Annotated in this window: 50 protein-coding genes and 2 pseudogenes (1 of these 52 only partly in view); 39 read left to right on the top strand and 13 right to left on the bottom strand. The window is 62.5% G+C overall.

Annotated features, from left to right (window positions below; translation table 11 throughout):
* The 8 genes from miaB to AAFP32_RS10465 form a co-directional block, all read left to right on the top strand.
* A protein-coding gene (miaB, locus tag AAFP32_RS10500; RefSeq protein ID WP_350269096.1) for a tRNA (N6-isopentenyl adenosine(37)-C2)-methylthiotransferase MiaB crosses the window boundary here: on the top strand, positions 1-230 show its final stretch. Its footprint begins 1,267 nt before the window's first position; only the last 230 of its 1,497 coding nucleotides appear in the window; the start codon falls outside the window, past its left edge; its stop codon occupies positions 228-230.
* A gap of 82 nt (positions 231-312) precedes the next feature.
* Entirely contained in the window at positions 313-885 is a 573-nt protein-coding gene (locus tag AAFP32_RS10495; protein ID WP_350269095.1) for a hypothetical protein, read from the top strand.
* Positions 886-897: 12 nt separating this feature from the next.
* The gene (miaA, locus tag AAFP32_RS10490; protein ID WP_350269094.1) at positions 898-1,830 is read left to right on the top strand and encodes a tRNA (adenosine(37)-N6)-dimethylallyltransferase MiaA; all 933 of its coding nucleotides are present in this window, start codon (positions 898-900) and stop codon (positions 1,828-1,830) included.
* Between the two features lie 88 nt (positions 1,831-1,918).
* Positions 1,919-2,914, top strand: a complete 996-nt coding sequence (gene dapF / locus AAFP32_RS10485) for a diaminopimelate epimerase (protein ID WP_350269093.1) — start codon at positions 1,919-1,921, stop codon at positions 2,912-2,914.
* Positions 2,915-3,423: 509 nt separating this feature from the next.
* On the top strand, positions 3,424-3,861 hold the full coding sequence (locus tag AAFP32_RS10480) for a universal stress protein (RefSeq protein ID WP_350269092.1): 438 nt from the start codon (positions 3,424-3,426) through the stop codon (positions 3,859-3,861).
* 212 nt (positions 3,862-4,073) lie between these two features.
* Positions 4,074-4,547 (top strand): DUF6544 family protein, encoded by a 474-nt coding sequence (locus AAFP32_RS10475; protein ID WP_350269091.1) that lies wholly within the window; start codon positions 4,074-4,076, stop codon positions 4,545-4,547.
* On the top strand, positions 4,525-4,833 hold the full coding sequence (locus AAFP32_RS10470) for a DUF6544 family protein (RefSeq protein ID WP_350269090.1): 309 nt from the start codon (positions 4,525-4,527) through the stop codon (positions 4,831-4,833). Before AAFP32_RS10475 ends, AAFP32_RS10470 begins: the two co-directional genes overlap by 23 nt.
* 560 nt (positions 4,834-5,393) lie before the next feature.
* Positions 5,394-6,947, top strand: coding sequence for an alanine/glycine:cation symporter family protein (locus AAFP32_RS10465; RefSeq protein ID WP_350269089.1), 1,554 nt, complete (start codon positions 5,394-5,396; stop codon positions 6,945-6,947).
* A gap of 260 nt (positions 6,948-7,207) precedes the next feature.
* Here AAFP32_RS10465 and AAFP32_RS10460 read toward each other — a convergent pair whose 3' ends face one another.
* A complete protein-coding gene (locus AAFP32_RS10460; RefSeq protein WP_350269088.1) occupies positions 7,208-7,822 on the bottom strand; it encodes a class I SAM-dependent methyltransferase in 615 nt (204 codons plus the stop codon).
* A 112-nt stretch (positions 7,823-7,934) separates the two neighbouring features.
* On the opposite strand from AAFP32_RS10460, the gene hflX reads away from it, so the two are divergent.
* Together hflX and AAFP32_RS10450 are read left to right on the top strand one after the other, a co-directional pair.
* Positions 7,935-9,410 (top strand): GTPase HflX, encoded by a 1,476-nt coding sequence (gene hflX, locus AAFP32_RS10455; RefSeq protein ID WP_350269087.1) that lies wholly within the window; start codon positions 7,935-7,937, stop codon positions 9,408-9,410.
* Complete coding sequence (locus tag AAFP32_RS10450) at positions 9,407-11,374, top strand: ATP-dependent DNA helicase (RefSeq protein ID WP_350269086.1); 1,968 nt, start codon at positions 9,407-9,409, stop codon at positions 11,372-11,374. Before hflX ends, AAFP32_RS10450 begins: the two co-directional genes overlap by 4 nt.
* Positions 11,375-11,465: 91 nt before the next feature.
* Here AAFP32_RS10450 and lexA read toward each other — a convergent pair whose 3' ends face one another.
* Positions 11,466-12,221: a transcriptional repressor LexA gene (gene lexA / locus AAFP32_RS10445; protein ID WP_350269085.1), complete on the bottom strand. Its 756-nt coding sequence runs from the start codon at positions 12,219-12,221 to the stop codon at positions 11,466-11,468.
* A 234-nt stretch (positions 12,222-12,455) separates the two neighbouring features.
* On the opposite strand from lexA, the gene AAFP32_RS10440 reads away from it, so the two are divergent.
* The 7 genes from AAFP32_RS10440 to AAFP32_RS10410 all read left to right on the top strand — a co-directional run bounded on the left by AAFP32_RS10440 (position 12,456) and on the right by AAFP32_RS10410 (position 17,383).
* On the top strand, positions 12,456-12,788 hold the full coding sequence (locus AAFP32_RS10440; protein WP_350269084.1) for a LysM peptidoglycan-binding domain-containing protein: 333 nt from the start codon (positions 12,456-12,458) through the stop codon (positions 12,786-12,788).
* Between the two features lie 33 nt (positions 12,789-12,821).
* Entirely contained in the window at positions 12,822-13,931 is a 1,110-nt protein-coding gene (locus AAFP32_RS10435) for a histidinol-phosphate transaminase (protein WP_350269083.1), read from the top strand.
* Positions 13,932-13,960: 29 nt separating this feature from the next.
* Positions 13,961-14,557, top strand: a complete 597-nt coding sequence (gene hisB, locus AAFP32_RS10430; RefSeq protein WP_350269082.1) for an imidazoleglycerol-phosphate dehydratase HisB — start codon at positions 13,961-13,963, stop codon at positions 14,555-14,557.
* On the top strand, positions 14,554-15,156 hold the full coding sequence (locus tag AAFP32_RS10425; RefSeq protein WP_350269081.1) for a hypothetical protein: 603 nt from the start codon (positions 14,554-14,556) through the stop codon (positions 15,154-15,156). The genes hisB and AAFP32_RS10425 overlap by 4 nt, the downstream gene beginning before the upstream one ends.
* On the top strand, positions 15,153-15,782 hold the full coding sequence (hisH, locus tag AAFP32_RS10420; RefSeq protein WP_350269080.1) for an imidazole glycerol phosphate synthase subunit HisH: 630 nt from the start codon (positions 15,153-15,155) through the stop codon (positions 15,780-15,782). The genes AAFP32_RS10425 and hisH overlap by 4 nt, the downstream gene beginning before the upstream one ends.
* A gap of 91 nt (positions 15,783-15,873) precedes the next feature.
* Positions 15,874-16,611, top strand: a complete 738-nt coding sequence (gene priA / locus AAFP32_RS10415; protein WP_350269079.1) for a bifunctional 1-(5-phosphoribosyl)-5-((5-phosphoribosylamino)methylideneamino)imidazole-4-carboxamide isomerase/phosphoribosylanthranilate isomerase PriA — start codon at positions 15,874-15,876, stop codon at positions 16,609-16,611.
* A gap of 4 nt (positions 16,612-16,615) precedes the next feature.
* Positions 16,616-17,383, top strand: coding sequence for an SseB family protein (locus tag AAFP32_RS10410; RefSeq protein WP_350269078.1), 768 nt, complete (start codon positions 16,616-16,618; stop codon positions 17,381-17,383).
* 269 nt (positions 17,384-17,652) lie between these two features.
* Here AAFP32_RS10410 and AAFP32_RS10405 read toward each other — a convergent pair whose 3' ends face one another.
* Positions 17,653-21,102 carry a DEAD/DEAH box helicase gene (locus AAFP32_RS10405; protein ID WP_350269077.1) on the bottom strand — a complete coding sequence of 1,150 codons (3,450 nt, stop codon included), beginning with the start codon at positions 21,100-21,102 and terminating at the stop codon, positions 17,653-17,655.
* Positions 21,103-21,232: 130 nt separating this feature from the next.
* Entirely contained in the window at positions 21,233-21,604 is a 372-nt protein-coding gene (locus AAFP32_RS10400) for a DUF1844 domain-containing protein (protein WP_350269076.1), read from the bottom strand.
* A 275-nt stretch (positions 21,605-21,879) separates the two neighbouring features.
* Between AAFP32_RS10400 and infC the strand changes: the two genes are divergently transcribed.
* The 7 genes from infC to AAFP32_RS10365 all read left to right on the top strand — a co-directional run bounded on the left by infC (position 21,880) and on the right by AAFP32_RS10365 (position 26,268).
* The gene (gene infC / locus AAFP32_RS10395) at positions 21,880-22,560 is read left to right on the top strand and encodes a translation initiation factor IF-3 (protein WP_350269075.1); all 681 of its coding nucleotides are present in this window, start codon (positions 21,880-21,882) and stop codon (positions 22,558-22,560) included.
* A gap of 98 nt (positions 22,561-22,658) precedes the next feature.
* Positions 22,659-22,865, top strand: coding sequence for a 50S ribosomal protein L35 (rpmI, locus tag AAFP32_RS10390; protein WP_009885053.1), 207 nt, complete (start codon positions 22,659-22,661; stop codon positions 22,863-22,865).
* 101 nt (positions 22,866-22,966) lie between these two features.
* Entirely contained in the window at positions 22,967-23,356 is a 390-nt protein-coding gene (rplT, locus tag AAFP32_RS10385) for a 50S ribosomal protein L20 (RefSeq protein ID WP_101619776.1), read from the top strand.
* Between the two features lie 124 nt (positions 23,357-23,480).
* A complete protein-coding gene (locus AAFP32_RS10380; protein ID WP_350269074.1) occupies positions 23,481-24,371 on the top strand; it encodes an RNA methyltransferase in 891 nt (296 codons plus the stop codon).
* 515 nt (positions 24,372-24,886) lie between these two features.
* The gene (locus tag AAFP32_RS10375; protein ID WP_350269073.1) at positions 24,887-25,144 is read left to right on the top strand and encodes a hypothetical protein; all 258 of its coding nucleotides are present in this window, start codon (positions 24,887-24,889) and stop codon (positions 25,142-25,144) included.
* A gap of 25 nt (positions 25,145-25,169) precedes the next feature.
* A complete protein-coding gene (locus AAFP32_RS10370; RefSeq protein WP_350269072.1) occupies positions 25,170-25,859 on the top strand; it encodes a pentapeptide repeat-containing protein in 690 nt (229 codons plus the stop codon).
* Between the two features lie 58 nt (positions 25,860-25,917).
* On the top strand, positions 25,918-26,268 hold the full coding sequence (locus tag AAFP32_RS10365; RefSeq protein ID WP_350269071.1) for an SdpI family protein: 351 nt from the start codon (positions 25,918-25,920) through the stop codon (positions 26,266-26,268).
* Positions 26,269-26,310: 42 nt separating this feature from the next.
* Here the strand turns inward: AAFP32_RS10365 and AAFP32_RS10360 are convergent, their stop codons facing one another.
* Positions 26,311-27,966 carry an acetolactate synthase large subunit gene (locus tag AAFP32_RS10360; RefSeq protein WP_350269070.1) on the bottom strand — a complete coding sequence of 552 codons (1,656 nt, stop codon included), beginning with the start codon at positions 27,964-27,966 and terminating at the stop codon, positions 26,311-26,313.
* A gap of 167 nt (positions 27,967-28,133) precedes the next feature.
* Here AAFP32_RS10360 and pheS point away from each other — a divergent pair, with 167 nt between their 5' ends.
* From pheS to AAFP32_RS10305, 11 genes and pseudogenes are all read left to right on the top strand, one after another.
* Positions 28,134-29,177: a phenylalanine--tRNA ligase subunit alpha gene (gene pheS, locus AAFP32_RS10355; RefSeq protein WP_350269069.1), complete on the top strand. Its 1,044-nt coding sequence runs from the start codon at positions 28,134-28,136 to the stop codon at positions 29,175-29,177.
* 1 nt (position 29,178) lies between these two features.
* Entirely contained in the window at positions 29,179-31,752 is a 2,574-nt protein-coding gene (pheT, locus tag AAFP32_RS10350) for a phenylalanine--tRNA ligase subunit beta (protein WP_350269068.1), read from the top strand.
* 9 nt (positions 31,753-31,761) lie between these two features.
* Positions 31,762-32,643, top strand: coding sequence for an SDR family oxidoreductase (locus AAFP32_RS10345; RefSeq protein ID WP_350269067.1), 882 nt, complete (start codon positions 31,762-31,764; stop codon positions 32,641-32,643).
* Positions 32,644-32,900: 257 nt separating this feature from the next.
* Positions 32,901-34,250: pseudogene (locus AAFP32_RS10340) on the top strand (MFS transporter).
* A gap of 115 nt (positions 34,251-34,365) precedes the next feature.
* Positions 34,366-34,929, top strand: coding sequence for a TRAP transporter small permease (locus AAFP32_RS10335; RefSeq protein ID WP_350269066.1), 564 nt, complete (start codon positions 34,366-34,368; stop codon positions 34,927-34,929).
* Positions 34,926-36,518, top strand: coding sequence for a TRAP transporter large permease (locus AAFP32_RS10330; RefSeq protein WP_350269065.1), 1,593 nt, complete (start codon positions 34,926-34,928; stop codon positions 36,516-36,518). Before AAFP32_RS10335 ends, AAFP32_RS10330 begins: the two co-directional genes overlap by 4 nt.
* A gap of 140 nt (positions 36,519-36,658) precedes the next feature.
* Entirely contained in the window at positions 36,659-37,939 is a 1,281-nt protein-coding gene (dctP, locus tag AAFP32_RS10325) for a TRAP transporter substrate-binding protein DctP (RefSeq protein ID WP_350269064.1), read from the top strand.
* A gap of 117 nt (positions 37,940-38,056) precedes the next feature.
* On the top strand, positions 38,057-38,305 hold the full coding sequence (locus AAFP32_RS10320; RefSeq protein WP_350269063.1) for a hypothetical protein: 249 nt from the start codon (positions 38,057-38,059) through the stop codon (positions 38,303-38,305).
* Between the two features lie 83 nt (positions 38,306-38,388).
* Positions 38,389-38,613, top strand: a pseudogene (locus AAFP32_RS10315) (ISL3 family transposase); the annotation flags it as partial.
* A 171-nt stretch (positions 38,614-38,784) separates the two neighbouring features.
* A complete protein-coding gene (locus AAFP32_RS10310; RefSeq protein ID WP_350269062.1) occupies positions 38,785-39,969 on the top strand; it encodes a PD-(D/E)XK nuclease family protein in 1,185 nt (394 codons plus the stop codon).
* A gap of 182 nt (positions 39,970-40,151) precedes the next feature.
* The gene (locus AAFP32_RS10305; protein ID WP_350269061.1) at positions 40,152-42,167 is read left to right on the top strand and encodes an ABC1 kinase family protein; all 2,016 of its coding nucleotides are present in this window, start codon (positions 40,152-40,154) and stop codon (positions 42,165-42,167) included.
* A 100-nt stretch (positions 42,168-42,267) separates the two neighbouring features.
* Here the strand turns inward: AAFP32_RS10305 and AAFP32_RS10300 are convergent, their stop codons facing one another.
* Positions 42,268-43,011: an SDR family NAD(P)-dependent oxidoreductase gene (locus AAFP32_RS10300; protein WP_350269060.1), complete on the bottom strand. Its 744-nt coding sequence runs from the start codon at positions 43,009-43,011 to the stop codon at positions 42,268-42,270.
* A gap of 177 nt (positions 43,012-43,188) precedes the next feature.
* Between AAFP32_RS10300 and AAFP32_RS10295 the strand changes: the two genes are divergently transcribed.
* Positions 43,189-44,112, top strand: coding sequence for a patatin family protein (locus AAFP32_RS10295; protein ID WP_350269059.1), 924 nt, complete (start codon positions 43,189-43,191; stop codon positions 44,110-44,112).
* A gap of 72 nt (positions 44,113-44,184) precedes the next feature.
* Here the strand turns inward: AAFP32_RS10295 and AAFP32_RS10290 are convergent, their stop codons facing one another.
* The 4 genes from AAFP32_RS10290 to xsc form a co-directional block, all read right to left on the bottom strand.
* Entirely contained in the window at positions 44,185-44,595 is a 411-nt protein-coding gene (locus AAFP32_RS10290; RefSeq protein ID WP_350269058.1) for a hypothetical protein, read from the bottom strand.
* Between the two features lie 438 nt (positions 44,596-45,033).
* Positions 45,034-46,053: a CobW family GTP-binding protein gene (locus AAFP32_RS10285; RefSeq protein WP_350269057.1), complete on the bottom strand. Its 1,020-nt coding sequence runs from the start codon at positions 46,051-46,053 to the stop codon at positions 45,034-45,036.
* A 3-nt stretch (positions 46,054-46,056) separates the two neighbouring features.
* Positions 46,057-47,706: an amidohydrolase gene (locus AAFP32_RS10280; RefSeq protein ID WP_350269056.1), complete on the bottom strand. Its 1,650-nt coding sequence runs from the start codon at positions 47,704-47,706 to the stop codon at positions 46,057-46,059.
* A 153-nt stretch (positions 47,707-47,859) separates the two neighbouring features.
* Positions 47,860-49,680, bottom strand: coding sequence for a sulfoacetaldehyde acetyltransferase (gene xsc / locus AAFP32_RS10275; RefSeq protein ID WP_350269055.1), 1,821 nt, complete (start codon positions 49,678-49,680; stop codon positions 47,860-47,862).
* Positions 49,681-49,922: 242 nt separating this feature from the next.
* On the opposite strand from xsc, the gene AAFP32_RS10270 reads away from it, so the two are divergent.
* From AAFP32_RS10270 to AAFP32_RS10260, 3 genes are read left to right on the top strand one after another with little or no spacing between them, the layout of a single operon-like run.
* Entirely contained in the window at positions 49,923-50,747 is an 825-nt protein-coding gene (locus tag AAFP32_RS10270; protein WP_350269054.1) for an IclR family transcriptional regulator, read from the top strand.
* Positions 50,748-50,792: 45 nt separating this feature from the next.
* Complete coding sequence (locus AAFP32_RS10265) at positions 50,793-51,743, top strand: AAA family ATPase (RefSeq protein WP_350269053.1); 951 nt, start codon at positions 50,793-50,795, stop codon at positions 51,741-51,743.
* Positions 51,743-53,461, top strand: coding sequence for a cobaltochelatase CobT-related protein (locus AAFP32_RS10260; RefSeq protein WP_350269052.1), 1,719 nt, complete (start codon positions 51,743-51,745; stop codon positions 53,459-53,461). The genes AAFP32_RS10265 and AAFP32_RS10260 overlap by 1 nt, the downstream gene beginning before the upstream one ends.
* Positions 53,462-53,535: 74 nt before the next feature.
* Here the strand turns inward: AAFP32_RS10260 and AAFP32_RS10255 are convergent, their stop codons facing one another.
* The 3 genes from AAFP32_RS10255 to AAFP32_RS10245 are packed head-to-tail and all read right to left on the bottom strand — an operon-like array spanning position 53,536 to position 57,640.
* A complete protein-coding gene (locus tag AAFP32_RS10255) occupies positions 53,536-55,107 on the bottom strand; it encodes an APC family permease (RefSeq protein WP_350269051.1) in 1,572 nt (523 codons plus the stop codon).
* Positions 55,108-55,122: 15 nt separating this feature from the next.
* Positions 55,123-56,238, bottom strand: coding sequence for a phosphotransacetylase (locus AAFP32_RS10250; protein ID WP_350269050.1), 1,116 nt, complete (start codon positions 56,236-56,238; stop codon positions 55,123-55,125).
* A 10-nt stretch (positions 56,239-56,248) separates the two neighbouring features.
* A complete protein-coding gene (locus tag AAFP32_RS10245; protein ID WP_350269049.1) occupies positions 56,249-57,640 on the bottom strand; it encodes an aspartate aminotransferase family protein in 1,392 nt (463 codons plus the stop codon).
* Between the last annotated feature and the right edge of the window lie 31 nt (positions 57,641-57,671).

Here is a 57,671-nt window from a genome sequence, read left to right as displayed (position 1 = left end):
GCATCCCCGAAAGAGCGGACATGCCGCGTCCGGGTGACTTCGTCACTGCGACCGTGACCGAGGCTAAGCCCTACTTCCTCCTGGCCGATTCGGGCTACGCAGTTCGTCCCTCATCAGCAGGCGATGCCTATGATCGTGCTCAGGCCGAGAGCTGCGGGGCACCAACACAGGGTCAGTCGAGCGGCGCTTCCACGAATCTGGGCATGCCGACCATCCGCGCCCGCAGCTGAGATGCCCTCATTTGCGATCATCCCGGCAGCACCGATCCTGGTAGCCGACGTGGATCTGGCCGAGAGTGCGAGGATTTCGGAGTTGAGAGCTTCGATCGAATCCCAACTGGCAGCACGCGCGAACTGGGCCCTACCGGTGCGTGAGCTGTCTCCTTTGGCTGGCCTCGGCGGCTTGGGTATCGATCGCGGCATCGATACCAGTTCAGGTCAACTGCTTGAGGGCCAGGACTGGGTTGAGGCGGTGGCCGCGCTTGACGTGCTCGGGCGTGCAGCCTGCGAATCTGCCCATCCGGCCACCGGCGTGGCGCTCCTGCATGCACATGCCACCGGCGTCCAGGTCGGACCGCTGGGCAGCAGTGAGCATCTGCTGATCCCCGTCGACCTGTCTGCCGCTGCCTCCGAAGACGCACCATTGGCCCCCGTACCAGGTGCTGCAGAGGTTGATGAGCAGCTCGTCCAGGCAATCACCGCCGGCGATGCCCCGACAGTGGCCGCGACGATCGCCGTCAGCGATGATACTCACGCCGACCTCGAACTCCTCGACGCTGCGGTCACACACATGATGGCCCAGGGGATCAACGACTACTCGTTCACCACCACCTTCGATGAGACGGTTCACGAGGTGCGTTCGCTGTGCGGAGCCGGGACGTACTGAGATGAGTGTGCTGTGAGCGCAGACGCACCTGTAGTCACCATTGCCGGGGCCACAGCCACCGGCAAATCGGATCTTGCCCTGAACCTTGCCGAACACCTCGGCGGGGAGATCATCAACACCGATTCCATGCAGTTCTACCGAGGCATGGACATCGGGACCGCGAAACTGCCGGTCAGCCAGCGGCGTGGGGTCCAGCATCACCTCATCGACATACTCGATGTTCGGGAGGACGCGAACGTACAGACCTTCCAACAGCAGGCACGTGAGGCCATTGCCGATATCCGCAGCAGAGGGAAGCGACCCATCCTCGTCGGTGGATCAGGGCTGTACGTGCGAGCCGCGACCGATCGGATGGAATTCCCCGGCACCGACCCCCAGGTGCGGGCACGGCTCGAGTCCGAAGTCGATGCCGACCGCTGGGGCCGACACCGGCACCTGCAGGATCTTGACCCGGCTGCAGCTGCGAAGATCACGCCTAATGATTCACGGCGCATCGTGCGTGCCCTCGAGGTCATCGAACTGACAGGCCGGCCCTTCAGCGCTCAGCTGCCTGACTATCAGGCGATCGAACCGACCATCCACCTCGGTCTGGCAGTCGAACGAGAGGCTCTGCACAAACGGATCGCGGCTCGCGTGGGTCTCATGTGGGAGCAGGGATGGGTTGATGAGGTCCGTTGCCTGCTCGAGCGGGGGCTTGCCGAGGGCCGAACCGCATCCCGAGCAATCGGATATGCGCAGATCCAACAGTATCTGGCCGACGAGCTCGACCGCGAAGCCGCTCAGGAGCAGACGACCATCAGGACTCGCCAGTTCGCGCGCAGACAGGACACGTGGTTCCGCCGGGACCCGCGAATCGTCTGGATCGACTCAACCGCCGGAGACCATGAGGCCAACACGGCTCGCGCGCTCGAGGCCATCACAGACGGCAGGCTCCTCGAGAGCTGACACCCATTGCGGGCAAGCTGAAGCCCACACTGCGAGAACTGAATGCCGACTGTGCCGCTAGGGGATCCCACGCGGATAGGATGAGTTCATGAGCTCCTCCCATTCACCATTCGCCGATATCGCAGGCACCGCCTTCACCAAGGGTCACGGCACACAGAACGATTTCGTCCTCTTGGCCGACGACGACAGCGCCTTGGCGATGCATCCCGAAACGATCGCACTCTTGGCCGATCGCAGGTCCGGTCTGGGCTGCGACGGTGTCATCCGCATCGTACGCTCGGCCAGCAGCGGGATTCCCGGGGCGCTCGGCCAGGCCGAGGCTGGTGCCGAATGGTTCATGGACTACTACAACCACGACGGCAGTCTTTCTGAGATGTGCGGCAACGGAGTTCGGGTCTTCGCCCATGTGCTTGCGACGACCGGTCGCGTCGCGGCTGATGCGCGAGAGATCCTCATCGGCACACGTGACGGAATCAAGACCGTGCGCACTGTCCTCAACCCGGCACTGGGCATGCAGACCGGTGACGCGACAGCGGCCGCCTCGGCAGGACCGACGCCTCCCGGCTCCGCAGCTGATTCCTGGTACACGATCGACATGGGCGAATGGTCTCTCGATGACAGCGACGACGTTCTCGTTTCGACATCTGGCATCGAGGTGCCCCGCCCGGGCGTGCGCGTCGAGACTGGAAACCCTCACACTGTGGTCGCACTCGCAGAGTCGGCTGAACTTGAGAGCGCCGAACTGCGGGACGCGCCAGTCCTCGACCCGGTACCGCCACAGGGTTCGAATGTCGAATACATCGTCATGGAACCAATGCGCAGCGATGTGGCCGGGGGAGAGGGCGCACTGCGCATGCGCGTGTTCGAACGCGGCGTCGGCGAGACCCGCTCATGCGGGACAGGAGCCTGCGCCGCAGCCATTGCCGCCCACCACTGGGCCGGCCCAGCCTCGCCCCTGCAATGGCGCGTGGACGTTCCCGGTGGTCAGCTGCGCATCGGCATCACCCCGAACGAAGACGGAACGCGAGGTCGTGTCACGCTGTCGGGACCGGCCGTGCTGGTGGCCAGCGGAACGATCAGCTGAGTAGCGGCGCCTGAGCCGTAAGTCGCCCGGTGTATGAGCGTTACAGGTGCTCGAACGTGTCTCACAGCTAGCGTGTCTCACAGCTAACGTGTCTCACAGCTGACGACAGGTGCGCCGATTCGCCGGCGAGGTTGCAGGACATGGTGATCAGAATCCCGCACCTGTGGGAGTGGTGCAGACCTTGCACCGTCTGCTCTGGCAGTTTTCAACCGGTTTGGATGCCATTGAACTCTGTACCAGTCCTCAGCGCTGTCGTGGCTGACCTTTTGCCACTCTTTCGGCTGGAATGATTTGACAAATCACTGGTGACGCGGTAGCCATCTGCTATGGTAAGAGCCAGGGGATGGGGTGATCCGGTTCTTGTGCCGGAGACCCTGACCCACCTCGTCTCGCACCTTTGAGGGTGTCTCCATCAGGTTGCATGCTGGTGGCAGGTACTTCGCAGAGCAGCTCGGGATGGGTTGAGTCTTCGATGGTGCCCTTGGTGCACCGGAGGTGGTGAACGAGGCATGGCAACACAAACAGTCGTGGTCGGTGTCGATGGATCTGAGAACTCAAAGGAAGCCCTGCGGTGGGCTGTTGAATTCGCACAAAAGTATGACTCCGTCGTGGAAGCGACCGCCGTATGGCAGATTCCAGTGGCATATTCAAGCATGATCGCCTATCTCGAACCGGAACAAAAGGTCGCGAAGCGGACCAGTGAGATGTTGGCCGCAACGGTGCGTGAAGCCGTAGGTGAGGATTCCGGAGTGATCGAGAAGGTGCTTCGCGGCATTCCGGCAGAGACGCTGGTCGATCTTTCGAAGTCCGCGCAGCTGCTGGTGCTGGGCACCCGCGGTCACGGTGCCTTCGCCGGAATGCTCTTGGGCTCGGTCAGCCAGCACTGTGTGGCCCATTCCAAATGTCCCTTCGTCGTCATCCCAGACCACAAGGACAAGAAGAAGTAGGCGTGCTCTATCCCGCAACGGCAGCGGGTCAGGAAGGATAGGTTCGGAACCGGACGGATGCAGGGTTTGATATCATCGAAACTGGATCCAAGTCGTCAGTGGAGTGTGTCATAGCGTTCCCGTCGCAAAACGCATAGGTTGTAAAACACTTCAATTGCGAGACAGTAGGACGGGCCATTGAGCCGGAGTTCCGCAACCGCGAGTGAATCGTTGTGAGCTTCGATCAGTGTGAACCTAAAAGTCGGCCCGAATGGGAGCAGCGACTTAAGGAAGTCTCGTCTCACGCGACCTTCACCAGCCAGGAGATTGCCGGGCTACCGGAACCTGTACAACGGCATCTCCGATGTGCAATACGTGTTGGTGCTCCGCTGACGAGGACCATAAAGCTGAAGATGCGCGGCAGCATCAAGCTGTGTAGATGGCTGCCGTTTCAAGCCACGCAGATACTCAACCCACACAGGGGTTTCATCTGGGCAGCTCGTGTTGCCGGAGTTGTTGTCGGATCCGATCAGTACCTTGACGGTATCGGTGGCATGGACTGGAAGCTCTTCGGGTTGTTCACCGTCGCGTCCGCTGCTGGCCAAGATGTGTCTCGTAGCGCTGCTGGTCGTGGCGGAGCAGAGGCCGTCTGGGTTCCGACAGCATTGCTGCCTCGATTCGTAAGTGACGTGGTCCGCTACCGATGAATCGCGCATTTCGGTGCAGCACGTGCTCGGAGACACGCCCGTAGACGTCAGCTACAACCTGCATCCGGATGGCCACATCCAGTCCCTGGTCTTTGACCGATGGGGTGATCCAGGAAACACCGGAACGTTCGGCTGGCATCCATTCGGTGGAGAGATCACCGGTTATCGCACATTCGGTGGGTTGAACATACCCAGCTCAGGGCGACTCGGCTGGAACTTCGGTATCGATCGTTGGCCGGATCAAGAATTCTTCCGATACGAGATAACCTGGCTCCAGACGATTTGAATGACCCGGACGACTGCCTGCAAGCCAGCTGGTGACTGGACGCCCATATGGGGTCACGGACTCCCATTGGCAGACAAAGCTGACGGTGTCGCGGTTGGCCCGCTCGTCGAATGTTCGCGCTCAGGCGCCTCTCACACGACACCAATTCGGTGCTTCCAAATATCTTGTGTCCATGTGAGACGAGACATTTGGGAGTCGAACCATTTTTTCTGTGCCCTTTCAACCCAGCAAGGATGCCGCATTGCCCCCATCAGACCCGACTCGGCGCCAGCATGCGCGAGTTGCGCGCCCAGCGATCAGCACCTTGGATCCCTCCAACCCAGCCCGAAACAACGATGGAATTGCTGGAAGTTGAGTCGACTCCAGGTTCTATGCCTGGGCGGCGAAGCGTGATCGCGGTCTGCCGGCACAAGGCAGCCAAACCTAAACAGCGTCCGGGTGGAAATGGTTGCTTCCAAGCGTGGCTTTCGATGGCAGACTGGAGAAATATGATTTGAAGGGGCGTTGCATTCGCTCGCCCTAACCTCACGCGGTGCGCGTGTTGAAGGAGGCTCAGCTCTATGGAGATGTTCCAGAACGTCTTTGACAGCGTCGACACTGTCTTCACATACGTTCTCGTCGCAGTTTTGATTCCCACCGGATTGTACTTCACGATTCGCACGGGTGCAGTCCAGATAAGGCTGCTTCCCGAAATGTTCCGCACGCTCACGCAGCCCGGCGGCCGGGATGCCGAAGGCAAGAAGAACATTTCACCGTTCCGAGCTTTCTCTATATCCGCAGCCTCGCGCGTAGGCACGGCGAATATCGCCGGTGTGGCACTTGCCATCTCCTTGGGCGGTCCCGGCGCGATGTTCTGGATGTGGTTGACCGCCATCGTCGGCGGGGCCACGGCGTTCGCCGAGTCCGCACTCGGTCAGCTCTACAAGGTCAAGGACGGCCCCAACTTCCGAGGAGGCCCGGCCTACTACATCACGCACGGGCTGAAGATGAAATGGCTCGGGTTGATCTTCGCTGTGATCGTTGCCATCACCTACGGCATCGTATTCAACACGGTGCAGTCCAACTCCATCGTCGATGCGGTCGGAGCATCGTTCGACATCGATGGCTCCAACAACTTCATGTTCTCCGCGATCGCCGGACTGGTCATCGCCGTCGGCGCCTACGCGATCTTCGTCGGTGGTGCCAAGCGAATCTCAAGTGTTTCCGCGTACCTTGTGCCGATCATGGCCGGACTGTACCTGATCGTGGGGATCATCGTCGTAGCGCTGAACATCGGTGCTGTCCCCGGAATGATCGGCACCATCTTCTCCGATGCCTTCAGCATGCATTCGATCGCCGGCGGATCGATCGGTTCGATCATGCTGGTGGGCGTCCAGCGCGGGTTGTTCTCCAACGAGGCAGGCATCGGCTCTGTCCCGAACGCCGCCGCGACGGCATCCGCCTCGCACCCTGCCAAACAGGGCTTCGTGCAATCCCTGGGCGTGTACTTCGACACGATCCTTGTCTGCTCGATCACTGCTTTCATCATCCTGCTCTCCAACCCCGAATACGGCAGCTCGGCCGAAGGGGTCCAGCTGACGCAGACCGCGTTGAGCGGACAACTCGGCCAGTGGGCGATCCACTTCCTCACCTTCGCGATCTTCCTCTTCGCATTTTCCTCGATTCTGGGCAATTACTACTACGGCGAGGCCAATATCGAGCATCTGACCCGCAGCAGGATGGCACTGCGTATCTATCAGGTGATCGTGATGGTCGCCGTGTTCGTCGGCGCGATAGCCGCCCTGGACATCGTCTGGACTGCCGCAAACATCTTCATGGCGATCATGGCGCTGATCAACCTGTTCGCCTTGCTGATGCTCTCTCCGCTCGTGTTCAGTCTGTTGAAGAACTATATGAATCAGCGCCGTGCTGGACAGGAGCCCATCTTCCGCCGTGACGATCTGCCCAGTTTCAAACACATCAATACAGAGGTCGAAGCATGGGACGATACGGACGAGGTCACCACGACCGCGTTCTGGGAGAATCGCGGCAAGAATGTGCGCCAAGATCCAGTGCGGGCAGACGGCGGCACCGAGGAGGATGCCGGCGGTTCGGGCAGGCCAGCACAGCAGTAGCCGGCACAGCTCGAATCAGAGCGCAGTGGAGTCGGAGACACGAAGCGAGAAGACGTGTCTGGGTCACGGGATTGAGGTCGAACTCGAGGAGGCCGCTCCTAGGGCGACCGATCCTGAGTCTGCGAACGCCTCGCAGAAGCTCGGGTTCAAGGAACTGGCTCAAATCGTGGAATTCGGAACCGAAGAATGGCTCGGCGTTCATCCCTGAGCACCTCACCGTTTGTCGACGAGTCACTGGTCCAAGCCGGTCGACGAGACCGTCAGTCGCGGTCGACGGTGAGGACCCGGTAACCCTTCGACGATCCGGTTCGCACCACGTTGAATCCCTCACCCAGAGTTTCGATGAGCCATTTTTGGAGCGAATCCGCACCGAGGTTCTTCGAGACCACGAGATCGGCGCGCCCACCAGGAGCCAGCCGTGGCAACCAGGTGGTCAGCAGGTCATGCAGGGCGTCCTTGCCCACCCGGATCGGCGGATTCGAACGGATCGCAGTGAACTGCATGTCGGACGGAATCTCGTCAGCGGTGACGGGACGAATCGAAGTCAGCCCGTGGCGTTGCGCATTCTTCCGAGTCGCATCAAGGGACCGGGAGTTGACGTCGAGCGCCCACACCCGGATATCCACCTCGGCGTCCTTGGCGCTGAGGGCTGCGTCTAAGGAGATAGGGCCCCAGCCGCACCCCAGATCAAGAATGTCGCCAGGCTCCGGCGCCGGCAGATGCCGCAGCAGGACCGCGGTTCCCAGATCCAAACGGGTGGGGGAGAAGGTCCCCGAGACGGTCTCGACCGTGACTTCACGGCCCGCGAGATCGAGAGTGAGTTCGCGTGTTTTGGCCTCGCTGCTGGGCGATTGCGTGAAATAGTGCTCTGACACCGTCACAGTCTAGACGGCTGTGGGAGAATTGAAGGACACCTCTCTCAACTGAGGGGAGACTCTCCGCGCGACACCACGGTGGCGCCGAGGGTAGAAACGAACAAAGGAATGAATGACGTCCACTGAAAAAGAGCGTCGGGACGCGATGCTCGATCGCGTTCTCGCACGAGGTGCCCAAGCTCTGGACACCAACGAATCACACGCCGACGACGCCTCGCAGTTCGATCTGGCTGAAAGAGCGGCCCTCAAACGAGTCGCTGGCCTGTCCACCGAACTCGAAGACATCACCGAAGTCGAATACCGCCAGGTTCGCCTGGAGAAGGTCGTCCTCGCAGGACTGTGGAACACGACGCAGGCCGATGCTGAGAACTCGATCCGGGAGCTCGCTGCTCTGGCAGAGACCGCCGGCTCGGAGGTCCTCGACGCGATCATCCAACGACGTGAGACCCCGGACCCCGGCACGTACCTCGGCAAGGGCAAAGCCGCCGAACTGGCCGAGATCGTCGCCTCCGTGGGTGCTGACACCGTGATCATCGACTCCGAACTCGCACCCAGCCAACGTCGCGGACTCGAAGACGTCATCAAGGTCAAGGTCGTCGACCGAGTGGCTCTCATCCTCGACATCTTCGCTCAGCATGCGAAGTCCCGCGAGGGCAAGGCCCAGGTCGAACTGGCCCAGCTCGAATACCTTCTGCCGCGTCTGCGCGGTTGGGGCGAGTCACTGTCCCGCCAGGCCGGTGGCCGAGTCGCCGGCGGTGCCGGAATCGGTTCCCGCGGTCCCGGTGAGACGAAGATCGAACTCGATCGACGTCGAATCAGGGCCAGAATGTCGAAGCTGCGCCGTCAGATCACCGCGATGGCACCGTCGAGGGACACGAAGCGCAAGAACCGCGCCCGCAATCACATCCCCTCGGTGGCGATCGTCGGCTATACCAACGCCGGCAAGTCATCACTGCTCAACCAGCTCACCGACGCCGAGGTGATGGTGCAGAATGCGCTGTTCGCGACCTTGGATCCGACTGTCAGACAGTCCCGGACCGCCGACGGCATCACCTTCACCTACACGGACACCGTCGGATTCGTCCGGAACCTTCCCCACCAATTGGTCGAAGCGTTCCGCTCGACATTGGAAGAAGCCTCGGACTCGGATCTGCTTCTGCACATCGTCGATGCCTCGCACCCGGATCCGCATGGTCAGATCCATGCCGTGCGCGAGGTGCTCAAAGACGTCGAGACAGGAGACATTCCCGAACTCCTCGTCTTCAACAAGGCCGACATCGCTGATGATGCGGTGATCACCGGACTCCACGCGGAGTACCCGGAGGCACGTTTCGTCTCTGCTGTGACCAAGGAAGGCGTCGGAGAGCTCTTCGAGACGATCGAGTCGATGCTGCCTTCGCCGAACATCGACGTCACAGTGCTCATTCCCTATGAACGCGGCGACCTCGTGTCGAAGATCTATGCCCTGGGCATGGTCGAGCATGAAGAGCACGGTGGTGAGGGAACCGCTATGCAGGCGAAGGTTTCAGCAGACCTGGCCGCGGAACTCGCAGACTTCCGACGTCCGGACTTGGTCATCGGAGAGTGAGCAGCGTCGAAGATCTGCTCGAGTCCGCCGTAGGGGCCATCGGCGGCTCGACCAGGAAGGGTCAGACGGAGATGGCCGAGGCAGTCGCCTCATCGGTGGACAAGGGCATCCATCTGTTGGTTCAGGCCGGCACCGGCACAGGAAAGTCTTTGGCGTACCTGGTTCCTGCCGCCGATTACTCCAGCCGGACGGGCAAGCGCGTCATCGTGTCGACGGCGACCTTGGCCCTGCAGACTCAGATCATCCACAGGGATCTGCCGCGACTGTTCAAAGCGGTGAAGAAGACCCTCGACCCGCTGCCGCGGGCCGCCCTGCTCAAGGGCCGGCGCAACTATGTCTGCAAACACAAACTCTCCGGCGGCTATCCCGATGAGGGCGAAGGCATGCTCTTCGACCTCGGCGCCGATGCAGAGGCCGGTCGAAAGCCGAACGACCGGTCCGGCCTGGGTGAGGAGATCCAGCGGATCCGGACGTGGGAGAAGACTACGGACACCGGCGATCGAGACGATCTGCTGCCCGGAGTCAGTGACAGGGCCTGGTCGGAGGTCTCTGTCAACGCCTTTGACTGCCTCGGTTCGAACTGCCCCCTGTACACGGAGTGCTTCGCAGAGCTGGCCCGCAATAACGCAGCCGAGGCCGACATCGTCGTGACCAACCACGCCCTGCTGGCCATCGATGCATTCGGTGAGAACACCGTGCTGCCCGAACACGATGTCATCATCATCGATGAGGCCCACGAACTCAAGGATCGGGTCACGAACGCCCTGTCCGGTCAGATCAACACCAGTATGCTCTCGGCAGCCACGAGCTCCGTGCGCAAACACACCATCGTTCAGGACGGTGTTGTCGCGCTGCTCGATTCTGCCACTGCAGCACTGGAGAGGGCCCAAAGCGGTGTCAGCGAGGGCCTGATCATGAATATGAGCGAGGCGCTGTCCCTCGCGCTGGCCCAGATTCGCGACTCCACGCGACAGATCATCAACGATATCGGCGGCAAGACCGAAGAGTCTGACGCCGGTCGACAGATGGCTAAGGCCCGCTGTCAGGAGATCTTCGACCTGGCCGAGCGCTTCTGCTCACCGGGTAAGAACGACGTCGTGTGGCTGTCTCGAAGCACCTTCCGCGAGCGCGAGACCACCAACCTCGTCGTCGCGCCGCTGAGCGTTGCCGGCACCATGCGGTCAGGAATCTTCGAAGATTCGACGGTGGTGGCCACCTCGGCGACTCTGTCACTGGGCGGCAACTTCGACGCGGTCGCAGCCTCGTTGGGGCTGTTCGGCCCCGACGCGCCCAAATGGGACAGCCTCGACGTCGGATCACCCTTCGACTACGGCAAACAGAGCATCCTCTATGTCGCCGCCCATCTCCCGCGCCCGGGGCGCAGCGGCCTGAGCGAACAGGCATTGGATGAGCTTGAAGCACTGGTCACCGCGTCAAAGGGTGGAGCGCTGGGACTGTTCTCCTCACGTGCGGCCGCGAACGCCGCAGCGGAACATCTGAGAGCGAAACTGGACGTCCCGATCCTGCTCCAAGGCGATGACGGACTGCCGTCTCTCGTCTCTCAATTCACCGCAGATGACCGTGCCTGCCTGTTCGGCACCATGTCACTGTGGCAGGGAGTGGACGTACCGGGTAGGACCAATCGTCTCGTCATCATCGACAGACTTCCGTTCCCACGACCCGATGACCCCCTGATGCAGGCGAGGTCAAGAGATGCCGACGATCGGGGAGTCAACGGGTTCATGGCCGTCAGCGCCACTCATGCCGCACTGCGCCTGGCCCAGGGCGCGGGCCGCCTCATCCGGTCGACCTCCGACAGGGGAGTCGTGGCGGTCCTCGACTCACGCCTGCGCTCGGCTCGATACGGCGGCTACCTGGTGAATTCGATGCCTACAATGTGGCCGACGACGGATGCGGCACTCGTGAAGAGCAGCCTTGGACGCCTGGCGACGACCGAGAGCTGATCGGAGCCTGAAACGCACTGTGCCCCCGACCGAGAACGGTCGGGGGCACAGTCCGTTGGAAACTGAGCGACGGGAGGCCCTGGGGGACTTGTCAGAGGCGGCGAATGACCGACACGACGAGACCCATGATCTGGGCATAGCTGCCGTCGATCGGTTCGTAGTCCTTGTTGTGGGGGAGCAGCCACTGGTGCCCGGCCTTGCGCTTGAGGGTCTTCACTGTGGCTTCCCCATCGAGCAGCGCAGCGACGATCTGACCGTTGTCTGCGGTGTGCTGCTTGCGCACGACCACCCAGTCGTCGTGACAGATGGCAGCTTCGATCATCGAGTCGCCGACGACCTTGAGCAGGAACATGTCACCCGAGCCGACGACCTGGGTCGGCAGAGAGAAGACGTCGTCGACTTCCTGCTCGGCCAGAATGGGCCCGCCTGCGGCGATGCGACCAACCACCGGCACCTGGACGGTGTTGTTGGCCAGCTCCTCGTATTTGGCGCGCTCCGCCTCTTCTTCTTCGAAGGGGTTGACCACCTCGATGGCCCGCGGACGCTTCGGGTCTCGGCGGACATAGCCGAGGCGTTCGAGCTGCGAGAGTTGGTGGGCCACGCTGGAGAGTGAGGCGAGCCCGGCAGCTTTGCCGATCTCGCGCATGCTCGGCGGGTAGCCGTTGGTGACGACCGCGCGTTCAATGGTCTCAAGGACCAGCCGCTGTCGCGGGGTCAGACGAAAATCGCCCTCACCGGTGGAGCCTTCCGGAATCGAGACATCCACGTCATCGCTGCGGGCGGCCGCGATCTCGCTGGCGACGTCCTCATTGCGGGGACGGCCCCTCCCTCGTTTGTTCTGAACCATTGCTCGTTCCCCTTCGTTCTATTCCCGCCGGCCTCACCGCTTGATCCTCACGTCGAGAATTCTCGTGTCAGTGCCGCCTGAGATGGTTCTATCAGACCAATCAACAACGCTGGTTCCCCCTCATTGTCGCATAAATGTTCGAGTTGGACTGGACATATGTTCGATTGGCATGTTGAATAGAACAGACGTTCTACCTATTACGGGTGGAATCGTACGAAGGAAAGAGGTTAATCGATGTCTGCACAGAACCAGGAACTGCGTTTCACCACTCGTGGACGCCAGGCGATGCGTCTGCTTCGGACCATGGTGTGCGCTTTCGTCATCGTCGGCGGAGCATTCTTCGTCGCCACGCAGTCGTTCTCGGCCGCAGCCGGAGCAGAGGCCGAGGACATCGGGATCGACGCCGAAGCAGTCGTCGTCGGTGAAGGAGAGTCACTGTGGGCCGTTGCTGTGGACCTCGGGCTCGACCGTGACACTCGCGATGTCGTGTCTGACATCGCCGACATCAACCATCTGTCCTCGCCTGTGGTGCACCCGGGTCAGACCTTGGATGTGCCCCAACGCTAGACTGATGCGGTGGGAAATAACGAGTCTTTGCCAGTGCGTTCTGACCTAGTCGGCCTCAAGCCCTATGGGGCTCCGCATCTGGACGTGCCGGTGCAGCTGAACGTCAACGAGAACGCCTATCCGATTCCGGATGTGGTCGTCGAAAGCATGCGATCGGCTGTTGACGGGCACTTCGCCGGACTCAATCGCTACCCCGATCGTGAGTTCGAGGAACTGCGTGAACATCTGGTCACCTATCTGCACGGAGTCAATGACCGAGCCGGTCAGACCGTTGGACTCAGCTCTGACATGATCTGGGCGGCAAACGGATCGAACGAGGTCCTCTCCCATATCGTCCAGGCATTCGGCGGGCCGGGTCGCACGGTCCTCGGATTCACTCCCAGCTACTCCATGCACCCCCTGATCACCACCGGTACCGGTGCCACCTGGCAGTCATCGGCGCGCAAGGATGACTTCACCCTTGATGCGGAAACCGTGGGCGCCGAGGTAGCCAAAACCGATCCCGACATCGTCTTCCTGTGCACACCGAACAACCCGACAGGCACATCGATCGGTCTCGACGTCATCGAAGCCGCGTATGACAATTGCTCGGGCATCGTCATCGTCGACGAGGCCTATGCCGAATTCTCCAGGCCCGCACAGGCCTCGGCGATGACGCTTCTGGCCGGTCGTCCCCGTCTGGTCGTGTCGCGGACGATGAGCAAGGCGTTCGCCTGCGCAGGACTGCGCCTGGGCTACGCGATCGCGGCACCGGAACTCATCGATGTCCTGCGCCTGGTGCGTTTGCCTTACCACCTGTCGGAAATCACCCAGGTACTTGCCTGCACCGCTCTGGAACACGCTGACGTCCTTCTGGAGAACGTGGACCGGCTCAGCGACTCTCGCGACCGAATTTCGGAGCACTTAAGAAACGTTGGATTCACCATCTATCCCAGCGATTCGAACTTCGTCCTGTTCGGCAACATCGCCTCCCCACCGGAACTGTGGCAGAAGCTGCTGGATCGCGGAATACTGATCCGTGATATCGGCATCACCCACCATGCTCGGGTCAACGCGGGCACCGAGGAGGAGACCACCGCGTTCCTCGGTGCAGTCGACGAGATTCTGGCAGAGGACCCCAGCATTCTGCTGGCATCGAACTGAGATCCCACCATTCCTACGAAAGGCCATTCATGAGGCAGGCACAACGCTCCCGTACGACCTCAGAATCTGCGGTCACCGTATCCATCGACCTCGACGGAACCGGTTCTTCCGACATCTCGACCAGTGTTCCCTTCTTCGACCACATGCTCACGGCTCTGTCGAAGCACTCCCTGATCGACATGGAGATCAAGGCCGAAGGCGATACGCACATCGACGTCCATCACACGGTTGAGGACACCTCCATCGTGCTGGGCCAAGCGCTGAGTCAGGCGCTGGGAGACAAGACCGGCATTCGCCGCTACGGGCTGGCCGCTGTCCCACTGGACGAGGCGCTGGCCCGCTGCGTCGTCGATGTGGCCGGTCGCCCCTACTTCGTGCACGAGGGAGAGCCCGAAGGTCAGCAGTACCACCTCATCGGTGGTCATTTCACGGGATCGATGACCTCGCACGCCCTTGAGTCGATTGCTTTCCATGCCGGTCTCACCGTGCACCTCGACCTCCTGCGCGGCCGAGACCCGCACCACATTGCAGAAGCCGAATTCAAAGCCTTCGCCCGCGCACTGCGCGAGGCAGTCGAACCGGATGAGCGCAATCATTCGGTACCCAGCACCAAAGGAGTCCTGTGAGCACCACCGTCATCGTGACTCCCTTCGGTGTCGCCGAGCAGCTGGCGGCTGCCTGCGTGCTGTCGAACATCAAGGGCACCATCGTCCCCATCGGAGACTTCACCGGAATCGTCTTGGCCGACACAGATGTCCAGACAGGCAACGAGGCCGCCGCAGCGATCTCGAAGCTCTCCGGTAAGCACGAAGTCCTGCTGTTGGCCCGCAGTGAGGAACAGATCGACGCCGGTCACTTCCGGCACGGAGCCCGCGAATCGGATGTGCCGGCCGGTCTGGCGCTGAAGAACCTTCCGGATGTCCTCGAGCAGCTCCTGCTCGAAATAGTGTCAGCCGACGCTGTTGAGGGCAGCATTCCCACCTCCTCCATGACGAAACTCCAGGCCAGCGCCGCCACCATGTCTCCGGGGCGGGCCGCTGTGGCTCGGACAGCGCTGCTGTGGATCGTCGTAGCGGTCCTCGCTGGGCTCGTCACTGCCTTCGGCATCACCATCGGTCTGAGCGGAAACACCATGGCCTGGCTGGTCGCTGTCTTCGGCGTGATCGTCCTCGGCTTCTCCCTGTGGAGGATCTACAGGGTCCTGACCAAGGGAGCAAAGCAATGAGCACGGTCGCTGTCCTTGACTATGGGGCGGGCAACGTCCGTTCGGCCGTTCGAGCGGTTGCCGCCGCCGGCGCAGAGGTCGTGCTCACCGCCGACCGTGCCGTCATTGATGCCGCAGACGGCCTGCTCGTCCCTGGCGTCGGTGCCTATTCGGCCGTGATGACCGGACTGAAGCGAGTCGGCGGGGACGACCTCATCCGTTCCTGGCACGAAGACCAGCGACCTCTGCTCGGCATCTGCGTCGGGCTGCAGGTGTTCTTCGCCCGCGGGGAAGAGCACGGGGAGAAGACGCAGGGAATTGGACTCTGGCCCGGAGCGGTCACGGCACTCGATGCTCCTGTCGTGCCGCACATGGGTTGGTCACAGGTCAGCCCACCGAGGACCTCACAGATGTTCGACGGTGTGGCCGAAGAGCGTTTCTACTTCGTCCATTCCTATGCGGCAACCGAAGCTCCAGAGAACACCCTCGTGACCACGGCCACCCATGGTGGCAGCTTCGTCGCGGCCGTTGAGGATGGCACCACCTGGGCAGCCCAGTTCCACCCCGAGAAGTCAGCCGATGCGGGTGCGAGGCTGCTGCGCAACTGGCTCGCCTCCTTCCCGCAGGCCGGCGAGGAACGCCACTAACATTGTCGATGCGCAGCAGTTCCATACGTTCCGGTTCCACACGTTTCGATTCCTCCAGCTCAGTCTCCAGAGCCTCTTGAGAAAGGTCACAATGACTCAAACCCCCAACAAACTCGTCCTCCTGCCGGCTGTTGACGTCGCCGATGGCAAAGCCGTCCGCCTCGTCCAGGGTGAAGCCGGGACCGAAACGGACTATGGTTCTCCCATCGACGCGGCCCACGACTTCGAAAGCCGAGGGGCGGAGTGGATCCACCTCGTCGACCTCGACGCGGCATTCGGTCGCGGATCGAACTCTGATCTGCTCAACCAGGTCGTCAAGGCCGTCGGTATCAAGGTCGAACTCTCCGGAGGCATCCGCGACACCGAGAGCCTCGAACGGGCACTCGACACTGGAGCAGAGCGGGTGAACATCGGGACTGCCGCGTTGGAGAACCCGGAATGGACCGCCGACATGATCTCGCGTTTCGGCGATCAGGTTGCCATTGGTCTCGACGTCCGGGGAACAACGCTCGCCGCCCGTGGCTGGACTCAGGACGGGGGAGATCTCTACGAGGTTCTCTCCATCCTGGAGAAGGCAGGCTGTGCCCGCTACGTCGTCACCGACGTCCGTAAGGACGGCACGCTGCAGGGGCCCAATGTGGAGCTGCTGAAGTCGATGGCGGAGAAGACTGAGAAGCCGATCGTGGCATCGGGTGGAGTCTCCAGCCTCGACGACCTGAGGAACCTGCGTGAGTTGGTGCCATTCGGTGTGGACTCGGCGATCGTGGGCAAGGCGCTCTACGCCGGAAAGTTCACCTTGGAAGAAGCTCTCGAAGTCGCTGGAGGCTGAACAAGTGACCTCGGAATCGACCGATCGATCCGATTCCGCCGGACAATCGTGGTCCGGCCGTGAACTGCGGCCGAACCCGTTCTCGGGCGATTCTGGGCTTGCTGATGCGGGCCTTCTCGAGGCACTGCACCAGGTAGGCCGGGAACCCTTGGACCCGACGCTGCACAGCAACGTCCTCTCCGCTCTGTCGCAAGCGCGACTGTATGCACCGATCATCCCGATGGCACTTGACCAGGAGGTCGGAGAGCACGGGCTGATGGTCGACAACTCCTCGGAGATGGCCATGGTCCGACTGCAGGCCGATGACGGCAGGGAGTGCACCCCCGGCTTCTGCTCGATCCCACCCTTGACGGCATGGCATCCGGACGCTCGGCCCGTGCCGATCGAATCGGAGCGGCTCGTCCTCGGCGCGATTGAGGCCGATTCGCAGCTCGTCGTCCTCGACCCTGGAGCTGAGACGTCGTTCCTGCTGCGTCGTCCCGCAATGTTCGCGTTCGTCCACGGGCAGGACTGGACTCCGTCCTGGGCCGACGCCGAGGTGGGACGACGTCTTGCCAGCATCGCCGAATCCTTCTCCTGGCTGAGTCGCCTGTCGCTGAGTCCGGGAAGCCGACAGGTCAACGTCGGGGGCCCGGAATTGGGCATCACCCTCGGCGTGGAATCAGAGGTCCCCGCGGCCGAGCTGCAGCGCTTCCAGGAAACGGTCGCCGCGGATGAGGAGCTGGTTGCGAAGATCGATTCGCTGGCCATCCGCCTGCAACCGCTGAGCTAGATGCACCGGCCACGGAGCTAGATGCACCGGCCACGGAGCTAGACCGCATTGAGGCGAGCATCTCCGAGCTCACCCCAGCATGGCGATGACGCCCTCCTGCCAGCCGGCACGATTGCCCTCCGGCTCCGACCCTCGGTGTGACGATGCTGGCGCGGCCGCGCAGTCTTGCGCGCACCAGACCAACTCTCAGGCTCCCCAAGTCACGCAGCCAAGACGTGTGTCGGCGCTCGGGCCTTGAGCGAGCGCACGAAGTTATGACACCAAGCTGTTCACCCGTCGAGAAGCCCGCGGATGTCCTCACCCGTGATCGCTGATGAGAAGCCCTCACCCTCATTGACCAGGGAGTCGAAGAGCTGTGCCTTCCTTTCCTGCAGTGCTAGCACCTTCTCCTCGATCGTCTTCTCAGACACCATCCGATAGACCATGACGTTCTTCGTCTGCCCGATTCGGTGTGCACGATCGACTGCCTGGGCTTCGACCGCAGGATTCCACCAGGGGTCGAGGAGGAAGACATAGTCGGCCTCCGTCAGTGTCAGGCCGAATCCACCGGCCTTGAGGCTGATCAGGAAGACCGGTGCGTCCCCAGTCCTGAAGTCGTCGATGACTGCGCCGCGATTCCGAGTGGAACCGTCGAGATAGCAGTAGTTGATACCGCGATGGTCCAGTTGCTCACCGACTCGGGTGAGGAACGAGGTGAACTGGCTGAAGATGATGGTGCGGTGGCCCTCGGCAACGATGTCGTCGAGGTGGGAGAAGAGTGCGCTGAGTTTGCTCGACCCGATCGCTTCATATTTCTCATCGATGAGATACGGGTCGATGGCCAACATCCGCAGGAGTGTCAGCGACCGGAAGATCGCAAAGCGGTTCCGATCCATGTCGTTGATGAGACCGAGGAGCTTCTTCCTCTCCTTCTGCAGGACCGTACTATACAGGTCCCTGTGTTTGGTGCTGAGTTCGACGCGCAGGACCTGTTCCTGCTTCGGTGGCAGGTCGGCTGCGACAAGTTCTTTGTTCCGTCGTTTCATGAACGGTCGGATCCGCCGTCGCAGCAGAGCCATCCCCTCCGGGCTCTCACCCGATTCGATGGGGGAGACGATCTCACGACGGAACTTCTCGATGTCCGGCAGCAGTCCTGGTGAGGTGATCGAGCACAGCGACCACAGGTCGGTCAGCGAGTTCTCCATCGGTGTGCCGGTGATGGCCAGACGGAACCGGGCCTGTATCGTCTTCGCCGCAGCGTGGACCTTCGCGGTCCTGTTCTTCACGAACTGTGCCTCGTCGAGGACGAAGGTGTCCCACACGACCGATCTGAAGGCCCGTGCGTCGAGGCGCAGAATCGCGTATGAGGTGATGACGAGGTCAGCATCCTCGATCTCTTCGGCCAGGGTGGTCTTCCGTTTCTTCTCTGTGGCCGAGATCGTGGCGACTCGCAGACCTGGTGCGAACTTCTCCGCCTCCGCTCGCCAGGTCGACATCACCGAGGTGGGCGCGACGACGAGGATGGGGGCGGCGTTGTTATCCGTGTTCTTGACGTGAGTGAACAGGCTCAGCGCTTGCAGCGTCTTGCCCAGGCCCATGTCGTCGGCCAGGATTCCGCCGAGCCCGCTGGACCACAGTGCCACCAGCCAACTGAATCCCTCCAGCTGATAGGGCCGCAGTGTGGCTTCGATACCCGTCGGCACGTCGAGAGCCGGAATCTCGCCGAGGTGGCTCAGTGTTTCAACCGAGCGTCTCCACGAGGCCGCGGCTGCGGATTCGTCGACGACTTCGTCGAACTCAGCCCACAGATCCATGTGATAGCGCGAGAGGCGGGGCGACTCCGGTTGCCAGTCCGCGATGACATCTGAATCGGCGAGCATTCGACGAAACTTGTCGAAGAAGGGGCCGTCGAGTGAGAAATAGGTGCCGTCGGGCAGGACCATCATCGCAGCTCCCTGCGCCAAGGTGACGAACAGGTCTGCGAAGCGTACCTGCTGTCCGTCGATCGTGACGTGGAAGCGGATGTCGAACCAATCGCTGTCCTCAGCTTCCTCTGTCGACATCGAGACCAGCGGAGCATCGGTGACTTCTCGATAGCCCGGACGATCACCGATCTCAAGCACATCGAGATGATCGATGTCGCTCAGATTCGGCAGCAGCTTGTCGACGAAGACTGCCGTTTGCAGAACGTCGAGGTCCACGGTGTCCGCACAGCGAACCTCGCTTGGCAGCGTCAGCGGCAGTGGGGTTGCGGCAACGGTGGAACTCAGCTTCACGAGCACGCGGTCTTCGTGCTCGACGCTCCGGTTGCGATCGACCAGTGCGCCACGGCGGACCGGAAACGTCTGCACCGGGTGATGGTAATGCCACTCCCACGTCAGGTGCGCACCTTGGTCCCCGTAGGTGATGGTGAGTGCGAGGTCGGGTGGTGCGAGCACAGGCAGGGTCACCGAATCGTCGGAGGAGACGACGGTGGTGGCGTAGGCGAGCTTGGGATAGAAGTCCGTGAAGAAGTCATGGGTCTGGTCATCGGTGATCGTCACCGGTTCCCAGCGACGCAGCATCTGAACCACATCGCGATCTGTCCTTGTCTCGGCAGGAGCCAGGACGAGGGAAAAGCCGCCGGTAGTCGAGATTCCGTAGAAGCCATGATCATCGATCGAGCCGCAGAAGCCCTGGTCGAACGACTCGTCATCAATGGTGACCCTGGAGCGGGCCTCGAGCCCACCTGATATCGCCACCACATCGCATTCCGTCGACCCTTCCTCACCGTGGTGAAGTGAGAGCTCGCGGCTGGTGCCGACGAGTCCGATGCCCAGTGACCTTGCCTGGTCGAAGAGATGCCAGAGCAAGGGCGAAGTGAACCAGTCGAGGACTACTGAGTCATCATTGGTGATCAGGTGCTTCGAACCGATGGCCGACAGGCCGTACAGCTGTGCGAACCAAGCCGCCTGCCCGTGAGCATATGCACGAGTGTTCGAGGTGTTGGCGATGTTGGACCACGACACGTCTCTTTTGATCCAATTGCCGCGCGCACCTTCCATCAGTGGCCTCAGAGTGACGACGAGATCGGAGCGACCGGTGAACTTCGGCCGCCTGATCGGATGGGTTTCGAAGTTCCCGAATCCCGTGCGTCGCAGCTGGCAGATCTCGAAGCCGAGGGCAAGGCGAGTCGGTGTGCTGCCGGCCAGTGTGCCACCAGGACCCGAGGCCCACACCGAACCGTCGACTCGGTCGGAGGAGAATCCGGACAGAATCGACTTCCAATCGGGCTCTCTGGATTCGTGTGACGACGCGTTGCTGCCACCGGGAACCCAGCTTCGGGGGCTCTTGCGCGCAGTGCCGCTGCGGGCGGTCCGCCAGCCGGCGTCGTCGGGGGAGAGGCGTTGGTCAGGGTCGTGCAGCGCGGTTGAACCGAATGGGGCCACCTGTCGGATCGAGACCGCCATCAGTGCCGCCACCACGTGTTTGCAGTCTCCGCCCACGGGGCAGGTGCACCGCGAAGAGAGCACAGTGAATGATTTGGCTGTGGGGCTGTGGCGTTGAAGCCGAACAGTGCTGATGTAATCGTGTGCCGCAGTCCCCGAGACATCTGCCCGCAGTGTCATGGCCTGCGGGTCCCAGCTGGCCTGCCCGACCATCCCCTTGTTGGCGTAGCTGCGCCCGCGCTCGTAGAACGTGGTGCCGAAGTAGTCCTGCAACTCCTTGGCACTCACGTACGGCAGTTCAGCGGGAGACATGGGACGATGATCTCATTCGGCACTGACACAGCAGAAGCGGCCCCCGACCATTGGTCGAGAGCCGCAGCGGATGTGGAGATTCATGATGCATGGTGCGCGACGAAATCGCCGGCACTCATAAAGGCGTCTGTCAGCGTACGGGACCGGTGTATTTCTCGCCGGGGCCCTGTCCGGGCTCATCCTGAATGGCCGAGGCTTCCCGGAACGCCAACTGGAGGCTGCGCAGGCCGTCGCGCAGAGGACGAGCATGGTGGTCGCCGATGACGGTGGCGGCTCCGGTGACCAGGCCGGCCAGGGCGGTGATGAGCTTGCGCGCTTCGTCGAGGTCCTGCAGCTCTGCTGCCGGAACATCGGGGGAGTCTTCAGCCAGGCCGCATTTGACGGCGGCGGCAGACATCAGGTGCACAGCTGCGGATGTGATGACCTCGATGGCTGGTACTTCGGCGATATCACGAGTGACATCGGCAACCGCCTCGGCGGGTACAGATTTTTCAGAACTCATGGAACCAGCTTGACATATGATTCGCCCGACGATTGCATGTTCGGCCTCGATGTGCGAAGAGTCATGAAGCGTAGTACACTGAATTGTGGTGCGAAGCGGGGTCTGACTCCCACCTTGATCGTGTGAAACGATCGGGTCCAATGATCTGATGATCGACAGCCCGGGCGCAAGCTCGAGGTCGAAGGTTTCAGGTCGAGGTGTATTCACTTGATGTGCCGCGGTGATCTCAACCGTTGCTCTGATGTGTGTGTGCAGGCTCCCTTGGCATGTGGTCAATGGGAGCCTTTTCTATTGCCACGACATCATTTGAGCGAAAAAGGAGTGAACACATCAGCGAGACGCGCATCAATGACCGGATTCGGGTTCCCGAGGTCCGGTTGGTCGGACCCAACGGTGAACAGGTCGGTATCGTTGCCATTCGCAAGGCACTCGACCTCGCTCGCGAGGCAGATCTCGACTTGGTCGAGGTTGCACCGCAGGCGAAGCCTCCCGTCGCCAAACTCATGGACTACGGGAAATTCAAATACGAATCTGCTCAGAAGGCCAGAGAAGCCCGTAAGAACCAGGCGAACACTGCGCTGAAAGAGATCCGCTTCCGTCTCAAGATCGATGAACACGACTACGAGACGAAGAAGGGGCATGTGACCCGCTTCCTGGCCGGTGGCGACAAGGTCAAGGTCATGATCATGTTCCGCGGACGTGAACAGTCCCGCCCTGAAATGGGCATCAAACTGCTCAACCGCCTGGCCGAAGATGTGTCGGACCTCGGCACCGTCGAATCCTCGCCACGGGTCGACGGACGCAACATGGTGATGGTCATTGCCCCACATAAGTCAAAATCCGACGCCAAGGCCGAGGCCCGCAAGGCATCATCAGATGCCAAGGGCAACGTCCCCGAGGTGAAGTCCCGACGTGATCGTGTCGCTGCAGAGAAGCACGCAGCGCCCGACGCGTGAGAAGTAAGTACCGATTCGCTGGAGCCTGAACGGTTTCAGCGTGTGAAGTAGTTGCCGGTGGTCGCCACCAGCAACGAAATGCAAAGGAGAACGGCTCGATGCCGAAGCAGAAGACGAACAGCAGCGCCAAGAAGCGCATGCGTGTGACGGGTACTGGCAAGATCATGCGTGAAGGCGTGAACAACCAGCACAAGTTCGAGGGCAAGTCCTCGGCCCGTAAGCGTCGCGTTGCGGAGGACCAGGTCCTCACCGGCGGAGATCGCGCCAAAGCCCGCAAGCTTCTGGGCAAGCTCAAGGGCAGGTGAGACCCACTCGGGTCTCCATCCCGGGCAGCCACTGATGTGGTTCCCATAGCTTGAACCTGACTCCGGCACTGCCGGTAGAACTAATTTTGAAGGAGTAACACGTGGCACGTGTTAAGAGAGCGGTCAACGCTCACAAGAAGCGCCGGGTCATCCTTGACCGGGCAAGCGGCTACCGGGGACAGCGTTCGCGCCTGTACCGCAAGGCCAAAGAGCAGGTCATTCACTCGCTGGTTTACAGCTACCGTGACCGTCGCGCCCGCAAGGGTGACTTCCGTCGCCTGTGGATCCAGCGCATCAACGCCGGTGCTCGCGCCAACGGCATGACGTACAACCGCTTCATCCAGGGCCTCAAGGCCGCTGACGTCGTGGTCGACCGCCGTATGCTCGCTGAGCTCGCCGTCAACGATTCAGCCACCTTCGCGCACCTGATCAAGGTCGCCAAGGAAGCTCTTCCGGCTGATGTCAACGCAGCGAAGACCGCCGCAGCCTGAGCTGCCGGTCCTCATCCTCTCAACGGCCCCGAACTTACTTGGTTCGGGGCCGTTGATTTTGTCCCAGAACCTTTCCTCCGATAGCCAGTAGTCCCTCCAGCAAGAATGCGGGTCAGCGAATTCCATGAAACTCCCAGACGCCATCTCCTCACCGAATTCGAAACGGGTCAAGAACGCGGTCAAGCTGCTCAAGCGCCACAGCCGCAAGACGATGGGCCAGTTCCTCGTCGAGGGACCCCAGGCCGTACGTGAGGCTCTGGAGCGGCACGCGGAGCTGGGCCTTCCCGGCCAGGCGCCCGGCGTTCCGGACTGGGTGGGGTCGAATGCTGATCCGCGCGGTGCGGTCACCGAACTCTTCATCACGGAAGAGGCCGCCGAGGCGCATCCGGAGTTCGTCGAGACCGTCAAAGACTGCGACATCCGGTGGAACATCATCACCGACGAGGTGCTCACCGAGCTGTCCGCAACCGTGAACTCACAGGGCGTCGTCGCCGTCTGTGAGCGCATCGACGTCGACCTGCCTTCGGTCATCGACAAGGAAGCACAGCTCATCGTCGTTCTCTCCCAGGTCCGTGACCCCGGCAACGCCGGCACGATCATCCGTCTTGCCGATGCCGCAGGGGCTGACGCAGTGGTCCTCACCTCGTCAAGCGTCGACATCTACAACGACAAGACCGTCCGCTCCACTGCTGGTTCCCTGTTCCATGTTCCCGTGGTCACCGGGGTCGGACTCGCCGAGGTGACCGAACTGGCTCGTGCCCGCGGCCTGCAGGTGCTCGCCGCCGACGCCAACGACGAGTCTCACGACATCCACCATCCTTGGGACAGCGGGCTCGATCTGACTGCTCGCACCGCCTGGGTCTTCGGCAACGAAGCCTGGGGGATGAAGACAGAAGACCTCGAACTCTGTGACTCCTCGGCGGCTGTTCCGATCTACGGCAAGGCCGAGAGCCTCAATCTGGCGACTGCTGCCAGCGTGTGCATCTACGAGAGTGCTCGCAACCAGCGGATGTGAGTCGCGCGCCTAGCGTTCAACGAATTCTGCTGCCGAACGTGATTCGACTGCGTCCGGCTTGAACCGAGCAAGTGTTCCAGATCAGAGCGACGTCTGCTAGCGTTGAAAGCAAGGTACCTGTCTATTAATGCGTGAGGCGCAGGACGGAGCGAAGCAATGCCTGGCACGAAAATTCGGCCGCAGTCGCTGTCGGAACTGCACACGAGGTGCGCGCGGGATGTGCTGAACTCTGTCCTGGTATGCATCGCGATCGCCGCACTGTTCTGGGCCATCAACTTCGGTACCAGCTCTTCGCCCTCGGTCCCGCGCCTGCTCGTCACTGCGACGATGCCAGCTATGATTTTCGGGGACCTTATTCGTTACTTCCGTGCAAAGAGGCGTTTCGACTTCGTACAGCCGTTGCCTGCTGGGGCGTCGCCGGCTTAAGCTCTCTCAGGTGGAAGTCGCTGCAGCAGTTGCGTCGTCTAACTGCCTGCGGTTATTCCACCTAGTGACAACGGGGAGAAGCAGAGTTTATGACCACACAGCAACACGAAGGATTCTTCTCGAAGACTGAGTGGAAATTCGTTGGCTTTCTTGCACTTGCGTTCGTTCTCACTCCGGTGTTCTACGGCCTGCCGTTGTTGAGTCCGCTGTTCGCTCTGTCGACCAGTCTCAGGCGCGAGCGGCGAAAAATGATGTGGCTCTGGATCGTTGCATCGATCCTGGTGCTGATGTCAATCGCCCCGTTCATTCTTAAGGCGGCTGGGCTGAGTGACTTCGTCGTCGAATAGTCGACGCAGTGACGACAATAGGGACGTGTCCTACCCAGCCGATACGGTGGAGACCATGACGACTGAAGCTCCACGCGCACCGAAGATCACGCTGACGAACTTGACGCCCGGCTACCTCGGCGACATTGGTCCGGAGGAGTTCCTCGAGGGCATGGAACTGAAAGATCTTGACCTCGCCGAGGTGGATTCCACCCAAGCCACCTACCTGGACTCATCTTTGTCCCGGGTGAACTTCGGTGACGCCGAGTCTCCCGTGAACCTCACCGGTGCACGGTTCTCCGGCAGCAGAATCGAGGACTGCCGGGCCGACACCTGGACTATGCCGCGGGGGAGTCTCGTCCACACCGAGATCTCGGGCACTCGGATCGGTGCAGGGGTGGTTCATGACAGCGTGTGGGAGAAGGTCGTTCTCAGCAACTGTCGGATCTCCTACCTCAACCTGCGCGGAGCCAAACTCACCGACGTTCAATTCCGCGACTGCGTCATCGACGAGATCGACCTCGACCGGGCCAAAGTCAACAGGGTGTCATTTCCCGGTTCGAGCGTCGGAGTGCTGCAGTGCGAGAGCGCGACTTTGGGCAATGTGGATCTGCGGGGTCTGCAGCCGCATAAGATCTCGGGTGTCCACTCGCTGCGGGGTGCCACCATCGATGAGATGCAGATGATGCTCTTCGCCGAACTCTTCGCCAGCGAACTCGGCATCACGGTCGAATGACCGCCGCCGAGGTTGGTGCAGCTGGTCAGGCGAGTCAGGAACGAGAGGAGCAGCGCTGATGTTCTACGCGCCCATGGCGGGTTACCTGATCGTGGCAGCGGTCAGCGTCGTACTGATCGTCGCTGTGCGCAAAAAGGCGATCGGCAGGAACTCTGCGATCGGCATACGCACGCGGCACACGCTGGCCTCCGCTGCAGCATGGGAGGCAGGCCAACGAGCAGGCGTGCCCTACCTCGTTGGCATCGCCGTCATCAGTATCGGCCACGCCGTGGCATTGCTGTGCGTTGAACTCTCGAATGCCACGACGGCCGGGCACATACTGGCCCTGCTCGGGTGGGTCCTCATCCTCGTCTGCGCTGTACTTGCCGTCAGAGCGGCAAATGGTGCAGCGAGATCAGTCGGCCCGTGAGGCCAATCTGACCGTTCGCCCACCCGGGCCGTTCGCCCAGCCCTACTGCGCGTCCAGCGCCGCAGCCTCCCGCTGACCCAGTTCGTCGATGAGCACTCGCTCGTTCTCCGAATAGTCCACGGGTACGACCACGAGGTGGACTCCGCCGGCGGCAAAGGCGGACTCGAGGACGTCATGCATGTCGTCGACATTCCCCAGCCGGTGCCCGGTGGCCCCGTAGGACTCGGCGTAGGCGACGAATTCGGGGTTGCCGAAGGTCAGCCCATAGTCGGGCATGCCGTCGACAGCCTGCTTCCACCGGATCATGCCGTAGGAGCTGTCTTCGAGGACGAGTACGACGAGGTCGAGGCCCAGTCGCACCGCGGTCTCCATCTCCTGGCTGTTCATCATGAACCCGCCGTCTCCGACGACTGCCATGACCCGGCGTTCCGGGTAGGTCAGCTTCGCTGCCATGGCCGAGGGGAGGCCGGCCCCCATGGTGGCAAGTGCATTGTCGAGGAGGAGTGTATTGGCCCTCGTGGTCCGGTAGTTTCGGGCGAACCAGATCTTGTACATGCCGTTGTCGAGGGCGACGACCCCGTCAACGGGCATGACCTTGCGCACCTCAGACACGATGCGCTGCGGAATGAACCGGTCGGCGTCGGACTTCTCTTCGATCTTCTCCAAGATCCCCGCCCGCATGGGCAGGAGTGCTCCGGCATTGGGCACATGGCCGACGAGCTCCACAGCGAGTCGGTCCAGGCTCGGGCCGAGGTCACCGATGGTTTCGACCTGCGGGAAGTAGACCTGCTCGACGACGGCCGCCCGGTAGCCGACGTGGACGACGGTCGGTCCGTTCTCATCCATCGTGAACGGTGGCTTCTCGGTCGTATCGTGGCCGATCGTGACGATGACGTCGGCCTTCTCGATCGCGTCATGGACGTAGTCACGGCTGGTCAGAGCTGCGGTGCCCATGTACAGATCGGACGAGCCGGACACGGTTCCTTTGCCCATCTGCGTGGTGAAGTAGGGGATGCGCACCCGGGAGACGAATCTCGACAGAGCCTCGCTGGCGTCCGAACGTGAGGCATCGGCGCCGAGCATGAGCAGCGGTCGCTTCGCGGTCCGGATCACCTGGGCGGCGGCATCGATGGCATCGTCGCTGGCCGTGGCGCGTCCATTGGTGTGCGGCTGCACGAGTTCACTCTGCTCCAGTGGCATCGCGGCGATGTCCTCCGGGAGTTCCAGGTGCACAGGACCCGGCCGTTCGGACTGGGCGACGCGGAAGGCCTCCCTGATCATGGTGGGGATCATCCTCGGCGAGGTGATCTGACGGCTGTCCTTCGTCAGCGGCTTCATCGTCGCCACGGTATTGACGATCTGGAAGCGTGCCTGCTCAGCCGTGCGGATCCCCTTCTGTCCGGTGATCATGATCACCGGCATCCCGCCGAGGTGAGCGTAGGCGGCACCGGTCGCCAAGTTGAGTGCACCCGGGCCCAGGGTGGTCAGACACACCCCCGGTTTGCCCGTCAGCCGCCCGTAGGTCGCGGCCATGAAGGCGGCGGCCTGTTCGTGGCGGGTGAGGACGAATTCGATGGTGGACTGGCGCAGAGAATCGATGAAGTCGATATTCTCCTCACCGGGGATGCCGAAGATGCGTTCGACTCCCTCGTTCTCCAGGGCCTTGACCATGACATCGGAAGCTCGCTGAGTCGTCATCCTTCGACACTACATCGTCTGACAACAGGTCTCGATGAGCCAGGTCACAGACCTGGGCGAAGTCCCCAATGCACATCATCCGGACGGGTGGCCTGGCACCGAATCACAGGCGATAGACTTATGCGCGGTAGAAGAACGGTACCTACGCAGGCATATGAAGGACTTTGATGACTGACCAGCTCGACCCTCTGGACGAGTCGGCCGTGAAGGCGGCCGTTGATGCGGCCTTGAGCGCATTCGCGGACGCACACACTCTCGACGATCTCAAGACAGCGAAGATCGACCATACCGGCGACAAGTCCCCGTTGGCTCTGGCCAACCGGGCCATCGGCGGTCTCGACAAGGCCGACAAGGCTGCCGCCGGCAAGATCGTCGGCAAGTCCCGCGGCCAGGTCAAGAAGGCACTCGACGCCCGTCAGGCCGAGCTCGAGGCCGAGCGCGACGCTGCTGTTCTCATCGAAGAGTCCATCGACGTCACTCTGCCCACGGACCGCAACCGCCTCGGCGCTCGCCATCCGCTGTCCCTCATCCAGGAACAGGCGTCCGACTACTTCATCGGCCTCGGCTGGGAAGTCGCCGAAGGCCCCGAAATCGAATCCGAGTGGCTGAACTTCGATGCCCTGAACTTCGGGCCCGACCATCCTGCTCGTCAGATGCAGGACACTTTCTTCGTCGACCCCGCCGATGCCGGACTCGTGCTGCGCACCCACACCTCACCGGTCCAGTCGCGTTCCCTCCTGCAGCGTGGTGTCCCGCTCTACGTCGTGTGCCCGGGCAAGACCTTCCGCACCGATGAACTCGATGCCACCCATACCCCGGTCTTCCACCAGATCGAAGGCATCGCCATCGACAAGGGCCTGACCATGGCCAACCTGCAGGGCACCCTCGACGGCTTCGCCCGTGAGATGTTCGGGCCCGAGTCGAAGACTCGCCTGCGCCCCAGCTTCTTCCCGTTCACCGAACCGAGCGCCGAAATGGACTTCTGGTTCCCCAACAAGGTCGGCGGTCCCGGCTGGATCGAGTGGGGCGGCTGCGGCATGGTCCACCCCAATGTGCTCAAGGCCGCCGGAATCGACCCCGAGGTCTACCAGGGCTTCGCCTTCGGCATGGGCATCGAGCGCACCCTGATGCTGCGCGAAGGAATCAACGATATGCATGACATGGTCGAGGGCGATGTGCGCTTCTCGGCTCGTTTCGGAATGAAGGCTTGATATGCGCGTCCCACTGAACTGGCTGGCCGACTACGTCGATCTCCCGGCCGATACGGATCCCCATGCCCTGGCCGCGGAATTCGCCTCGATCGGACTCGAGGAAGAGGACTTCTTCGGCCCCGAGATCACCGGCCCCCTCGTCGTCGGTCGCGTCCTTGAACTCGTTAAGGAAGAGCACTCGAACGGCAAGACCGTCAACTGGTGCCGCGTCGACGTCGGACCTGAGCACAATGAAGATCTCGATGATCCGAAGGACCCGCAGCCCGGCGAGGAACGACCCAGCCGCGGCATCATCTGCGGTGCCCACAACTTCGTCGTCGGTGACCTCGTCGTCGCCTGCCTGCCCGGAGCCGTCCTGCCCGGTGATTTCCAGATCGCTGCCCGCAAGACCTACGGACACAAGTCCGACGGCATGATCTGCTCGGCCAAGGAACTCGGCCTGGGCGAGGACCACGACGGCATCATCGTCCTGAAGAACCTCGGTCTGAGCGGTGAACCCGGCGACGACGCGATTGCCCTCCTCGGACTCGACCAGGTCACTCTCGACGTCAACGTCACCCCCGACCGCGGTTACCAGCTGTCGATGCGCGGCATCGCCCGCGAGTACGCGCAGATGAAGGGCCAGTCCTTCACCGATATCGGAAGCCCTGCCGTCGCCGAGGTGAACGCCCCCACCGACGGCGGCTTCCCTGTCGTCATCGAGGACTCCAACCCCATCGACGGCAATATCGGCTGCGACCAGTTCACCGCCGTGCAGGTCACCGGCCTGGACACGAGTGCACAGACCCCGTTCTGGATGCAGCGTCGCCTCATTGCCGCAGGCATGCGCCCCATCAGCCTCACCGTCGATGTCACGAACTACGTCATGCTCGAACTCGGCCAGCCCCTCCACGCCTATGACACGGCGCTGCTGGGCGAGGAGATCGTCGTGCGCCGCGCGCAGGCGGGGGAGAAGTTCACGACCCTCGACGATGTGGAACGGAAACTCGATCCCGAAGACCTCCTCATCACCGACCGTGGTGGCCAGGGCGGAAAGATCATCGGTCTGGCCGGTGTCATGGGTGGTGCCGACGTCGAGGTCAACTCCGAGACCACCGACATCGTCATCGAGGCCGCACACTTCGACCCGATCTCGATCGCTCGGACCGCCAGGCGGCACAAGCTCTCCTCCGAGGCCTCGCGCCACTTCGAACGCGGGGTTGACCCGAGACTCGGTCCCGTCGCCGCCCGTCGCTGCGCCGACCTGCTCGTCGAACTCGCCGGCGGCACGCTCAGCCCGGCGACCACGCAGGTGGGCCAGGCACCGGAACCCACGGTCATCGACCTCGATGTCGCTCGTGTGGGCAACCTCGTGGGCATCGACTATTCGGCAGCCGAGGTCACCGAGCAGCTGACTGCCATCGGCGCATCGGTTGCTGCCGGGGATGAAGGACGCTTGAGCGTCACCGTCCCCAGCTGGCGCACAGACATCACGGCCGACGTGGACCTCATCGAAGAAGTGGCCCGCACCAGCGGCTACGACAAGATCCCATCGATCCAGCCGGCCGCTCGGGCAGGCAATGGTCTGACCGAGGCGCAGAAGACGCGTCGTCGGATCTCGAACCTGCTCGCCGCTGACGGGTACACCGAGGTGCTGTCCTACCCGTTCACGAACTCGAAGCGTGACGATGAGATGCGACTCGACGCCGACGACATTCGTCGTCAGCACATTCGTCTCGCGAACCCGATGTCAGAGGATCTGCCGCTGATGCGGACCACCCTGCTCTCGACCCTGGTCGAACTGGTGGTGCGCAACTTTGGCCGCGGAGCCAAGGACGTCGCGCTCTTCGAAGGTGGACTCGTCTCCACCTCGGCGGGACTGCCCGCCGGACCGGGACCACGGCACCTGCCCGGATACCACCCGAGCGATGCGGAGCTGGAGAAGATCTACGCCTCCGTTCCCGCTCAGCCCTACCACTACGCGGGCATCATCGCCGGCAACGTCGAACTTCCCGGCGTCTGGGGCAAGGGGCGCAAGGCCGACGCCACGGACGTCATCGACACCGTCCGTCGCATTGCACGCACCAACGGCATCGAGGTCAGCGTCGAAGCCGACCAGATCGCACCCTGGCACCCGGGGCGGGCGGCGAAGTTCGTCCTCGCCGATGGGCAGGCTCTCGGGCATGCGGGTGAACTCCACCCGAAGGTGTGCGAGAACCTGGGGCTGCCGGCCCGGACCGTAGCCTTCGAAATCGACCTGGACGCGCTGCTAGCTCAGGACGATCTGCGGTCCTGGGACGGTGCACTCTCTACCTACCCGGTCTCCCGTCAGGATGTCGCTCTCATCGTCGATGCGGAGCTGCCCACGCAGACCCTGGCCGCGACTCTGCGCGAGGGCGCCGGTGAGGAGCTCGAGCAACTCGAGACCTTTGACCTCTACACCGGTGATCAGCTGCCCGAGGGCAAGAAGTCGCTGGCCTTCCGCCTGACCTTCCGGGCCGCCGATCGCACGCTCAAGGCAGATGACGCCTCGGCGATGCGTGAGGCTGCGACGCAGCTGGCGGCTGAGCGTCACGGCGCCGAAGTGAGAAGCTGAGGAGACGACATGATTGAGAAACTGCCCTACGGCACCAACCTGCCCACCGACTCAGGCACCGCCGAAGCGACCGCAGTGCCTGCCGAAACGATCGCCATCATCACCGGAGGAGCCCGGGGCATCGGCCGCCATCTTTCCGAGGCGTTTGCGAACGCCGGCTATCACGTGGTCGTCACGGCCACCTCGGCGGAGCGGGCGGAGAAGGCGGCAGCTGAGATCGTCGACGCCACCGGGGGAGCGGTGACCGGCCTCGGTCTCACCGTCGACGATGCCGCATCGGTGAGCGACTTCCGCGACGCAGTTCTCACGCTCGAAGGCGAAACTTCCCGCCGGTTGCAGGTGCTCGTCAACAATGCTGGTCGCATCGAGTCGACCGAGGGCCCGCTGTGGGAGGCGGACCCGCAGAGCATCAAGGACGTCGTCGCTGCGAACGTCACAGGTGTGGCGCTCATGGTCAATGTCTTCGCGCCGGTGCTCATCACCAACGCCGAGGCGACTGGTCGTCCCAGCCGCATCATCGACCTCAACTCCGGCTCAGGTGCGCAGGGAACACCGGCCTACGCGGTGTACTCGGCGTCGAAGGCCGCAGTGTTCCGCATCGCTGACTCCGTCGTCCACTTCGGACATGAGAAAGGACTGCGGATCTTCGAGATGGCACCCGGTGTCGTGGAGACAGAGATGACGAAGTCGATGCCCGTCCACGATTTCCGTGGCGAGGGCGATTGGACGAGCCCAGAGCAGGTGACTGATCTCGCGGTGGCGCTGGCCTCGGGAACGCTGGACGCGTTCACCGGCCGGTACGTCCGCGCAGGGGCCGACAGTGAAGAGTCTCTGCTCGCCGAGACAGCAGCCGACTTGGGCGAGCCCACACGGCGGCTCATCCTCGGCTGAGCACGGTAGAAACAATCAGCGGCGCGGCGAAGCTGCACCAGCGCGGTGCAGGCGGGGCGCTGCTGCCGGTTCACCGCGCCGCTGCGGGTGAAGGCTTTCTGGCGTGAGCATTCAGCTGTTGCGAGGATTCTCGATCGAACGACCGCTCAGAGATCTGACGGTGAAATCTCTGAGAGAATCCTGGACGAGAGGTCAAAGATACTGCGGCCGCAGTACATTTAAAAGGCCAGAGAATTCCCGCGACTAAGCGTGTTGTCATGTCCCATGCACAAGATTTCTCCCTGACCGATGCGGATCACAGGAAGCAGGTCAGACGAGCAGCACTGGCCAGCACCATCGGCACGACGATCGAATGGTACGACTACTTCCTCTACGGCACGGCCGCGGCCTTGGTCTTCCCACATCTGTTCTTCCCTGACGTCTCTCCGTACATCGGCACACTTGCCGCATTCGCTACCTACTTCGTCGGCTTCTTGGCCAGGCCTGTGGGGGCCGCGATCTTCGGTCACTGGGGTGATCGCATCGGTCGGAAGGTCATGCTCATCGTCACCTTGCTGATGATGGGCATTTCCACTGCCCTCATCGGTGTCCTGCCAGGCTCTGCGACCTGGTGAGATGTAGCGCCGATCATCCTCATCCTGCTGCGGATCGTTCAGGGCATCGCGGTCGGTGGCGAATGGAGCGGTTCAGTTCTGCTCTCCATGGAATGGGGCGACCAGAAGCGTCGCGGTCTGATGGCCAGCTGGCCCCAACTGGGAGTGGCAATCGGACTCATCCTCTCCACCGGTCTGATGGCGCTCTTCAACAGCCTCTTCGGCACAGAAGCCTTCGTGTCCTGGGGATTCAGGATTCCTTTCCTGCTCAGCCTCGTGCTGGTGGGTATCGGTCTCTACATTCGCCTGAAGATCATGGAAACTCCGCAGTTCACCAAGGTCATCAAGTCCAAGGAAACCAGCTCGGCTCCGCTGCTGCAGGTGCTCAGGCGATTCCCGAAGGAGATCACACTCTCGGCACTGCTGCGGATGTCAGAGCAGATGCCGTTCTACGTGGTCACAGCGTTCGTCCTGTCCTATATGACTTCGGCGGAGCCAGGCCACAATTTCAGCTACAACTTCGTCCTTATTGGCACATTGATCGCCGCTGCGATCGAATTGGTGCTGGTCCCGCTGTTCGGGCATCTCTCCGACACGATCGGGCGGAAGAAGATCTACGCCTGGGGTGCGGCCATCATGGGAGTCTGGGGCTTCATCTACTTCGCTCTCCTGGATAGCGGCATCACCTGGCTGGCGTTCGCCGCACTGTGCCTGGGGCTCATTCCCCACGCAATGCAGTACGGCCCGCAGGCCTCGATCATCGCCGAGAGCTTCCCGACGAACCTCCGGTACACGGGGGCCGGCCTGGGCTACCAGCTCTCGTCGATCGTCGCCGGCGGTCCGGCGGCGCTCATCGCCACTTGGCTCATCCACCAGTTCGGCACCGGCTATGCAGTCTCTGTGTATATTCTCGTCTCGGCAGTGATCACGCTCATCGCGTTGAAGCTCCTGGCAGACCGATCGCGCAGCGACATCACGACCGATGAGACATACGACCGAGGGGTCACTCGCTGAACCCATCGGCAAGCAGTCTCCATCGGCACCAGAGACCATCCCAGGCAAGTAGCCCGGCAGCAGCGCCTTGGCCAGATGGCGCACCCGCTCATGTCGAGGGCTAAGGTGACTTCTGATGTTGAAATTCACTGAGGTCCTCGGCAAATGCCTGACGATCACGACTGCGGCCGCGATCATCGTCATGATGGTCCACATCGTCACTCACGCGCTCATGCGCTCACTCTTCGACGCCCCGATCTATGGCACCAATGAGATCGTTGAGTACTGGTACCTGCCGATCGTGGCACTCCTGGGCATCCCGGCCGCCCAACTCCAGAAGAAACACATCACCGTCACCCTGGCCATCGAACGGGCACGTCCGGCCACAGCCTCAGTGTTCAGAGTCTTTGCGTGCATCCTCGGCGCACTCGTCTCGATCGCCTTCGCCTGGTTCGGGCTGATGAAGGCACTGGAGAACATGGCCATCGGCTCGACCGCCGACGTCTCCGATGTCATCACCTGGCCGGTCTACTTCCTCGTCCCCATCGTCTTCGTCCTCCTGGCCGCGCTCTACGTGCTTGACGCCCTCGTCATCGCCCGCACCGGGCAGACCGAGACCGACCTGGCCACCGGTGAACCGCCCGAACACGACATCGAGTACAGAGCCGACAGAAGCTCGGCAAACGGACACAACCTGTGAACGCCAATACCGACCACTCCGCCGCGGCCCTGCCCCCGGACGTCACTACAGCTGCCAATGACGCCACCAGCCCGACCACCGCCAACACCGACTCCACCAGCATCGGGCCCACCCTCTTCCCCTCCGGGTCCCGCCGGAAGCGGCCCGGCTACCTGGCACTGTCCATCGGGTTCGGGCTCGTCGCCATCTGCCTCGCAGGCCTGTTCACTAGCCCTTCGGCCGCCGTCGGGGGCGCCTGGTGCATCGCGTTGATGTTGGTGCTTCTGTTCCTGTCGGTGCCCGTGGCCATCGCCTTGTCCGTGCCCTCGCTCATCGGCGTCTACGCAGTCAGCGGCATCCCCGCGACCATGAACATCCTCTCGACGGCCCCCTTCAGTGCGGTCTCGGACTGGACGCTGAGCGTGCTGCCGATGTTCATCTTCATGGGCATGCTGCTCACCCAATCAGGGCTCTCCGGCAAGGTCTACCGGGTCGCCGACCACTGGTTTTCCTGGCTGCCCGGCGGCGTCGGCATCGGTACGACCTTCGCCGGAGCCGGACTCTCCGCAGTGACCGGTTCGACCATCGGGATGACCTACGCCCTCGGCCGAGCCGGCATCCCCGAGATGCTCAAGGCCGGCTACGACAAACGCATGGCCGTCGGGACCATCATGGTCGCGGGCATGACGGGCAACCTCATCCCACCCTCGATCCTCATGGTCATCTACGCCGGAATCGCCTCCGTGCCCGTGGGGCCCGCCCTCATGGCCGGTGCCCTACCCGGGATTCTGCTCGCCGTCTGCTTCGCTGCCTTCATCCTTGTCCTCGGCATCATCGCCCCGACACTCGTCGGCCGCGGCCAAAGCCCAGCCACTACCCGCCCCACGACAACCTGGCGCGACCGCTTCAGCTCGCTCGCCGGCGTCTGGGGTTTCCTCATCATCCTCATCGTGCTCTTCGGCGGTATGTTCTCCGGCATCTTCACCCCCACCGAGGCTGGTGCCGCGGCGGCCCTGTGCTCGGTTCTGCTGTGCCTGTGGGAGAAACGGCGTGACCTGCCGTGGCAGAAGGTCGCCCAGTCGGCGCTCGCCACCGTCTCGGCCACCTCGGCGATCTTCTTCATCATGATCGGCGCGACGATGCTCACCAGCCTGCTGGCCATCACCGGGCTCGCTCCCATCCTCACCGGATTCATCACCGGCCTGGGCCTGTCGACGGTGGGTTTCCTGCTCGTGCTCATCGTCCTCTACGTCATCATGGGCATGTTCTTCGACACCATGTCGATGATGCTGCTGACCATCCCGATCCTCCTGCCGACGCTCGAGACGATGGGGGTCAGCCCACTGTGGTTCGGGGTCTTCGTCGTCTTGCTCGGCGAGTTCGGCATGGTCACCCCACCGGTCGGCATCATCCCCTACATCGTTCACAGCATCGTCAAGGACTCCGACGTCAACCTCGGGCACTCCATCACGCTGCGTGACATCTTCGTCTCACTCCTGTGGTTCCTCCCCGTCGCAGTGGTCTTCCTCGTCCTCATGATCGCCGTGCCGGGAATGACCGAATGGCTCCCCGATTTCATCGAACGCACCAGCGGAGGAATGTTGGGCTGAGCCTCGCCGAGGTGGTCCCACCGTGTCATCGACCGCGCCGTTGCGTGGCTTCGGCACAGTGTGAGGGGAGTCATGGTGAGGGTGGGCTCATTCGGATCTATGATCGAAGGGAACTCACAGCCGCCGTTCAAAGGAGTCCCATGAATCGCATCCTCTCGGCGGCAATCCGCCCCACGAAGACCGCAGCAATGTTCGCGTCGCTGGCGTTGCTCGCCGGATGTGCCGGATCCGTCGGCGGCAGCGGTACGGACTCGGACACCGCGGCAGGCGAGGGCTTCGCTGATGACGCTTCGCAGGGCGAGATCGATGAGGCACTAGCCGACCTTGACCCGGTGACGTTGAAGTTCCAGCCCTCGTCGATGTCGGAGAAGTCGATCCTCGCGCCGAACGGGCTCGATGTGAAGAAGGCGATCGAGGAACGCTCGGGCGGGAAGATCACCGTCGACATCGTGTGGGGTCAGGCGATCGCCAGCTACGCCGACGTCGATGATGCCCTGGCCGACGGACGCGTCGACCTCGCCTTCACTCTGCCGTCATACACCCCGGCCGAATACCCGGCCTTCGACGCGATCGGCACCGCCATGTCGACGCTGCCGTCCTCGCCGGTGGCCAGTGACCTCGCGGCGAATGCGGCCGGTGTTCAAGCGGCATGGGAGACGCCGGAAGTACTTGCCGAGTTCGAGGACAAGGACCTCGTTCCGCTCATCCCAATGCTCGCCGCCGGTGGGTATTCCACAATGTGCTCGAAGCCGATGACGTCACTCGATGACTGGAAGGGCAAGCAGTTGCGTGTCGGTTCGGCAGCTGCAGGCAAGCAGGTCACCGACCTCGGAGCCACCCCTGTTTCACTGTCGTTCCCTGAGACCTATGAGGCGCTGCAGCGTGGGACCGTCGACTGCGACCTCGGGCAGCTCGCCCCGAACGTCGAGGCCGGCACGTTCGAAGTCGCCCCGAACATCGGTGTGGCCTCCGACGCGGGAATCGCGCGTTCGGCCGGTGCGATCACTGCCGGGAAGAAGTACTCGGAACTGCCTCTTGCCTACCAGCAGGTCGTCTTCGATTCGATGTCCACAACCTTCAGCACCATGATGGAGGTAGTCATCGGTGCCAAGGCGATGGCTGTTGAGCAGGCGAAGGACAACGACGGTTCGGTCGAACCCTTCGACGATGACGTACAGAAGCAGATGGCGAAGTATGCCAAGACCCTGTCGGAGAAGACCGCGAAGACGGCTGGAGTACCAGATGCCCCATCGACGCTGAATACTGCGGCGAACGATTGGCAGAAGAGCGTGTCCGAACTTGGCCTTGACGACAAGGGCGACTTCGCCAACCTCGACGAGTGGTACCCGAAGGACGTCTCCTACGATGACCTCGGCGATGAGCTCTTTGACAACGTTATGGCCGAGCACCGTCCGAAGTGAGTAGGGAACTGATGCGGGGCTTGATGGCATGAACCGCCGCTGAGGGAGGCTGATCCCACAAGAATCAAGGACGTTGTCTGTCCTCGGTATCGCTCTTATCTTCAATGCCTTTCCCTTGTGCTCATCACCAACGCCGAGGGCATCGGTTGCCTCAGTGACATCATCGATTTCCTGACTGCAACAAGTTGGGTGCCTCACCGCAGGATCAAAAGTTTCGACGTTGCGAACGAGCTCGGCGGTTTGCGGCGGAATAGCTGGCAGGAACACGAGGTCGTGTCCGTCAACTTCGTCTACGAACTCGCGTGGCGGTTGCAGTGCGGTGATGGTCACGTCCGGCTCTTCGTCAACGAGAGTGTAAGTGGGTGAGACTGAAATAGGGCGAGCCGCTACACAAGCAGAGGTCGAGGCCTTCCGATGATAGAGGTTCTCACCCAATCCTCACGAAATACCTGGACGTAGCCAGGCCTATATTCTCGACCCCCGACCTCACGATATTCTGCCGACTCGACTCCCTCGATCTGTTCTGTATCGGCCAACACATCACCGCGACCAACGCAGTCCTGGAGCGCCGATCAAACTCTCCTGATGACTGGTGCCGGCAGTGTGGTGGCTATTGTGAGGTTCGGTACTCTGTTCTGCGTGGTCTGGCACACGAGCCGTTGGGCCACCGACCGGGACTGATACAGAGGTTGGCAGCCTCCATTCCTACGAGCGCCGCTGTTTATCTTTGGACTTCCATGCAGGCGTGTTACCTTGATAATGAAATCTCTTGCCTAGCGACTTTGTCGATAATGTCCAGATGTCAACGGCCCACACTGGCATCACCTGTGGCTTAGCATTGGGCTATGGCCCGACTCTCAACGGACATGAACGATTTTGTCACGATGCTCCTACCTGGACTCTCTCGGAGTTTGGGCGAGCAGTTCAATATCTTTCGAGTGATGCACCATGGCACCCACGAAAAGCAGCTTTCGAATATTTTCGCCTGGCTGTTGGCCACCGATGCCACTCATAAGCTCGGAGATGCATTCCAGCGCGCTTTCCTCGCGAGAGTCAATGGCCAGTTACGGGACGACGCGCAGTTGCCGCCCAGTGGCTACCGCGTAATCCAGGAAGTCAACACTCTAGGGGGTGAGGACATCGCTGGCGAAACTGGCATGGATATCGCCGACATCGTTCTCTCGAGGTCTGATGCGGCGGTCGTCATTGAGAATTACGGTACCTCGGATGGACACGGCCATGACTACCAGCGGTATCTCGCCCACGGGGCCACCGACGGCAGGGCAACAGCCGTTGTTCTGCTCTGCCATCGCCACGAAGCCCACCTGCAACGAGACGGCTGGGAACAAGCCAGCATCGTGACCTATGCTGATGTTCTTTCCGACCTTCAGGCCCACGTTGAACGCGATGGGTCGTGGTGTCGGCAACATCCAGACCAGCTCTTCTTCATCCGACAGATGGTTCAATACTTCGTGAAAGGCCCAGCGGCAGTGGACGTCGACGATCAAGTTTCCTTCATCAAAGCCATATGCGAGACCGGCGAGTCTGCACGGTATGGGTATCGGCCACGGGACCGGGTAACGCGAGAGTTTGCAGAGCTAGTGGCCGAGCATGCCCGGCGACAATTCGAAGACAGCCGCACCACGCTGGCCACAGTGAAAGATGGGTTGCGGCGCTTCGCGCGGTCCGTCCTTGTGGAGCAAGTGAATGGTGCGGTCAATAAAGGGCGAATTGAGAAGGTCGTGACCAAGCTCGTCGGACAGTGGGAATGGTGCGTTGAACTGCAACGTGCTGATGCACAGCCAGCGATCTATCTTGAGTTCGGGCCCACCGCCGCCGTAAAGAACGAGCGAGTGGCAGACCCAATTCACGACCCTGACTATTCTCGGGTGTTCGTCTCGCTTCGAGACGAAGAGCGGGGCGGCACTAGTCGAATGGTGCAGACCGAGGTGAGACTTGCCGAGGTTATCGGTGGCCTTTCGCGAGAGGATGGTCGACTACGGGATGCCGTGCTGTCCTTAGAGGTATAAGGGAGCGCCGACTGACCGGCTTTGAAATAGGACTCGGGCCAGTTCCTTGGCTCCCCGATGCACTGCAAACTCTCAATCTCACGCTCGCCTGATCAACTAGGCTGGTGGCGGCGCACAACTGAGTCGGCACGCCGGCCACAGTCAGAGCGCACATCTGATCGAACGACAGAAGGGCTTGACGGGTGACGATCCTCTATTCCATCGGTTTGGGCCTCATCAACGCGCTCATCGTCGGGTTCCTCGTGCGGCGCATGATGTTCACCGGCACGGGGGCCGCCCGCAACATCATCGTCTCCCTGGCCATTGGTCTCTCCATCTGGCCGATCACCCTGCAGGCCTACCGGCTGCTGGGTGTCGCTGAAGGAGGCAGCTATCCGACGCTGGACATGAGCTTCCCGGCGATCATGATCTTCCTCCTCCTCTTCGCATGGTTCATCGTCATCCAGATGTTCGTCCTGCTCGCCATCGAACTCGTCATGCCCACCGGGTCGTTGACGTCATTGCTGCGCTCAGCGCCGAAGATTCCCACCTGGTACCGCCGGTTCAGTCGCCTGGCACAGATCCAGAAGATCCTCATCCAGTTCGGTCTCTCCCGCTACCTCAAACCGCGGATCCCCACGCTGCGGGTCTCCCTGCGAGAGATCGCATCGACAACTCGAGATGCGCTCGCGGCGGCCGGTGTCACCTTCATCAAGCTCGGACAGTTCATCGCCACCCGCGGTGACATGATTCCCCACGAATTCGTCGAAGAGTTCTCGACCCTGCAGGCCGGTGTTCCACCCGTGCCGTTCGCCGAGGTGAAGGAGCAGCTTGAGACCCAGTGGGGCAGGCCCGTCGCCGAGGTGTTTGCAGAGTTCGACGAAGTTCCCTTCGCCGCTGCTTCGGTTGCGCAGGTCCATCGCGCCGTGACCTGGGACGGCCGGGTCGTCGCCGTGAAGGTGCAACGACCGAAGATCCGCAAACAGGTGCGGGCCGACTGCGATATCGTCCTGACCTTGGCCGAACGACTCGAACGCTCCACCGACTGGGCAAGCAAGGTCGGTATTGGGAAGTTGGCCCGAAGCTTCGTCGACTCCCTCCAAGGTGAGCTCGACTATCGCGGCGAACTGGGCCATATCGAAGCTCTACGCAAGGCCGACGAGACCGGCCGTTCCACCTCGGGGACGGACTCGAAGGTGACCATTCCGCGGGTATACAAGGAGTATTCCGGCGAGTTCGTCATCGTCATGGATCTCATCGAGGGTGTTCCCCTCTCACACGCCACCGAGGTTGTCGACGGCCTTTCGGAGTTGGCCAGGAACGAGATCGCCCAGGACCTCTTCCTCATGGTCGTTCGCCAAGTGTTGGGCAAAGGAATCTTCCACGCCGACCTGCACCCGGGCAACATTGTCATCTCACCCGCTGGCAGAGCTGGTCTCGTCGACTTCGGCGCCGTGGGCCGGATCGACAAACGTGACCGACGGGCCATCGCACTGCTGCTCATGGCCTTCGATTCGCAGAACTCCCAGGCCGCGACGGCCGCAATCCTCGATCTCCTCGGCACTCCCAGCGACGTCAATCTGAGAGAGCTGCAGCGCGAGATCGGACAGATCCTGCTCAAATACGGGGATGGGATGCCAGGGTCGACCTCGGCGGCGTTGTTCGGTGAGCTCATCGACTTCGTCGTGGATTTCGGGTTCCCGATGCCGGTGTCGGTGGCGACGGCTTTCCGTGCCATCAGCACTCTGGAGGGTTCGATCACGAGGCTCAACCCCGAGCTCAATCTGCTGGCCCTGGTGACGCAGAATGGGCGCGGCCTTCTGCGCGAAGTCGGGGGACTGGGTGTCGACCGACAGGAGGCAGCACTCTACGCGGCCGCTGTGGCTCCACAGATCGCGGAGCTGCCCGGCCAACTCTCCCGGATTGCCGGGCATCTGCAGGACGGCACTCTTGATGTCGGTACAAGCGGGTTGAACATTTCAACGATCAAGAACCTGCTCAAGTCCACGGTCGAGCAGTTCATCCAGGTGATCGTGTCCACGGCTCTGATCCTGGGCGGGGTCATTCTCATGGCCGCGAATTTCGGGCCGCAGCTTGCCCCCGAACTCAAGCTCTTCACGTATTTCGGGGCATGGGTGCTGCTTGTCGGCAGCGTCATCGCCGCTCTGGTGTTGGCACCTGCGTTGCGGCAACGAATGATGTGGGAAGGGTTGGGCTAGAGACTCAAGCACTCGCCGGCCGAACATCATCAGAGGACTTCACGCTCACTGTCTGTGCGTTCTCGCTGTCATGTCCGGCCGGTGGCCTTCGCCCCCTGGATCAGTAGAGCTTCTGGGTGCCTCCGTCGGCCATGAGCGTCTGCCCGGTCATGTACTGCGCGTCGGAGGACAGGAGGAAGGCGACGATAGGAGCGACGTCGGTCTCGGGGTCTCCGAAGCGGCCCAGCGGAGTTTTGGCGACAGTTTCCTCATACTGGGCCGGCTGAGACTTGCTCCAGGCCTCGACCCCGGGAGTCAGTGCCAGTGGGGAGACCACATTGACCCGGATGCCCTCGGGAGCCCATTCGTTGGCGGTGACACGACTGATGCCGCGGATGGCTTCCTTGGCTGCCGCATACGCAGCCTGACCGACCTGCCCACTCATGGCGGCACCGGAGCCGAAATTCACCACGGAGCCTTTGGTCTTGGCCAGTTCATCATGAGCGGCTCGCATGAAATTCAATGTCGCCTGGAACCCTGTTGAGAAGGACAGCTCCCAGTCCGACTGCTCGAGTTCCAAGAACGGCTTCTGCCGTGAAGCGTGAGCATTGTTGACCAGACCATTGAGGCCTCCGAAGACGTTGAGTGCCTCGGCGACTGAGGTCGTGGCGATCTGCGCATCGGTGACATCACCGTGGACGAAGTGCGCCTTGTCGCCGAGCTCTTCGGTGAGGCGCTCGCCCGCCGCCGCGTCGATATCCACGGCCACCACTCGTCCGCCCTCCGAGATCAGACGACGAGTGATGCCCAGGCCGATGCCTGAGGCGCCGCCGGTGACGATGAAAGTCTCATTTTCCAGTTTCATGGTTGTCCTCCTTGTTCGATTTCATTCCTCGCTACCGGTCTATCAGGCGCTTTCACGAGAGCACCTAAATCGAGGGTGTCAACACCCCGGTGCGACGGGGTCAGTACTCAGCTGGGGAGGCGAGCACAGGCAGGCCCTCTGCGGTTTCCGGTCGGCACCTTCGTTAGGATGACGGACATGACGAGCCCAGACCAGGTGACAAGACCGGCTGACACGACGCGCATCAGCGACACGGCCCTCATCTTCGAAGGCGGCGGCATGCGGGCGTCCCTGACAAGTGGAATGGTGGTCACGCTGCTGAACGCAGGCTTGGCCTTCGATTGGGTCGCCGGCATCAGCGCGGGGGCGTCGAACGCGGTGAACTATCTGTCCGGTGACGCACGTCGGGCCCGCCGGTCGTTCGTCGACTTCGCCGCCGACGAACAGTTCGGCGGTCTGCGTTACTTCGCTCGCGGACAGGGCATGTTCAACGCGGAGTACATCTATCAACAGGCTGGTGGCCCCGACCAAGCCTTGCCGTTTGATTGGGAGTCGTTCCAATCGAGTACCGGTGACATGCGGATCATTGCATTCGATGCGGTCACCGGTGATGATGTCGTGTGGTCACGAAAAGACACGCCACACATCGAAGACCTGATGATCCGTGTCCGTGCGTCCTCGACGATGCCTGGACTCATGCCCCCGGTTCACTTGGGCGGGCATGTGTACGTCGACGGGGCGATGGGTGAGGGCGGTGGAATCGCGCTGAGCCAGGCCCAGCGCGAAGGTTTTGAGAAGTTCGTCATCGTGCTCACCCAGGAGCGCTCGTACCGGAAGGTACCGCAGCGTTTCCCCGCGGTCTACCGCAGCATGTTCCGGCGGTACCCGGCGTTGGGCGAGGCGCTGCTGACTAGGTGGAAACGGTACAACGAAACACGCGAACGCATCTTCGCACTCGAAGCGGAAGGCAAGGCCCATGTCTTCGCCCCGGAGCGTATGCCGGTCGACAACGGTACCCGCGACCTCTCCCGCCTCGCCGCGGCGCACCGTATGGGGTTGTCCCAATCACGCCGTGAGTTGCCGGCGATGCGTGAGTTCCTCGGGGTCGACGGAACCTCATAAGACTGGCAGGTCCTGGTGGCCTCGGTGGTCAGGTTCATCAAGCTCGGCCACGATGCGCGACATTTCTCGGCATCAAGTAGTTTGCTGCTCAACCGCGACCAGATGCCCACCCCCGAGGTCGCGCAGTGTCACCCGTTCCGGTCCCTCGTCCTCGGGCCAGACCGGACTGGGGCTCTCACCCGCCGGGAAGAGGGCACGTTCGCGTCTCTGATCCGGCGTCCGCAATCGGAGTCGCGTGTACGAGACGCCGCGTCCATGAGACGCCGCGTCCATGAGTCGCCGCGTGCACGAGTGCTGCGGGTTCTCGAAGACCTGGCGCCGCAGTCCCATTTCCACGATCTGCCCCAGGTACATCACCGCGACCCGGTGCGCGATCCTCTCGACGACGGCCAGGTCGCGGCTGACGAAGAGATAGGACAGCTCGAACTCCTGCTGCAGCTCGAGCATCAGATTGAGCACCGTCGCACGGACGGAGACGTCCAAGGCCGATACCGGTTCATCGGCGACGATGAGGCTGGGATTGAGAGTGAGGCCCGAGCGATGCAGATGCGCTGACGCTGACCGCCGGAGAACTGATGCGGATACTTCCTCATATCGCCGACGATCTTGCCCACGGTCTTGCGAGGGTCGAGACTGGCGCACGGGTCCGAGACGATCATCGAGATGTCATTGCCTCGTATCGTGCGCATCTGCGTTTCGGGAGCTGTGTGCCGGTCGTGGCGCTCGCCAGTCTCGACTGCACTGCAGGGTTGAGCACGCGTGGGATGGAGCCGGTTACGTAGATGAGCGTGTCATCGCTGCTGCCGACGAGCGCAGACGGGCAGGTCCCGATCTGCGACTGCGCCGGCCGTGTGTGTGATTCCGAATGGTTCTGTGGGTGAACCTCATTGTTCCCTTTCCAATCGTCCAGGCAGATTCGGCCTAGTCGTCGACCTTGCCGTCGAGTGCATGGGCCAGCGTGGTCACAGCTTCCGGTGTGCCGGTATGGTCACCGGTCGCGATGAGGACCAACCGACCCACGCCGCAGTCCGGACTGCCCTCGCCTCGGAGGGGATCGTCCTCGTCATCCCCGTCCGTCGACGCGAAGGCCTCCGTTTCAAACCTCGCACCGTCGAATTGGACGAGCATCTGCTGACCGGGGTTTCGCTTATCGGACAGGATCCCCTTAACGCGGACGAAGGTCTCGGGCAGGTCGAGGACGAGCCTGCGTAATTGCGCCGAGTCGACCGCCGAGGTGGTCGTGATCGACCAGGAGCTGTGGTCGCGGATCTCGTGACCGGCACGGGGATGAGACGTGGGTGCGCTGTTGGCGAGATCCGTGGGCGAGCGCCCCGACGGGGGAGCCGCGTTCGCCCCTGGCTCGCAGGTACGCAGCGTCCGCGCGCCACCCAGGACCTGGTCACGGTTCACGATCTCGGCGTCGATGTCGGGCTGTGAGTCCAGCCACTGCACGACCTCGTCGATCTGCTCCGACCCGACCAGGTCGGTCTTCGTCAGCAGCAGTCGGTCGGCACCGCGCAGTTGGGACCTGACTGTCTCGCCCACCCATTTCCGGTTGACGTCTCGGCGGAGGGATGTGACATCGGCGCAGACGATGGATCCGCCACGTGCGAACCCGGGATGAGAGCCCCAGCGGGCGACGACCTCGGGTTGGCCGACCCCGCTGACTTCGATATAGACGGCGCTGACCGGTGGCTCGGTGTTTCGGATGCTCTCGATCGCAGCGGCCATCCCGTCCGAGAGGTCGCAGCAGATGCATCCGTTGGCGATCTCCCATGTCCGGCCGTCGCCGGTGCCGATGATCTCGGCATCGATGTTGACGGTACCGAAGTCATTGACGATGACAGCCACGCGCTCGCCGTCCTGACGGTCGAGAATCTCATTGAGCACAGTGGTCTTGCCTGCCCCGAGGTAGCCTCCGATCACTGTCAGCTCGATCATCGCTCAGCCTGCTGCAGGGAAGTGTCTGCCGGCTACGACGGATCCGTGCACGGTGATGTCGCGCAGCTCGGCGGGCTTGCATTCATAGGGGTCCCGGTCGAGGATTGCGAAATCCGCGAATTTCCCCGCTTCGAGAGAGCCGACGAGGTGATCGAGCTTGAGCATATAGGCGGCCCCGAGGGTGACCGCGTCGAGAGCCTCGGGCACGCCGATCCGCTCGTGCCGACCGAGGATCTTTCCGCTGGGGGTGGCACGCTCGGCCGCATACGATGCCGTGGCCAGCGCATCGAGAGGCGTGACGGGCGTGTCGCAGTGCAGTGAGATCGGCACACCGATGCGCAGTGCTGTGGCGGCGGCGTCCATCCGCTCGGCCCGATCCGGTCCGAGGATAAGATCGCGATGCTGGTCGCCCCAGTACCAGATGTGGTTGGAAAAGATGTTCGCGCACATGCCCAGCGCCTTCATCCGCCGATACTGAGCCGGGGTGGTCAGCTGACTGTGGGTGACCGTATGCCGGTGATCCCAGAGCGGAACCTCCTGCAGCACCTGTTCCACGGTGTCGAGATAGAGTTCGGTGGCCTCGTCGCCGTTGCAGTGGACGTGGATCGTCGCACCCGCCGAATGGTAGGCGCGGAAGGCCGTATAGAACTCCTCGGGTGAAGAGAGCCAGACGCCGTTGTCGTCATCGGGCAGATAGCCGGGGGACTGGAGCCGGGCGGTGAAGCCTTGGATGGACCCGTCGAGGAAGAGCTTGACCCCGCCGAGGTGCATCTTGTCGCTGCCGGTCGTGGCCAGCTCCGACAGTTTCTGCGCCGTGGTCGTCGGCTCGCCGCCGGCGCCCATCCCGCCGCCGAGGTGGAACAGCGACAATCGCAGGGGAAAGGCCTCGTCATCGATGACCGAGCGGTGCTCTTCGAGCACATCGGTCATGATGTAGGGATTGCCGAGGTCCGCCGAGGTGGTCACCCCGTGGTTGCAGGCGTCTGCGGCGAAGTTGCGCAGGGCGGTGGCGTTGAAAGGAGAACCCAGGAGCGACGAGGCGCTCGTGATCAGGGCCATGGCCGGTGGTTCCTGAAGTTCGCCGTTGGGCTCTCCGTCACCGCCCTTGACCACTCCCTCGACAGGGCAGTTTCGGTCGATTCCCTCGTGGGTGAGCATCGCCGAATTCACCGTGGCCAGATGTCCGCTCTGGTGGCTGACGAAGATCGGGCGGGTCGTCGAGACACTGTCGAGGTGCCGTTTGTCGAGCCGGTCTCCGGGGAAGAAGATCGGATCCAGCCCCCATGCGCTGAGGACCTCGCCGGCCTCAAGCTTGGCATCGGCCTCGCGCAGACGTTCGAGCACCTCGTCGATGCTGGTGCATCCGGGCCAGACCTTACCGGCGGGGTCCTTCCTCGGGTGGAAGCCGATGTAGGTGTTCTCCCACATCCCGCCGCTGTTGGCGTGAGCGTGGGCTTCGACCATTCCGGGGAAGATCACGGAGTCGGCATAACGGTCATCGATGTGTGAGGGCCCGTAGGCCTGGAGCTCGGAGAGCGAGCCGACGGCGCGGATCCGGGAGCCTCTCACCATGATCGCCTCGGCGGTGGGGCGTGCTGGGTCGAGAGTCCTCACTGTCTTGGCCGGATAGATGATGTTTTCGGGCGAGTTCATCGTTGAGGTCCAGCTTTCTGCGGCAATGTCGGCAGCGTCGTCGACCAGCCGCTGATCGGGGTACGGGGTGTGAAACGGCGTCGGGGCGCCGAGCCTGACTGGGCATCGGCGCCCCAACACCATCACGGAGCAGCGGTCAGCTTATACCGACGATCACACGTAGTCCTTGTACTTGTCGAGCGTGCGTACCGGTTTGCGCAGAGCGTCGCGACGGAAGGGATCCCCGAGCTCCTTGGTGCACATGACTTCGATGACGGTGGTCTTGCCCTCGTTCATCTGTGCCTCCACAGCCTTCTGCAGGGCTGGACCGACCTCGTCGAGCTGGTCGACGACGATTCCGTCGGCGCCCATCGATTCCGCCATCGCGGCGAAGCTCTCACCGTTGTCCAGCTCACCGGCGATGAAGCGACGGCCATAGAACTCCACCTGGTTCTTCTTCTCCGCTCCCCACTGCCGGTTGCGGAAGACAACGGCGGTGACCGGGATGTCGTGGCGGACTGCGGTGAGGATCTCCACCATGCTCATGGCCCAAGCACCGTCGCCGGCGTAGGCGATGGCGGGACGCTCAGGTGCGGCGCGCTTGGCTCCGATCATCGTCGGCAGGGCGTAGCCGCAGTTGCCGAAGCTCATCGGGGCGAAGAAGCTGCGGGGGCGTTCGAACCTGAGATAGCTGTGTGCGACCGAGTTGATGTTGCCGATATCGGTCGAGACCATGACATCGGCGGGCATCGCCTTCTCGAGTTCACGGAGAACTTGACGCGGATGGAGCCAATTGCCCTCTTCCTTCTCCGCCTCGTCGATGGTGTCGAGGGAGAACTCATCGCGCTCATGGGTCCACGAGTCGAGCTCGGCCTCCCAGGCCTCCTTCTCGGCACGGATGAGCTCCGCACGCTGGGCCTTCGTGGCATCACCGGCGACATCGCGATCATTGAGCCGGGCCAGGAGCTCCTCGGCGACGGCCTTGGCATCGCCGCAGATGCCGACATCGATCTTCTTGACCAGACCGAGCATCTTCTGATCGGCGTCGACCTGGATGATCTTGGCATTCGTGGGCCAGTAGTCGAATTCGTACTGGGGCAGTGTGCCGAACGGTCCGAGGCGGGTGCCGAGTGCCAGGACCACATCGGCCTGGTTGATCAGGGTCATCCCGGCCTTCGACCCCTGGTATCCCAGTGGCCCTGCCCACAGCGGATGGCTGGCAGGGAACGAGTCGTTGTGCTGATAGCTGTTGACCACCGGAGATCCCAGGCGCTCGGCCAGGGTGATGCACTCATCCACTCCGTTCGCCATCACGACGCCGCCGCCGGAGACGATGACGGGATTCTTCGCCGAGGCGAGCAGCTCGGCCGCTTCCTCCAGGCTTTCGGCCCCGCCTGCACCGCGATCGATCTTCTGCGGCTGGGGAATCTCAGAAGAGCATTCCCCGTAGAAGTAGTCGCGGGGAATATTCAGCTGGGTCGGACCCATCTCCGACTTCGCGCGGTCGAAGCAGCGGGCGGTAAATTCCGACATGCGGGTCGCGTTGCTGACATGCCCCTGGTACTTCGTGAACTCCTGGAACATCGGCAGCTGATTGGCCTCCTGGAATCCGCCCAGGCCGATCGAATTCGTCCCCGCCTCCGGGGTGACGATGACGACCGGTGAGTGCGCCCAGAAGGCGGCCGCGATGGCCGTCACGCAGTTCGAGATGCCCGGCCCGTTCTGCCCGGTGACCACGCCATGCCGGCCCGAAGCGCGGGCGTAGCCATCGGCCATGTGCGCAGCACCCTGCTCGTGGACCACGGGGATGAAGTCGATGCCGGCGGGGGCGAAGATGTCCATTGCATCCATGAACGCCGACCCCATGATGCCGAAGATGTCGGTGACGCCATTGGCAGCCATCGTTTCGACAAATGCTTCCGACGATGTGATCTTCTGTGGTTTCGCGGCATCGCTGAGTGCCGCTGTTTCGGTTCGATCGGCCAGTTCCGTCATTGCAACGTCTCCTGTTCGTCGTAGGACCACTGCTTTGTGGTCTCGGATTTGTGTTCATATCACTTCGAAAAGCGGAACATGATTGACGTTAGTGACCGGGAGTCGCTGTGTCAACGAAGTTCCGGAAAAGATTTCATTTGGTACGATAATTTGGAACAATGGAAGTCGGGCGGCGATGCCCGAACTCGATGACGATGTCCTGAGGGCTCGATGACGATGCCCGAGGGGATGGGAGGACGAGCATGCATGATGCAGCAGAACCGGCAACCGACGAGGGTCTCTCGCTTGCTGGGGAGACCCCCGCACTGAGACTGGTGTCGCTCCTCGAATTCATCTCCACTCGAGATCAGATCTTCACGCTGCAGTCACTTGTCGTGCAGACAGGCCTGCCCAAACCCACCCTGCATCGGATGCTCCAGCAGCTCGAGGGGGCAGGTCTGCTCACTCGGCACAGCGATGGACGCCACTACGGCACGGGTGCCCGACTGAGGCGGATAGCCGAGGACGTGCTGCTCAATGACTCGCGGCAGGGAGCACGGCGGATGATCCTGACGCAGCTTGCCGAGGAGGTCGGGGAGAGCTGCAATCTCACGGCTGTCTCCGGCAATGACGTCATCTACCTCGATCGCGTGGAGACCTCGCACCCACTGCGCGTGCATCTCGAAGCCGGCAGCCGCGTACCCACCCACGCCTCGGCGAGTGGGAAGATGATCACTTCGCAGTACGGAGACACCCCTCGCCGGCGGCTTCTCACCAGTTCACAGCTGCGAGCGTTCACGCCGAACACCATCACGGACCCGGATGTGCTGGAGGCAGAACTCGGTTCTGCCCGTCAGCTCGGCTATGCCCTGGACCGACAGGAGTACCTGGATGGGCTCGTCTGCTTGGCGGTCCTCATCCCCACCGACATCGGCCGCTCGAATCAGGCCTTGGCGATCCAAGCCCCCGTCATCCGCAAGTCGATCGAGGACCTCGTCGAACTCCTGCCGGTGGTCCGTGCCGCAGCGGAGCGCATGGCTGTTCTCAACGAGATCGATCGCGACGATGCGACCGCTACCTCGGCCTGAACCCCAGGCATACGCAGACACACAGACAGCGAAAGGACCGCGCATATGGCCGACGATTCACGAATTCGAGACATGTTCGGCATTGATGCAGACATGCCCGTGCCAGTTCTCGAAGGCGACAGTGACCTGGTCCCGACCATCGATGAGAACTACCGGTTCGACCCGCAGGTGACTCGAGCGGTCCTCGCAGGGTTCGCCCATGGTTCCCGAGTGCTCGTCCAGGGGCTGCACGGGACGGGGAAGTCGACACATATCGAGCAGATCGCGGCGCGTCTGAACTGGCCGCTCATGCGTGTCAACCTCGACGGGCAGATCTCACGCGCCGATCTCGTGGGCAAGGACCAGGTCGTCATCGAAGACGGTCAGCCTCGCACAGCTTTCGAAGAGGGAGTCATCCCCTATGCGCTGACCCGCCCGATGGCTCTCGTCTTCGACGAATACGATGCGGGCCGACCGGAGGTCATGTTCATCATCCAGCGCCTGCTCGAACGCGATGGGCTGTTCACCCTCACGGAGCAGAACCGGGTGATCCGTCCGCATCCGAACTTCCGCCTCTTCGCCACGGCGAACACCGTCGGCTTGGGCAACATCAACGGTCTCTACCACGGCGTCAACCGGCTCAACCAAGCCCAGCTCGACCGCTGGAACATCATCGCCTCACTCGACTACCTGGCCCCTGACGAGGAGTTCTTCGTCGTCACCGGGCAGGTGCCCGAAGCCGCGGAGACCGTCGGCGCCGACGGGGTGCGGACGATGATCGAGGTGGCGGCGCTGACGAGGAGCGGATTCGCCGCCGGCGACGTCTCCGCGCTCATGTCACCGCGCACGGTCATCTCCTGGGCTCAGAATGCTGTGATCTTCGGTGACGTCGAACTCGCCTTCAGATTCTCCTTCCTCAACCGCTGTGATCCCTCCGAGCATCCACTCGTCGCGGAGTACTACCAGCGTTGCTTCGGCGATGATCTGCGTGTCAGTCACACAGCAGCGGCGAGCTGATGACCATGCTGGAATCGGTGTCGTCCCAGGCCCGGTCCCACCGGGAGGAAGCCGCGTTGGAGAGGCGTCTGGCCTCGGTCTTCAGGGCGCTGAGCGGCGATCCCGGAGTCGACCTGTGGGCGCATCGTCCAGTGGACTCCCGGGGGACGCTGGCGATGAACGCACCACATCTCTATCCGGATTCTCGAACATCGAGTCTCGGTTCGCTGCGGGGAGCCACGGATGCCATGGCCATGCGCCGGCGATTCAGCGACCTCGATGCTCACCGAAGCCTGCTGCCCGAGTCCGGAGAGGAACGACTCCTCGTCGAGATCCTCGAACAGACTCGTTGCGAATCCCTGGCCTCGCAGGCAGGAGTCCGGGCCAACCTGTCGCTCCGCCATGCTGACTGGCGCAGCGAATATCTTCGCAGCCGACTCCATGAGACCCATCTGGGAATGCTGCTGTTCACGGTCATCCTGGTCACCCGAGCGGCACTGACCCGCGAGCCGATCACACCCGCCGAATCCGATCTCATCGAAGAGGCCCGATTCGAGCTCTCGCCCGATCTGGGCCCGTACCTGCCACGGCTGAAGGCGACACGCCATGACCAGCACACCTTCGCCGAGGTGGCCCGTGACCTGGCACGCACGATCGCCGGTCGGATCACCGACCTGGAAGATCGGGAAAGCTCGCGGACCGGAACGCGCGAACGTCGAGCGATGGCGAACCTGCCACTGGTCTTCGACGTCACTGAAGAGCTCTTCGCCCCTGCCCCGGATTCGGCGAGTGGACGCCTCCACATCGCCCAGGGATATCGTATCTGGGATCCCGGCTTCGACAAGACCTCCCACATCACCGAACTGGTCAGGGCCGAAAGCCTGCGCAGCGGCCGCCGCACGATCGCTGAGGAAGCAGCTCGACTCGCGGTGCCGCTGGCTCCGGTCGTCACCCGCCTGCACAGTGTTGTCGATGATGTCACCGATGCCCACGACGCCGTCGACGCCGATGAGGGCATTCTGGACTCCTCCCGACTGACACGGCTGCTGACGACTCCCGGAGACCCCAGAGTGTTCCGCGGCCGCTCGCAGCGAGCCGAGACGGACTGCGCCGTGACCTTCCTGCTCGACCTCTCGGGATCGATGAAACCCCATGCGTCCCGGCTCGGTGCGCTCCTCGACGTCATCGTCACCGCACTCGATCGACTGGATGTGAACACGGAGATCCTCGGTTTCACCACAAATTCGTGGAGTGGTGGCAGGGTCCGACGCGACTGGAAGAAGGCGGGGTCTCCCGGTGAACCTGGGCGCCTCAACGAGGTCCACCACATCGTCCTCAAGGCCGCAGACTCATCGTGGCGTCGAGCGCGGACCCACCTCGGCGGTCTGCTCAAGTCCTCGCTGTTTCGCGAAGGCATCGATGGCGAGGCTCTGCGTTGGGCGCTCGAGCGGCTGCGCAGCCAAAGGGCGGCGAAATCCGCTGTGGTCGTCATCAGTGACGGCTTGCCTGCCGACTCCGCGACCACCGAGGCCAATGGCGAAAGTTACCTGGCCCGTGATCTCGAGGCGACGGTGGCTCGCCTGCGACGAACCGGCGACATCGGAGTCGTCGGCGTGGGCCTCGGAGCGGATCCGAACATCATCTATCCTGTCGGCGTCGAGCTCGACGCCTCGGACGTGGGCAATGCGGCTTCGGTACGCGCACTCGTCGACGCCCTCCGCACGGTCCTCAGCCGCTGAGCACACACACGATCGGCCCGCTGCGCTCAGCAGCGGGCCGATCTCTTCGTGCGATGTGACTTTTCTCAGGCGTCTCAGTTCTCCGTTGTCAAGGTCCCTTCGCGACGCATCTGGGCGCGCTCGCTGAACCGAGTGACGGTTGGACGGATATCACCGAGAACAAGGCGATCGACCTGATGGTCGGTGAGCTTTCTGTTGTGGCGGATGCGCGAGAGGAAGAAGACGACACCGATGATGATCCACACAGCCAGGGCGATGAGCGATTCCTTGCCCAGAGCACCGGGAGAGCCCGGAATGAGCAGGAGGAGCATGAAGATGATCGCAATCACCGCACCCACACCGGACAGGACCTTCTTCGTCGTCGAGTACATGCCCGGCAGAGCCTCGGGGTCACGCGCCTCATGGGTGGGGCGGAAGATCTTGAAGGCACACAGGCAGGTGTAGAGGTAGGCGATGGTCACACCGATCGACGACATGTCGACGACCCAGGTCAGCGCCGCACGCCCGAACCAAGGACTGATGAGGCAGACGATCATCACGGCGATGATGCCGACGTAGGGAGTCTTGTGCTTGGAATGCAGACGGGCGAAGATGGGCGGAATCATCTGTGCCCGACCCATGGCCAGCAGCACACGACTGGCCGAGACGTAGAAGCCGTTGAGACCGGTGCTCACGCCCATGGTGATCGCAATGGCCAGCAGGAGGAGGCCCGATCCGCCGATGACACCGGTGACCGCGTCGGCGGTGCCCCACGCGGATCCTGAATTCGCCAGGGCCTGCCACGGCTCCGCCATCGACACCGAGACGATCATTGCCATGTAGAGAGCTGCCGCGGTGATGATTGCCAGGACGATGAGACGCAGCGCTTTGGCAGGGGAGAAGTCGAATTCCTCGGCCGCCTGCGGGACATTGTCGAAGCCGATGAAGGCCCAGGGAGCGATGGCGACGATGGCGATGATCGCGGCGACCGGGCTGACACCGTCGGGCAGTGCCGGCGACATATTGCCGAAATGCGTCGTCGGGCTGGCCACGACTGAGATGATGATCGCCGTGACGGCGATCATCATGATCACGCATGCCCAGAACTGGATGCGGCCCGACAGTGCGGTTCCCCTGATGTTCAGGACGGCGAAGACGACGAGCGCCGTGACGGAGATGAGGATCTCCGGCAGATAGACATCCCAGCCGGCGACAGTGTAGAGGTAACCCTGTTCGATGACAGAGGGCATGATTTTGCGGAACAGCAGGGCCAGAGCTGAGGCATTGAGCGCGACGATGCAGACGTAGCCGAGTGTGAGGAACCACCCGGCGAAGAACCCGTGGACGCGCCCGTAGCCGATGAGGGCGTAAGCCAGTTCACCTCCGGAGACAGGGAAGGTGCGGATGAGGAAGCCGTAGCTGACGGCGATGAGGAGCATCAGCCCGGCACCGATGGTGAACCCGAGCAGAGTTCCCAGCGGGCCTCCCATCGCCAACCAGTCGGTCGGGAGGATGAAGGCACCCCAGCCGACGGCGGAGCCGAGGGCGATGGCGAAGACCCAATGCGGTTTGAGCGTCTTCGCCATCCTTTCGGGTTGCTCGCCGTCACCAGGACCGGATGGTGTGGTCACGGCATTCGGTGTTGGGTTCTCTATTGATTTCGACATGGCACCTAACTTTCGTCACTTCTCTGTGAACGTGGGTTCAGTGGTGGGTTCTCGGACCGGCTGCTGAACCGCCGCGGCCGGGGTGAGTGCCTGCAGGCACGTGATGAGACCGACATTGACGATGTCGGATACGCTCGCCCCGCGGGAGAGGTCGTTGATCGGAGCCGCCAGACCTTGGAGCAACGGCCCGTACGCGTGGGCCCCGGCGAGGCGTTCGGCGATCTTGTACCCGATGTTGCCTGCGGCAAGGTTCGGGAAGACGAGCACATTGGCGTGTCCGGCGACTGCGGAGTCCGGAGCCTTCGTCTTCGCGACCGATTCGACGATCGCCGCATCGAACTGCAGCTCGCCGTCGACATCGAGCTCCGGGCAGGTGCTGCGGATCCGCTGTGTGGCCAGACGGACTCTGTCGATGTCTGTGTGCTGGGCAGATCCTGCTGTGGAGAAGGACAGCATCGCCACGGAGGGCGAAGCTCCGGTGATCGCGGCGAAGGTCCCAGCGGTGGCGACGGCGATCGCGGCGAGCTGTTCGTCGTCGGGCACAGGAACGACAGCACAGTCGCCGAAGCCCAGATACCGACCGTCGGTCAGCTTCATGAGGAACGACGAGCTGAGCACAGCCGAATCCGCAGCCAGCCCCACGATCGCCAAACCCGCCCGGATGACATCAGCGGTCGGGCGATCCGCGCCGGCGACTGCGGCGTCGGCGAGTCCCTCTGCCACGGCCGCAGCCGCCAGGAAGACGGTATCGTCCAACCACTGTTCGGTGAGATGGCGATGCTTTGTCTCCGCCTTGCGCCGAATGCGTTCGCCGGGAGCTCCGGCTGCGAGTGCGGCGGGATCTTCCACGCTCCATCCGTCGACTCCCGTGATGCCCAGCCTTTCGCCGCGACCCAGGACCTCATCCCGGTCACCGATGAGGACGGGACGCAGCCCCGCCTCGGCGAGGACACCGGCAGCACGAAGGATGCGCTCATCGTGGGACTCCGCGAGAACCACTGTGGGCCTCGCTCCGGGACCGGACGATTCGAGCACCCGATCGAGCAGCATCGGGTCGATTTCGACATCGGCGGGCTCGGGAAGTGCCGTGGCGATGTCCTTCTGACTGTGTGCTGCCGGTGTCTTCAACATGGTGCGATCCTCAGACTGCCGCCGACAGTGCCGAGGCGCCGACTCGCTTGTCGACGGCACCCATGACGTGATCGACCTTGTCGAGCAGATCGTCGAGGACGGCCTGGTCGGCGACCAGCGGTGGCGAGAGGACTAGCATCGTGGCCCCGCGGTTGTCCGGGCGGGTGATGAGACCGACCTCCTTCATCGCCTTCGGGATCACCTCGGTGAGCACCGACTGGGACGCTTCCGGGCTCAGCTCTGTCCCCGTTTCTCGGTCGGCCATCATCTCGATGGCGTAGAAGAACCCGGCGCCGCGGTACTCCTTGATGCACCGGTAGGAGTCGGTGATCCGGTCGAGTCCGTTCTGGAAGTAGGGCTCGAGGCTGCGGACGTTGCCTGGCACGTTCTCATCGGCCAGAGCGGTGAGGTTCGCTGTGGCCACCGCAGTCGCGACGGGATGGCCGCCCCAGGTGGCGCCGTGGGTGAACGCTCCGGCGCCGGGGGCTTCGAGCAGTGCCTCCGCCAGCGGTTTGCGGATGATAACTCCGCCGAGGGGCAGGTAGCCCGAGGTCGATCCCTTGGCGAAGGTGATGAGGTCCGGGACGACGTCGAACTTGATCGAACCGAACCATTCGCCCAGCCGTCCGAAGCCGGTGATCACTTCGTCAGCGACGAGGAGGATTCCGTGCTCGTCACAGATCTTCCGCAGCTCCTGCCAGTAGCCGGCCGGTGGGACGAGGGCACCGCGGGAGTTCTGGACGGGTTCGGCGAACAGTGCTGCGAAGGTGTCGCCGCCTTCGCGTTCGATGAGTTCTCTGATGGCCCGGATCGAGGGAAGATCGGCAGCGGTGCCGCCTTCCGGGACGTCTTCGCCAAGCGTGTTGGGCACGTGGAAGACTCCCGGCATGAGATCACCGAAGGGCTCCTTGTACGCCGGGATGCCGGTGACGGCGAGAGCACCGAGAGTGGTGCCGTGGTAGGCCATGTCCCGGGCGATGATCTTCGTGCGTTCGGGCTGGCCCTGGGTGCGGTGGTACTGGCGAGCGAACTTGACGGCCGATTCCACCGCTTCCGAACCGGAGTTGACGAAGAACACCGTGTCGAGATCGCCGGGGGCGTGGCCGGCGATGAGAGTGGCGGCATCCACGGCCGCCGGATGGGCTGAGCCCCAGTTCGTCCAGTACGCCAGTTTACTCATCTGCTCGTAGGCGGCCTTGGGGATGTCCTGTCGCCCGTGGCCGATGTTCACGCAGAACAGGCCTGCCAGACCGTCGAGGTACCGATCGCCTCGTTCGTCGATGAGGTAACTCCCGTTGCCCTCGACGATGATCGGAAGACCTTCGTCATTCCACACCTTCCCAGTGGTGAAGTGGGGGAAAAGATGCTGCTGGGCACGATTTGCATAATCCGAGATCGTCACGCGAACCCTCCATTCGGTCTTTCGGGTCGGT

It is taken from the genome of Brevibacterium sp. CBA3109 (assembly GCF_040256645.1).
GTDB classification, from domain to species: Bacteria; Actinomycetota; Actinomycetes; order Actinomycetales; family Brevibacteriaceae; genus Brevibacterium; species Brevibacterium koreense.
This window is presented reverse-complemented; position numbering and strand designations above follow the sequence as displayed.

Coding starts and splice junctions, on each gene's coding strand:
- dapF (WP_350269093.1), top strand. CDS start 1,919: ATGAGCTCCTCCCATTCACCATTCGCCGATATCGCAGGCACCGCCTTC.
- AAFP32_RS10480 (WP_350269092.1), top strand. CDS start 3,424: ATGGCAACACAAACAGTCGTGGTCGGTGTCGATGGATCTGAGAACTCA.
- AAFP32_RS10465 (WP_350269089.1), top strand. CDS start 5,394: ATGGAGATGTTCCAGAACGTCTTTGACAGCGTCGACACTGTCTTCACA.
- hflX (WP_350269087.1), top strand. CDS start 7,935: ATGACGTCCACTGAAAAAGAGCGTCGGGACGCGATGCTCGATCGCGTT.
- lexA (WP_350269085.1), bottom strand. CDS start 12,221: ATGGTTCAGAACAAACGAGGGAGGGGCCGTCCCCGCAATGAGGACGTC.
- AAFP32_RS10440 (WP_350269084.1), top strand. CDS start 12,456: ATGTCTGCACAGAACCAGGAACTGCGTTTCACCACTCGTGGACGCCAG.
- hisB (WP_350269082.1), top strand. CDS start 13,961: ATGAGGCAGGCACAACGCTCCCGTACGACCTCAGAATCTGCGGTCACC.
- hisH (WP_350269080.1), top strand. CDS start 15,153: ATGAGCACGGTCGCTGTCCTTGACTATGGGGCGGGCAACGTCCGTTCG.
- priA (WP_350269079.1), top strand. CDS start 15,874: ATGACTCAAACCCCCAACAAACTCGTCCTCCTGCCGGCTGTTGACGTC.
- AAFP32_RS10405 (WP_350269077.1), bottom strand. CDS start 21,102: ATGTCTCCCGCTGAACTGCCGTACGTGAGTGCCAAGGAGTTGCAGGAC.
- AAFP32_RS10400 (WP_350269076.1), bottom strand. CDS start 21,604: ATGAGTTCTGAAAAATCTGTACCCGCCGAGGCGGTTGCCGATGTCACT.
- infC (WP_350269075.1), top strand. CDS start 21,880: ATGGGAGCCTTTTCTATTGCCACGACATCATTTGAGCGAAAAAGGAGT.
- rpmI (WP_009885053.1), top strand. CDS start 22,659: ATGCCGAAGCAGAAGACGAACAGCAGCGCCAAGAAGCGCATGCGTGTG.
- AAFP32_RS10380 (WP_350269074.1), top strand. CDS start 23,481: ATGAAACTCCCAGACGCCATCTCCTCACCGAATTCGAAACGGGTCAAG.
- AAFP32_RS10375 (WP_350269073.1), top strand. CDS start 24,887: ATGACCACACAGCAACACGAAGGATTCTTCTCGAAGACTGAGTGGAAA.
- AAFP32_RS10365 (WP_350269071.1), top strand. CDS start 25,918: ATGTTCTACGCGCCCATGGCGGGTTACCTGATCGTGGCAGCGGTCAGC.
- AAFP32_RS10360 (WP_350269070.1), bottom strand. CDS start 27,966: ATGACGACTCAGCGAGCTTCCGATGTCATGGTCAAGGCCCTGGAGAAC.
- pheS (WP_350269069.1), top strand. CDS start 28,134: ATGACTGACCAGCTCGACCCTCTGGACGAGTCGGCCGTGAAGGCGGCC.
- pheT (WP_350269068.1), top strand. CDS start 29,179: ATGCGCGTCCCACTGAACTGGCTGGCCGACTACGTCGATCTCCCGGCC.
- AAFP32_RS10345 (WP_350269067.1), top strand. CDS start 31,762: ATGATTGAGAAACTGCCCTACGGCACCAACCTGCCCACCGACTCAGGC.
- AAFP32_RS10335 (WP_350269066.1), top strand. CDS start 34,366: ATGTTGAAATTCACTGAGGTCCTCGGCAAATGCCTGACGATCACGACT.
- dctP (WP_350269064.1), top strand. CDS start 36,659: ATGAATCGCATCCTCTCGGCGGCAATCCGCCCCACGAAGACCGCAGCA.
- AAFP32_RS10310 (WP_350269062.1), top strand. CDS start 38,785: ATGGCCCGACTCTCAACGGACATGAACGATTTTGTCACGATGCTCCTA.
- AAFP32_RS10300 (WP_350269060.1), bottom strand. CDS start 43,011: ATGAAACTGGAAAATGAGACTTTCATCGTCACCGGCGGCGCCTCAGGC.
- AAFP32_RS10295 (WP_350269059.1), top strand. CDS start 43,189: ATGACGAGCCCAGACCAGGTGACAAGACCGGCTGACACGACGCGCATC.
- AAFP32_RS10285 (WP_350269057.1), bottom strand. CDS start 46,053: ATGATCGAGCTGACAGTGATCGGAGGCTACCTCGGGGCAGGCAAGACC.
- AAFP32_RS10280 (WP_350269056.1), bottom strand. CDS start 47,706: ATGAACTCGCCCGAAAACATCATCTATCCGGCCAAGACAGTGAGGACT.
- xsc (WP_350269055.1), bottom strand. CDS start 49,680: ATGACGGAACTGGCCGATCGAACCGAAACAGCGGCACTCAGCGATGCC.
- AAFP32_RS10270 (WP_350269054.1), top strand. CDS start 49,923: ATGCATGATGCAGCAGAACCGGCAACCGACGAGGGTCTCTCGCTTGCT.
- AAFP32_RS10265 (WP_350269053.1), top strand. CDS start 50,793: ATGGCCGACGATTCACGAATTCGAGACATGTTCGGCATTGATGCAGAC.
- AAFP32_RS10260 (WP_350269052.1), top strand. CDS start 51,743: ATGACCATGCTGGAATCGGTGTCGTCCCAGGCCCGGTCCCACCGGGAG.
- AAFP32_RS10255 (WP_350269051.1), bottom strand. CDS start 55,107: ATGTCGAAATCAATAGAGAACCCAACACCGAATGCCGTGACCACACCA.
- AAFP32_RS10250 (WP_350269050.1), bottom strand. CDS start 56,238: ATGTTGAAGACACCGGCAGCACACAGTCAGAAGGACATCGCCACGGCA.